This is a genomic window from Agrobacterium tumefaciens (assembly GCA_025560025.1).
GTDB lineage: Bacteria > Pseudomonadota > Alphaproteobacteria > Rhizobiales > Rhizobiaceae > Agrobacterium.
Window position 1 is genome coordinate 1142501 of sequence record CP048486.1, and the last position, 57671, is coordinate 1200171.

The window sequence follows — 57671 nt, forward strand, 5'->3', positions numbered from 1 at the left end:
GGTATGGCTTCGAGGTGCACCGGCGTGCCCTCAAAGAAGACCGTACCGACACGTCGATGTCATCATGAAATGGCTTGATTGTAAAAGGTAATCAGGTTGCCGTTCTTAATTGAACGGCTATGGATGAGCATAGACAATGAGAACGAAGAAGTGAATTAAGGGCATTTGGTGGATGCCTTGGCATGCACAGGCGAAGAAGGACGTGATACGCTGCGAAAAGCCGTGGGGAGCTGCGAATAAGCTTTGATCCATGGATCTCCGAATGGGGCAACCCACCTTAAATGCTTGGAAAATCCAAACCGTCTTCGACGGCTTGGGTTTCCAAGCATTGTGATAAGGTATCTTACTTTCGAATACATAGGGGTAAGAAGCGAACGCAGGGAACTGAAACATCTAAGTACCTGCAGGAAAGGACATCAACCGAGACTCCGCAAGTAGTGGCGAGCGAACGCGGACCAGGCCAGTGGCAATGATGAATAAAGCGGAACGATTTGGAAAAGTCGGCCATAGAGGGTGATAGCCCCTTACGCGTAGAACAGTCATTGTCCTTGAGTAGGGCGGGACACGTGAAATCCTGTCTGAACATGGGGAGACCACTCTCCAAGCCTAAGTACTCGTGCATGACCGATAGCGAACAAGTACCGTGAGGGAAAGGTGAAAAGCACCCCGACGAGGGGAGTGAAATAGAACCTGAAACCGGATGCCTACAAACAGTCGGAGCCCGCAAGGGTGACGGCGTACCTTTTGTATAATGGGTCAACGACTTAGTGTAACTAGCAAGCTTAAGCCGGTAGGTGTAGGCGCAGCGAAAGCGAGTCTGAATAGGGCGATTGAGTTAGTTGCATTAGACCCGAAACCGAGTGATCTAGCCATGAGCAGGCTGAAGGTTGGGTAACACCAACTGGAGGGCCGAACCCGTATCTGTTGCAATAGATTGGGATGACTTGTGGCTAGGGGTGAAAGGCCAATCAAACTCGGAAATAGCTGGTTCTCCGCGAAATCTATTTAGGTAGAGCGTCGACCGAATACCCTCGGGGGTAGAGCACTGGATGGGCTATGGGGACTCACCGTCTTACTGATCCTAACCAAACTCCGAATACCGAGGAGTACTAGTCGGCAGACACACGGCGGGTGCTAACGTCCGTCGTGAAAAGGGCAACAACCCTGACCTCCAGCTAAGGTCCCCAAGTCATGGCTAAGTGGGAAAGGATGTGAGGATCCCAAAACAACCAGGATGTTGGCTTAGAAGCAGCCATCATTTAAAGAAAGCGTAACAGCTCACTGGTCTAAATAAGGGTCTTTGCGCCGAAAATGTAACGGGGCTAAAGCCATGCACCGAAGCTGAGGATATGCCGTAAGGCATGTGGTAGCGGAGCGTTCCGTAAGTCTGTGAAGGCGGACCCGTGAGGGCTGCTGGAGATATCGGAAGTGCGAATGTTGACATGAGTAACGATAAAGGGAGTGAGAGACTCCCTCGCCGAAAGACCAAGGGTTCCTGCTTAAAGTTAATCTGAGCAGGGTTAGCCGGCCCCTAAGACGAGGCGGACACGCGTAGTCGATGGGAACCACGTTAATATTCGTGGGCCTGGTGGTAGTGACGGATCTCGTGTGTTGTACATTCTTATTGGATTGAATGTGCGGCGAAGAGGTTCCAGGAAATAGCTCCACCGTATAGACCGTACCCGAAACCGACACAGGTGGTCAGGTAGAGTATACCAAGGCGCTTGAGAGAACTATGTTGAAGGAACTCGGCAAATTGCACGCGTAACTTCGGAAGAAGCGTGACCCCATTTTAGGCAACTATGATGGGGTGGCACAGACCAGGGGGTAGCGACTGTTTATCAAAAACACAGGGCTCTGCGAAGTAGCAATACGACGTATAGGGTCTGACGCCTGCCCGGTGCTGGAAGGTTAAAGGGAGGGGTGCAAGCTCTGAACTGAAGCCCCAGTAAACGGCGGCCGTAACTATAACGGTCCTAAGGTAGCGAAATTCCTTGTCGGGTAAGTTCCGACCTGCACGAATGGCGTAACGACTTCCCCGCTGTCTCCAACATAGACTCAGTGAAATTGAATTCCCCGTGAAGATGCGGGGTTCCTGCGGTCAGACGGAAAGACCCCGTGCACCTTTACTATAGCTTTACACTGGCATTCGCCAAGGCATGTGTAGGATAGGTGGTAGGCTTTGAAGCAGGGACGCCAGTCTTTGTGGAGCCATCCTTGAAATACCACCCTTATCTTCGTGGATGTCTAACCGCGGTCCGTTATCCGGATCCGGGACAGTGTATGGTGGGTAGTTTGACTGGGGCGGTCGCCTCCGAAAGAGTAACGGAGGCGCGCGATGGTGGGCTCAGACCGGTCGGAAATCGGTCGTCGAGTGCAATGGCATAAGCCCGCCTGACTGCGAGACTGACAAGTCGAGCAGAGACGAAAGTCGGTCATAGTGATCCGGTGGTCCCGTGTGGAAGGGCCATCGCTCAACGGATAAAAGGTACGCCGGGGATAACAGGCTGATGACCCCCAAGAGTCCATATCGACGGGGTTGTTTGGCACCTCGATGTCGACTCATCGCATCCTGGGGCTGGAGCAGGTCCCAAGGGTATGGCTGTTCGCCATTTAAAGCGGTACGTGAGTTGGGTTCAGAACGTCGTGAGACAGTTCGGTCCCTATCTGCCGTGGGTGTAGGAATATTGACAGGATCTGTCCCTAGTACGAGAGGACCGGGATGGACGTATCTCTGGTGGATCTGTTGTCCTGCCAAGGGCATAGCAGAGTAGCTATATACGGAATGGATAACCGCTGAAGGCATCTAAGCGGGAAACCAACCTGAAAACGAGTGTTCCCTATCAGAGCCGTGGAAGACGACCACGTTGATAGGACGGGTGTGGAAGCATGGCAACATGTGAAGCTTACCGTTACTAATAGCTCGATCGACTTCTTCGTTCCCATTGAATATGTTCATCAAGCAAAGCTTGATGACATCATCTTCTGTCCTCACGGGCCACAAGGCCCTGCGGACGGCGCGCCAAACGATTGGCGACGGACTAGCGTCCTGTATGGCTGCCAAACTCAACATCGAGCAAGGCAGGCAAGCGGACCAGTCACAGAAAGACGTGTAAATTAAAACGAAGCGCAAGCTTCCCAGCTTCTCGAAACAACACGCATGTGAAAACATGTTCAATGTTGCGTTTTGCCGACCTGGTGGTTATCGCGGGGCGGCTGCACCCGTTCCCTTTCCGAACACGGCCGTGAAACGCCCCAGCGCCAATGGTACTTCGTCTCAAGACGCGGGAGAGTAGGTCGCTGCCAGGTCTGCAAAACGCAACATTCTATCTTCTCTAAACAAACTTCGGCCCAGCCGATACATAGGGCCGCTTACGCGGCCTTTTTGCATTCCGGGACTTAAAACCATAAGGCAAACGCCTCGTGCGTCCCTAACAGGAGACAAATCGCCTTCCGCAATTTGCTCCGGCACTAGCCATCACAGCTTCCCTGTGATGCAGTCGCGATAAATCCAATAGGGATTTACGCTGGTAACGCGGGGTGGAGCAGCCCGGTAGCTCGTCAGGCTCATAACCTGAAGGCCGCAGGTTCAAATCCTGCCCCCGCAACCAATACTCATAAGACATTCAGGACTTATCAAAGGGCCCGAGGAAACTCAGGGCCCTTTTGGTGTTGTGCGGAAATTGTCATTCAAGCAGCTAAGCCGGCCGCCCGTAAACAGGTAAATGCAGAAATGCAGGCATGGAACCGCCCTCTGATCGCCTGGCGTGATAGAGGCGGGCGGTGTCGAGTGCCTCCCGGATGGTCATGTCCATGTCGAGATAGCGATAGGTCCCAAGGCGGCAACGTTGATCCCTTGCTTATAGGGGCGCGCATCGGACATACTCGCACTCGAACCACAAAGGCCACGGGCAAGACGATGCCAGAGACGCAGTGCTGGATCGCGGCGCCATGCGAGAAGATTTTACCTCATGAATACGCGATTTCTCGAGACTTTCCTCTGGGCTGCACGGCTGAACAGCTTTTCGGCAACTGCGGAACGTTTGCACACCACCCAGGCATCCGTGTCTAACCGCATTGCCGCGCTGGAGAGGGAGCTTGGCGTCGTGCTGTTCACGCGTGATGTGCGCTGCGTCAACTTGACGCCTGCCGGTCGTCTGGCGCTGCAGCATGCTGAAAAGATCGTCAACCTGACCGGGGAGTTCCGGCAGATCGTGAGTAGCCGTGAGGCGCTGAGAGGCACAGTGCGCATCGGCGCTGCGGATACGATTGTCTATGCGTGGTTACCACAACTCATTCGCCGTATGAACGAACGATATCCCGGTGTCAGCCTGGATCTGACCATCGACACCAGCCTGAAATTATCCCAGCGCATTCAGAATGGTGAGGTGGATGTCGGTTTCATCATGGGGCCGGTCATGGCCGCGAATATCTATAATTCGCCGCTCTGTACATTCGAATCCTGTTGGGTCGGCGCGATGGAACTGGCGTTGCCGGAAACGGGGGTCACACTCGAAGATATCGCGCATTTTCCGCTGCTTACCTTCTCGACAGGATCGCAGCCGCACCAGGCACTGCGCGCGCTGCTCGATTCCCACGGGCTGTCTGACAGCCGTATCTATAATTCCAACTCCCTGTCGATCATGACCCGCCTTGTGGCGGCGGCCGTTGGCGTGGGTGCGTTGCCGCGCGTGCTGGTGGAGGGAATCATCAAATCAGGCGAAGCGCGTATTCTCGATATCACGCCGTCGGTTCCGCCTCTGACCTTTCACACCGTTTATCAGGAGCGGGGCGACAACGCGCTTGCCCGCGCCATTGCCGACATGGCGACGGAAATCGTCAGTGAAACCACCACGCAATGGATGACGGCTGCCGCCTAAATTTTTTGCTGCACCGCAAAACGATTAATCTATAAGCTTACCTTATGGGGTTCGATAGAGTTTTTCCGTTTGTAATGGAAACAGTTCCCGTTCTTAATTCTCCTCGCAACATGAGAGGAGAGCAACGTGAAAGTCTCACTTGTTCAAATGAATACCCAGAATAACAAGGCAGAAAACCTCAAGGTTGCTGCCGATCTAATTGAGAAAGCAGTCAAGGCGGATAATCCTGACCTTGTTGTTCTTCCAGAATACTTCGCATTTCTTGGAGATAATCCTCAGGAGATGCATGAAAGCGGGGAAGAATTCCCCGGCGGCGAAATCTACGCGCTGCTGTCGGGACTGGCCAAGAAGCACGCGATCACGCTGCATGCCGGTTCCATCGTCGAGAAGGAAGGCAATCGCTTCTATAATTCGACACTCGTTTTTGGTCCGGACGGTAATCAGATCGCCCGCTACCGCAAAATTCATCTGTTCGACGTCGATACGCCGAACGGCATCAGCTATCGCGAATCCGATTCAGTCGCCCGAGGCGAAGATGTCGTGACCTACAAGGTGGGTGACAAGACGGTTGGTTGTGGCATTTGCTACGATATTCGCTTCCCCGAACTGTTCCGCGCCCTGCGGGATAAAGGTGCAGACGTCATCGTTCTGCCAGCCGCCTTCACCCTGATGACAGGCAAGGACCATTGGGAAGTGCTGGCCCGCGCCCGTGCCGTCGAAACCCAGACCTACTTTCTGGCTGTCGGCCAGATCGGCACCCACGCAGGTGGCAAGAAGGCCTGCTGGGGGCATTCCATGGTCATCGATCCGTGGGGCCACATCGTTGCGCAATGCTCCGACAGTGTTGGAACTGCCGGCGCTGCCCTCGATTTCGACTATTCGGCCAAGGTGCGCGCCAACGTGCCGGTGGCGAACCACCACGTTCTCTGATCGGAGAAAAACCCAATGTTTATCGTCAACCCAATGCCGGACCATATCGACGCGGACATCATCGAGCTTCTTGAAAAGGTCGAAGTCGCAACGATCGGTCATGTGCTTCATTCCGGCTTCGTCGATCCTGAAATCCGGGCGGTTCTTCCGGGCAAGCGGGTGGCTGGCACCGCCGTCACGCTGCGTATCCCGAACGCGGATTCGACCATGCTCCACTACCTGACGCAGCTCGTGCGTCCGGGCGATATCGTCCTGATCGACCGTTGTGGTGATACCCGCCACGCCTGCTGGGGCGGTGTCATTACCAACACCATGAAGATGGCCGGCGTTAAGGCCGGTGTCGTCGATGGCCCGGCGACCGACTTCTCGGAGTTCACCAAGGTCGACATGCCCATGTGGTGCCGCGGCCCGTCGCCCATTACCACCAAGATCCTCGGGCTGGAAGGCGCGATCAATGTTCCGATTAGCGTCGGTGGCCAGATGATCAATCCGGGTGATGCGATCCTGTGTGATGAAAGCGGCGTTGTCGCCCTTCATCCGAGCCAGGCCCGGGCCATGGCGGAACGCGCCATCAGCATGCAGGAGGCCGAGATCGTGCTTCTGGAACGCCTGCGCAACGGCGAAAAGCTGCCGGATATTTCAGGTGCCAACAAATTCGTCCAGGCCAAGCTAAGCGCCTGACACAATCTTACGGGTGGCGGATCCGTTCGCCACTCCCAATAACAATAGAGGAGAACAGGACAATGAAGAAATCGATACTTCTGAGTGGGATTCTCATGCTTGGCGCGGCCGCCCTGCCGGCGCATGCCCAGCAGACCGTAACGTTCCTCGGCTATAGCGGCCTTTTCCAAGAGCGTTATACCAAGGCCGTCATCGAGCCTTTCATGGCCGCCAACCCTGATATCAAGGTCGAATATTTCCCGCAGCAGGGCTCCGCCGCCATGCTTGGTTCGCTGCGCGCCCAGAAAGCTGCTCCGCAATCGGATATCGCGCTGATGGATGTCTCCGTGGCCAAAACCGGCACGGATGAAGGTCTGTTCGACAAGATCGATGAAAGCGTCACCAAGAATGTCGCCGACCTCTATCCCAATGCGCGTTTCGAAGGCGTGGCTGGTGTTGGCGTAACGTTCGACAATCTCGTACTCATTTACAATACCGACGCCATCAAGACGGCGCCTGACAGCTGGAATACCCTGAAGGATAGCGCCTTCAAGGGCAAAGTCGCCATGCTGAGCGCCCCCGATATCGTCGGTATCGGCACGACCATCATCATGAATCACATGAATGGCGGCACCGACTTCATCAAGAACATCGATGCCGGCATCAATGCCATGGCTGAAGTTGCTCCAAACGTCCAGACCTGGGAGCCGAAGCCGGAAGTCTATCCGAATGTCGTCAACGGCCAGGTGTCGCTGGGCGTGGGCTGGAACGCCCGCAGCCAGGTAAATGCCGATGGTTCCAAGGGCAAAATGAAGGTCGTCCTTCCGAAGGAAGGCACGATCCTCCAGATCAATACGCTCAATCTCGTCAAGGGTGGCCCGTCGACCGAGGCCGCGCGAAAGTTCGTTGATTATGCGCTGAGTCCGGAAGCCCAGGCCGCCTTTACCGCCGCCATGTATTATGCGCCGACCAACTCCAAATCCACCATCGCTGCCGATGTGAGCGAGCGCACGGTCGTCAAGGCGATGGACAAGGTCATCCCCGTGGACTGGATCGGTCTCTCCAAGGTCCGCGACCAGATTACGCAGGACTGGCGCCGCAAGGTCATTCCGCTCAGCCGTTGAGACTTTGCGCCGAGCGCAAAATGAAAGGATTTCCGCAACCTCCATAGCGGTTGCGGAAACAGTATATCAAACCCCTCGGCTCATTTCTTCTGTCGGCGCTGGGGCGACGGAAGGAGTGAACTGACGCGGCGATGCATTCCGAGCGAGCCGACAGGCCTGCTAAAAGGGAGGCGCCGTGAAACAGCGCCGCGAATTTCGCGACGCCTGCTTAGATCAAGGGACAGGGCATTTCCGCTCCCCTGCGGGCTGGAGGTGTTCTGGAGAAAGGCAAGAAGCCATAATGGGAACTTCAGATATCATGCAGCCAGGATTCCTCTCGATTCGTTCACTGACCAAGCGCTACGAGACCATCGTCGCCGTGGATAATCTCAATCTCGAGATTCCCAAGGGTGAGCTGGTTGCCTTCCTCGGACCTTCGGGCTGCGGCAAGTCGACGTCGCTGCGGATGATTGCAGGCCTCTCTCCCGTCTCCTCGGGCTCGATCCTGATCGACGGCAAGGACGTGACGAAGCTTGCGCCCTACAAGCGGGACATTGGCCTCGTTTTCCAGAGCTACGCGCTCTTTCCCCATATGACGGTCCTCAAGAACGTCATGTTCGGTCTTGAAATGCGCAAGGTGCCGGCTGCCGAAGCGGAACGGCGTGCCCGTGAAGCCGTTGCCATGGTCCGACTGGAGGGGCGCGAAGACCGCCGCCCAGCCCAGCTTTCCGGCGGCCAGCAGCAGCGCGTCGCCCTCGCGCGCGCCCTCGTCATCCAGCCCTCCATCCTTTTGTTCGACGAACCCCTTTCCAATCTCGATGCCAAGCTGCGTGACGAGATGCGCGCTGAAATCCGGCGCATCCAGAAACAGCTCGGCATCACATCCATCTTCGTCACGCATGATCAGGTGGAGGCGCTCAGCATGTGTGACAAGGTCGCCGTGCTCAACGGCGGTCGCCTGGAACAGCTCGGCACACCGCACGATCTCTATGAGCGTCCGGCGACCGCTTTCGTCGCCTCCTTTGTCGGCCGTACCAACAGGCTGGTCGGCAATGCGGCGGGCGACCGCATCACGGTTGGTGATGCGGTGCTGCGCGCGCCCGGCGCGCATAGTGGCGAAATCGACCTGATGGTACGGCCGCATCGTATGGCCATGACGGTCGCCGGCGATGCCGCGCCCGATTTCGACGGCGCGCCCGTCAATCGCATCGCCGGCGAAGTCCGCGATGTCTATTATGCGGGTGACATCCTGCATTACGAGATTGCTGCCGGCGGACAGACCCTGTCCGTGGAGCGTGCGACCTCGGGCGGCGAGACGCCGGTTTCGGCAGGTAGCGCAGTCAGTCTTGTCTGGCGCGTGGAGGATACTCTGGTCTTCGGAGCGAACCGATGACAGCGGCGGTCATGATCACGGCTCCCGGCGGCCGCACCTCTTCCATCGTTTTTCTCGCAACCCTTCTTCTTGGGCCGATCATTGCGGTCAACGGTCTGGCCTTCGTCATGCCCGTCTTCAATCTGCTCCTACTTTCCTTCCGCGAAAGCCTCGGCGGCGGCGGTCTCGGGGAGGCGCACACACTCGAAAACTGGTCGTCAACACTAACGGACGGATTCTATATCGAACTGATCGGTCAGAGCATTCTCACCAGCCTTCTGATCACCGTCCTGACGCTTGTCGCCTCCTACCCCATCGCGCTTTATCTTCACCGGGCACAGGGCCGCTGGAAGACGCTGCTGCTGGTGCTGGTCATTTCACCGCTGCTCACGTCGGCGGTGGTGCGCACCTATGGCTGGATCGCGATCCTTGCGGATGATGGCCTCATCAACAACATCCTTTTCGCGCTGGGCGCTGAAAGTGGCGTGCGTCTGCTGTTCAACAAGATCGGCGTCGTCATCGGGCTTACCGAAATCCTGATGCCCTACATGATCCTGGCGCTGCTCGCCGGTTTCGGCAGGCTCGATCCACGGGTCGAGGAAGCGGCAGAAACGCTCGGCGCATCGCCCTGGAAAGTGTTCTGGCGGATCATCGTACCGCTCACCATGCCCGGTGTGGCGCTGGGCTGTCTGCTCTCCTTCGTTCTGGCGGTCAGCTCGTTCATCACACCCAAGCTGCTCGGCGGCGGCCGTGTCTTCCTTCTGGCAACGGAAATCTACGATCAGGCCATCGTGACGCTCAACTGGCCTCTCGCCGCGACGCTTTCGATGATCATCCTCGTGATCTTCGGTGCCGCTCTGGTGCTCTATTCCCGGCTTCTGCGGGCCATTCTGTAAAGGAGATCGAAGATGGAAGAATGTCCCGCTCCGCTGGCGCTGAAAATCGTCGCCTTCATCATGTTCCTTTTTCTGCTTGCGCCTGTCGTGCTCGTCGTGCCGATCTCGTTTTCGGCCGACAGCTACATGAGCTTCCCGCCTTCGGGCTGGAGCCTGCGCTGGTATGTCGATCTCATGCACAATTCCAAGATGATTGGCGCCCTCGGCACCAGCACGCTTCTTGCGATCATCGTCACCGTGTTGTCGATGCTGATCGCGCTGCCCGCCTCCTATGCCATCGTGCGGATGCGGGTGCTCGGCGCGGATGCATTGCTCGCCTTCTTTACAGCACCGCTGCTTCTGCCAACCATCGTTCTCGGCCTTGCGATCCTGATCGTCTTTGCCGGCGCGGGCCTGCTCGGCACCTTTACCGGTCTGGTGATCGCCCATCTTATCATCGTCTTGCCCTATGCGCTGCGTGTACTCACCACCTCGCTTGCGGGCCTGCCGCTGATCTTCGAGGAGGCCGCCTCCACGCTTGGGGCATCACCGCTCACGGTCTTTAGCCGGGTCACCATGCCGATGATTGCGCCCGGCATCGTCGCGACGGCAGCACTTTCCTTTCTCGTCTCGTTCGATGAAGCCGTGATTTCGCTGTTCCTCACCGGTCCGCGCATCACAACTCTTCCCGTCGCCATGTATCAGCATGTCGAAACTCAGGCCGATCCGCTTGTTGCCGCCATTTCCGTTCTTCTGATCGTGCTGACGCTTGCCGTTGTCCTTATCGTGGATCGCACGGTGGGCCTGACGAAGACCTTCGTGAAATAAGGGCCAGAAGAATGGCATATCGACAGATCGCCGCCGGCACGACCTATCGTTTCGACGATTTGAAGACCCTGATGGCGAAGGCGACGCCGGAAAGGTCCGGCGACCAGCTCGCCGGGCTGTCGGCGGAGGGGCCGGTGGAGCGGCTGGCGGCGCAGATGGCGCTTGCCGATCTGCCGCTTTCCACCTTCGTTGCACAGGAATTGATCGCCTCTGATGAGGACGAGATTTCGGCGCTGATCGCTCGCCAGCATGATGCGCAGGCTTTTGCCCCCGTGGCTTCCTTGACGGTGGGTGAGTTTCGCGAATGGCTGCTTAATCCCAGGGTCGGGCAGGCGGAACTCGAAGCGGTGACCTGGGGCCTGACGCCGGAAATGGTGGCGGCGGTCTCAAAGATCATGCGGCTTCAGGATCTGGTGACGGTATCGGCCAAGCGGGAAGTCGTAACCCGCTTCCGCAACACGATTGGTCTTTCCGGCCACCTGTCCACCCGCAACCAGCCCAATCATCCCACTGACAATTCCCGAGGCATCGCCATCTCGGCCATTGATGGGCTGCTGCTGGGCAGCGGCGATGCGGTGATCGGCGTTAATCCGGCCACCAGTGCGGTGTCGGACTATATCCGCGTCGTGCAGCTGCTCGATGATCTGCGGCAATGGCTCGACATTCCAACCCAAACCTGCTGCCTTGGCCATGTGACAACGGCGATACGGGCAATGGAACGGGCTGCGCCCGTTGATCTGGTGTTCCAGTCGATTGCCGGTTCCCAGAAGGCCAATGCGGGCTTCGGCGTCGATCTCGCCGTTCTGCGCGAGGCCCATGAGGCGGGTCTGTCGCTCAAGCGCGGAACGATCGGCAGCAACCTCATGTATTTCGAGACGGGGCAGGGTGCTGCCCTGTCGGCGGGTGCGCATTTTGGCATTGATCAGCAAACGATGGAGGCGCGTGCCTATGCCGTGGCGCGCGAATTCTCACCGCTTCTGGTCAATACGGTCGTCGGCTTCATCGGTCCCGAATATCTCTACAATGGCAAGCAGATCATCCGCGCCGGCCTGGAAGACCATTTCTGCGGCAAATTGCTCGGCCTGCCGATGGGTGTGGATGTCTGCTACACCAACCATGCCGATGCCGATCAGGAAGACATGGATGTGTTGCTGACCATGCTTTGCGCCGCCAATGTCAATTTCGTCATTACCGTGCCCGGTTCGGACGATGTGATGTTGAACTATCAGACGCTTTCCCATCATGATTCCATCTATGCCCGCGAAACGCTGAAGCGTCGGCCCGCGCCGGAATTCGAAGCCTGGCTGGTGACTATGGGCGTCACGGATGCCGCTGGCGATATGATCGAGAACCCGGCGCTGATGAACCGCGGCCTTCGCGAACTCGATTTTCTGGCAAAGGACGCTGCCTGATGCGCCATCCCCGGTCTTTCCTCATCTCCGGTCCGCCGGAACGTCTCAAGGCCCTGCGGGTTGCAACCGATGCACGGGTGGCGCTTGGTCGCGCTGGCGCGGGCCTGCCCACGGGCGCGGTGCAGAGATTTCTGCTGGATCATGCGCAGGCGCGTCAGGCCGTGTGGCGTCCGCTGGATGTTGACAGGGTGGAGTGTGAGTTGCGCGAGGCGGGTGCTGATATTGTGCATGTCGCAAGCCGCGCGCCAGGCCGTGCGGATTATCTGCGGCGACCCGATCTCGGCCGCGCGCTCTCAGCCGAGGGCCGTGCCGCGCTGGAAGGGCATGGCAAAGGGGCCGACGTCGCGCTGGTGATCGCCGATGGGCTTTCGGCGACGGCTGTGGAGATGAATGCCGTACCGGTAGCAACGGTGCTGCTGGAAGCGCTGGCAGGCGAAGGGTTGACGGTCGCGCCGGTCACTCTTGCCACGCAGGCGCGGGTGGCATTGGCGGACGATGTAGGCGCTGCGCTTGGAGCAAAGGTGTCGGTGATCCTGATTGGCGAACGGCCCGGCCTTTCGGCCGCAGACAGTCTGGGGGCCTATGTCACCTTCGGGCCAGAGACCGGATTGCCCGATTCCCGCCGAAACTGCATCTCGAACATTCGCGATGGCGGCGTGTCGCCCGCCGAAGCGGCCGGCAGGATCATGGCCCTGATCAGCGCCATGTGCCAGCAGCAGACGAGTGGCGTGACACTGATTGAATCCGAAAGGCCGGTGACGGCTTTGTCCGACTAACAGCAGACCGAATCTCATTCTCAGGCACGACCCCGCAGGGTGTATAGGCTCGATCCGTCGCGCCTGCCGATTGCGTTTTTGAACCACTAAAATGAAGGGACGTCATGGTCCAGAACCCCTCCATAAAATTCGACATCGCCGTCATCGGGGCCGGGGTGGTCGGTTGCGCGGTTGCCCGTCGTTTCGCGCTGGCCGGTGCGAAAGTCGTGGTCATCGAAAAAGGTTCAGATATCCTTTCCGGGGCGTCTAAGGCCAACAGCGCTATCCTGCATACCGGCTTCGACGCGCCGGAAGGCAGTCTGGAACTGGAACTGGTGAAGGCGGGCCGGGCGGAATATCTGTCGATTCATGGGCAGATGGGCCTCAGCCTTGTTGAAACCGGCGCGCTGGTCTGCGCGTGGAATATCGACGAGGCGCAAAGTCTGGAAGCGATCGCCGGGCAGGGGCGGCGCAACGGGATTGCAGAACTCGGTCTCCTCACGGCGCGGCAGGCCCGGGAAACCATGCCGGGCTTGTCGGGCCATCTTATTGCCGCGCTCGAAGTCCCCGGCGAACATGTCATCGATCCGTGGTCCGCACCGCTGGGCTATCTCACACAGGCGGTGGCGCTGGGCGCGCAGCTGGTGTGCAACGCCGAAGTCCTCTCCGGCGTGTTCGACGGGGCGTGGCGTATCGAGACGACCGCGGGTCCGATCCTTGCGGCAGGCGTTGTCAATGCCGCCGGGCTGTTCGGCGATATTGTCGATGCGCGGCTGGGCCTTATCCCGGACTTCACCATCAAGCCTCGCAAGGGACAATTCGTCGTTCTCGACAAGGCTGCCCGCCGGCATGTGCCGCGCATCGTCCTGCCGGTTCCCACCGAAATCACCAAGGGCATCGTGGTGTGTCCGACCGCCTTCGGCAACGTTCTCATCGGCCCGACGGCGGAAGAGCAGGATGATCGCGACCGCGCGACGGTCGAGACGGCGGCGCTGGAAGCGCTGCTGAAGCGCGGTACGGAGATCGTTCCGGCACTGGCCTCCGCTTCCGTGACGGCTATCTATGCCGGCTTGCGCCCGGCCTCTGAAAAGAAGCATTACCGGATCTCTGCGCGGCAGGACCGGCGGGCGATAACGCTTGGCGGCGTCCGTTCCACCGGCCTCAGCGCGGCGCTCGGTCTGGCACAGCATGCTCTGGCGCTTCACGAAAGTTTCGGCACGAGCTTTGTGCCTCCTTCCGTGGTGCCTGAGGTAAAAATGCCAAACCTCACCGAAACCTGCGAGCGCGACTGGCAGCGCGCCGATCATGGCGAAATCATCTGCCATTGCGAACTTGTCACCCGGCGCGAGATCGACGCGACATTTTCCAGTCCGGTGCCGCCGGGCGATTTCGGCGGGCTGCGGCGGCGCACCCGCGCCGGCATGGGGCGCTGTCAGGGTTTTTACTGCAATGCCCGGCTGGCAGCGATGACGGGCGACCGTCTGGCTGTACCGCTTGCAGTCCGTCCGGGAGACGATCGATGAACGTCTTGCAGCCTTTTCAGCAGACGTGTGAAAATGTTCCAAATGCGGATGTCATCGTGGTCGGTGGTGGCCCGGCGGGTGTGGCGGCAGCGCTGGAGCTGAAGACCCGTGGCATTGCGCGCGTGATGATCCTCGAACGTGAACCGGCACTGGGCGGCGCGACCCGGCATTGTTCGCACTCGCCCTTCGGCATGCGCGAATTCGGACGCATCTATTTCGGCCCGGCCTATGCGCAACGCCTGCAGCGGCAGGCGCAGAATGCCGGTGTGGATATCCGCACCGGTCATTCCGTTGTGGAACTGGGACAGGACGGCTCGCTGCTGGTGACATCGGCGCGCGGGGTCGAAACGTTGAAGGCGCGGCGCATCGTGCTCGCCACCGGCGCGCGGGAAAAACCACGCTCCGTGCGGCTTCTACCGGGCGACCGGCCGGTGGGCGTGATCACAACAGGCACGCTGCAATCCTATGTCGCCTTTCACGGCATCATGCCCTTTCGCCGGCCGCTTATCATTGGTTCGGAGCTGGTGTCCTTCTCCGCGCTCCTCACCTGTCTGTCGCATCATGCGCGGCCGGTGGCGATGATCGAGCCTGAGCCGAAACCGCTGGCGCGGTCGTTTTTCCGGTGGTTTCCGCGACTGGTTGGCGTGCCGTTTCATTGCCATGCGGTGCTCACGGATATTCGCGGGCGCGACCGTGTTGAAGAGGCAGACATCCGGCTGGGGGATGGCCGGGTCCTGACCGTCAAGTGCGATGGTGTTCTTCTGACCGGGCGGTTCACACCGGAGGCCGCACTCCTGAACGCATCCCCGGTCGATGTGGCGGCGGGCAGCGCGGGGCCGATGATGGATCAGGACGGCCGAATGGCCAACCCGATCTTCTTTGCCGGGGGGAACATATTGCGGGCCGTGGAAACGGGTGGCTGGTCGTTCCGCGAAGGCAGCCGCGTGGGCGCCGCCGTCGCCGCCGATCTCGCCCGCGAGCCTGGTAACGACCGGCCAGTCCCTGTCACTTTCGCCGATCCCGTCAAACTCGCCGTACCCACCATGGTGCGATCGCAGGGACTTGAGCGGCCGGCTTTTCGCGATTTTCAGCTGCGCTTTACCAGACGTGTTCGAGGTAGGCTTTCGCTTCATCTCGATGGAACGGAAGTGTGGAGCAAGGCCGGCCTATGGCTGCCTGAACGCCGTGTGCTTGTGCCTATTCCCCGTGCCGCTGTTGAAGCGAGCCAAATTGCCTTTCAGTTCCGGGAGACGGATTGATGCGCATTGCAGCTATCGATCAGGGAACGACATCAACCCGATGCCTCGTGGTAAGCGACGGGGGTACGGCAGAGGTGGTCGCCAGCCTGCGTCATGCGCAATTTTATCCGGCGCCTGGCCATGTGGAGCATGACCCGGAAGAGCTGCTGCGCAACATCCGCGCGGTACTGGCCGCTGCCGGGCCGGTGGATGGCATCGCCATCGCCAACCAGGGCGAGAGTTGTCTGGCCTGGGATGCCGAAAGCGGTGAGGCGCTCTCTCCGGTCATCGTCTGGCAGGATGCCCGCACTGCCGAAGCCCTGGAGGCTTTACCGCCATTGGCTGCGCAACGATCAAAAGAGATTTGCGGTTTGCCGCTGGACCCCTATTTTTCGGCGAGCAAACTATCCTGGCTGGTGAAGCACAATCCGGCGGTGGCGCAGGCGAGGGCCGAGGGGCGGTTGCGGCTGGGCACCACCGATGCCTTCTTTCTGGATCGGCTGACTGGCCGTTTCCGAACCGACCTTGCAACGGCTTCGCGCACCGGTCTCATTGATCTGGCAACCGGTGACTGGAGCCCGGAACTTTGCGCGCTTCACGGCGTGCCGCTGGATTGCCTGCCCGCCATCGGCTCTGTCGATGGCGGATTCGGTTCCTTTGAGGGAACGCCGATCCGCGTTTCCATCGTTGATCAGCAGGCGGCGCTTTATGGCCATGGTTGCCGTAAACCTGGCGATTGCAAGATTACCTTCGGTACGGGAGCTTTCCTGCTGGCCGTCTCAGGGAATGAACCTCCGCTGAAAGGAGAGCTTCTGCCGACCATTGGCTGGCAAAAGCAGGACGCGCCCGCCATTTTCGCCATCGAAGGCGGGGTCTACGATGCCGGCGCCGCGCTCGAATGGGCGCGAAAGATCGGCCTCTATACTGACAATGCGGAACTCGACGGTTTCGAGGGACCGTCGGCCATTCGCCGCGGCCTCGTATTCGTCCCCGCACTTTCAGGCCTTGCCGCACCCTACTGGGACAGGCAGGCCGTGCCGCTCTTCATTGGCATGGACCATGCCACCGGGCGGAGTGACATGGTGCGGGCCCTGCTTGAGGGCATTGCCTTGCTGACCGTTCGATTGATCGAGGCGGCGCAGGCCGTCGTTCCCGTCGGCGATACAATTTCCATCGATGGCGGCCTGTCGAACAGTCGCTATTTCGCCCGTTTCCTGGCTGCTGCCAGTGGCCGGACTATTCGCGTTCCGGCCATGCGCGAATTGACGGCGCTTGGTCTGGCGGAACTATGCGACATCAATGTCGCCGCCATGCGAAACGATACCGAGATATTTACACCTGATGGTTCGGTTGAAACCGCAGACCACGCTCGGTTTGCGCGCGCGATCGACAATGCACGGGGCTGGCGCAACCCGTGAGGCCTTGCCATTCACATGGCGTCCGACGATACCCACCTGTTCCGTCCCGTCTGCTTGGCGTTTAGAAGAGCGGCATCCGCTCTTTCCAATACGCTGCTTACGGTCCCCGCCTCTGGTGACGTTGCGATGCCGATAGAGATGGTAACCGGATCAAGCAGGCGGCCGCGATAGGTAAAGGGCGCCCGTTCAACGGCGTATCGAAGTTTTTCTGCAAGTTTGATGGCATCTTCAATGCCCGCGGCGGGCATCAGCACGGTGAATTCCTCACCGCCGAAACGGAATAATTCACCCAGATTGCCAACGGCCTCCGAAAGGACCTGGGCGACATATTGCATCACCGCGTCTCCGGCATCATGGCCGAAGCGGTCATTGAAGCGCTTGAAATGGTCGATGTCGAGCATCAGGCAGGCAAGCGTGCTGGTTGGCTTTTCAATATGCCTGTTCAGCGCCTCATCGAGAGACCGACGGTTCAAAAGACCGGTCAAGGCATCCTGTTTTGCCATGCCGACCAGTCGCTGCCGAAGCTGAAGGTTTGCAACGGCAAGGCCGATATTTTCGGCGAGGAGTTCCAGATACAGGCGCTCTGCCTCCAGAGCCTCGCTGCTCTGCGGAATTTCAAGATACAACAAGCCAACGGTATCGCCCAATGCCGTCAGTGGTATGCACAGGCCCGTTCCAAAATTTCCCTGTAGGTGGTGGCAGACGACATCGTCGCCGTCCGGTTTGCTGGCATGGGGGCGTCCGCGGCGGAGCGCCCAGCAATCGTCTATCGAAAACTCCGGGGCGGAAGATGAAGGATCGGACCATTGGCCCGTCGATTGGAGGACCGAACTATGTTCCTTGAGCACGAGCAGCCGGCCGGCGATGGCGGGGAAAATCTGCGGCATGAATTTCGAGACGACGTCGGATAATTCATCCTGATTCTGACAGGCCTGAATTCGGTGCATCATTTGCAGGATCAGGTCCTTTATGCGCTGGTTCTTGCGATGCTCCGCGTCAAGCCGTTCCCGTTCCAGCCCGTTGCTGCGGAAGATCCTGATGGCCTGGTTCATTTCGCCAATTTCGTCACGGCGTCCTTCGTCGGGAACGTCGATACTGTAATCCTGGCGGGCAAGGCGCATGACAATATTGCTCATCCTGATGAGGGGTACGGCAACACGCCTGCTGAGGACGAAATAGAGTACGGCCACAAACATCAGGGCGGTCAGGGCAAGCATGACCTTGGCGATCGACCCGTAGAAATCACTTCGGCTTTTGGCCTGGTCAACGGTTGCCTGCGATCGGGCTGCAATGGTCTGCCTCAGCGTCTCGACGGTGCTTACCAGACCCGTATGCAGTTGATAATATTCATCGCCAAACAGAAGTTGTTGCGCATCGTTCTGGCGGCCCGATCGATAGAGACCGATGGCCTCGCGCTCCATCCTGTCCAGTGCATCGGCACGCTTGCGTATATCCATAAATGTGCTGGACTCTTCCGGGGAAACACCGTGGGCGGTCAGTTTAGGCAGGGTGTTCTCGAGGCGGTTTTCCTGATCTTCATCGACGTAAAATTTCGCCAGATGCTGCTCATCGCCGCGCATGACGTAAAGACGCGCCTCCTCGGTACGCTCATCCGCAATGATCGCCAGTTCCTCAGCGAGATCGTTGAGATCAAGGTGAGTTTGGATCGCCACCCGCTCCTGGGAGGCGCTTCTGGCCGACAGAATGAACGTCGTTGCCGATACTGTCGTGAGCACGAGGGTTACGGCATAAGCCAGGTTCGTGATGGTGCTGAGTCGCATGATGGGCGCCGTCTGCTTGCCGCAAGGTGTGATGACCGGATGCGGCGGGTCTAATTTCAGTGTCTGCTTATTTTAAGCCATCTCGTTAAACGGGAAGTCAACGCTCCGGTTACATCTGCACGCTGCCAACGGGAACGAAACCGCGGCAATTTCGAAATCAAGGGCCGCCCGCTGTCTCATTTCGAACAGCCACCCGCGTACCAAAAGTTGTTATCGGAGATTGACTCTCGTTTAAGAGTAAGTGAGCTTCGGTAAAGATGGGGCATCGTTCTGACGCGACCCGCTAAAAAGTCAAACATCACCGAAATTGGACATTGATATGAGAACTGTAATTGCCGCCCTCGGCTTCGTTGCCGTTTCGAGTTCCGCTTTTGCCGCTTCTTGCGAAAAAAACTTCACGGTTTCAGGCGTTCCGATGGTAACGGCCGTTTCCTATAAATCCTGGCAGGAATTGCCGAAGGCAAAGGCGTCAACAGTTCTCCAGAAGCTTGCCCAGGCCGTGGCAGCGGAAGGCTTCTCCGGTATCCAGGTCAACAAGGCTTTGTCATCGGTCGATGCGCATCAGGAGACGACCGGGAGCGGAAGAGTTCAGACCCTTCGGGTTGTCGCGCGGCAGAAGGGCGCAGGCGTGCGGATCGACGTTGTGTTCAACATTCAGGCGGGGCAGATCACCGACAAGAACGTCGTTCGCACAGGCATCTGCAACATCATCAGCGGCGCCTGATAAAACGCGGCGGAGCCATTATTACCCTGGCGGAGATCGAGATCGTCCAGTCGTTCGACAAAATGGACGATCTCTTCGAGAGGCGGAGGATTTTCGACGATCCCCGCTACCGCAGGGAATAACCGCCGTCGCTGAACAGCGTATTGCCCGTCATGTTGGTGTTGTCGAGCAGGAAAAGCGCCGCGTGTGCCTGCTCCTCAACCGTTGCCGGGCGCTGAACGAGGCAAAGCTTTCCCCAATATTCATAGGCGGGTTCACGTATCTCAGCCGGCCGTTTGCGCCATAACTCGCTATCGGTTGTTCCCGGTGAAAGGCAATTGACCCGGATCGGATTGAGTTCAATGGCAAGTCCACGCGCCAGTCCTTCCAGCGCCGAATTACAGGCGGCGTAGGCCGGTGCACCAATAGGGCGCACGGATGCCGCGCCTGACATCAGAAGGACGGATGCGTCAGACGTCAAACGGGGCAGGGCGGCGTGAATGGCCCAATATTGCCCCCAGAATTTCGCTGTGAACAGGTCCTCGCTGGTCTCCGGGTCGCCTTCCGCGAATGTGCCGGTGCTGTATGACGCTGCCGGCGTGAAAAGCCCGGAAAGCGAAGGGGCTTCGGCAAAGAATTGGGCAAGCGAGGCACGATCGGTGATTTCTACGGTGCGGCCTGAAGCCCGATCGCCCAATTCGGCGAGCGTCTTTGACAATCGTTCCTGAGAACGGCCGCCGAGCAGGACATGATCTCCCCGTTCAACGAGTTTGCGGGCGAGTGCCAATCCGATACCGGATGTGCCCCCGATGATGGCGTAGGTTTGATTTTTGCTCATGGAAGACATCTTACGTCAGATCTTTCACGCGGCAGAAGCGCATAATTTTCCTTCGATTACGGAATGAAATTCGTTAGTAGAAATTATGCGACATCAATCCGGCGATGACATCGGCGCGTTTCTGGCAGTCTGCGAAGCGGGGAGCTTCGTCGCGGCCTCGGTGCGCCTGCGGCTTTCGGCTTCTGCTGTGGCAAAGTCCGTGGGGCGATTGGAAAATCGGCTGGGTATAAGACTGTTTCAGCGTACGACACGCAGGCTGCACCTGACGGCAGAGGGTGTGATTTATCGCGATGTTTGCCAGCGCGCGCGCAAGGAGATCGAGCGAACCGAGGCAGCAATCGCGGGTCTCGCGCATGAACCGGTTGGCACACTCAATGTCAGTTTGCCGCCGCTCTTTGGTGCGAGGATCGTTGCGCCGGCGCTCTATGCGCTCTGCCGGCAATGGGTAAACCTTGATTTCAGCATTTCCACTTCGACGGAACCGAGCAACCTCTTGGATGGCACGACCGATCTTGCGGTCAGGATTGGCGAAGTTCCGGATGTGAGCGGGCTCAAGGCTCGTTTGCTCGGTCACCAGCGCATTGTTCTCTGTGCTTCCAAGGCCTACTTTGAAGGGCGGCCGGTGCCGCAGAAAATTGAAGATCTGGCGGATCACACCGTGATCGCTTCTCCACGCAACGGCAAACCTGCGCCATGGCAATTTCGCGGCGCTGAAAGCGAACTCCTGACCTGGCATCCCAAGGCGCGCCTTTTGCTGGATGGAAGCCTGCTGACGTTTTCGGCAATTGTGGAAGGGCAGGGGCTCGGTCTTTTGCCCCGCTGGCTCATTCGTGACGAACTGTCCAGCGGACGTCTGGTTTCCGTTCTGGATGATCGGGTTGCCGGGCATTTGCCTATCCATGTGCTGTGGCCGGCTTCACCCCTCATGCTGCCTCGGTTGCGGGTGGCGATTGATGCCATTGTGCACGCCACGAGGCCTTTGTTTATGGATGGGACGCTGGCCTAAGCGGCAGAAACATATGCGGACGATCGCTGCCCCAGAAGAAAATTGGAGAATGTATCACCTTCCCTCACGAGGGCGTGAAACCTTTCAGGCGATCATCCGTTAAGCGCCCATGACCGACGCTGACGCAGGACCGAAACCGGTCGATGGTGCCGACCAGAATGGTACCAAAACCGCATCCGCGAAGGATGCTCACGATACCGATGATCCCCTCCCGCCAGAGGAGATGGAAGCTGCTTTGGGCTTGACGCCTGAAGAGGCCGAACAGGCTCGTCGGAGATATCTGCTGAAGCGCTTCTGGATCAGCGCGCGAGGTTTCTGGAGCCGTCGTGGCGATGGGCTTGCATGGCCATTCTCGCTCGGGCTTCTGGCAATGATTGGCATAAATGTCGGTGTCCAATATGGCATCAATGTCTGGAATCGCGGGATCTTTGACGCGATTGAGAAGAGAGACGCGGCTACGGTCTATTTTCTCGGATCCGTTTTTCCGCCACTCGTCCTGGGAAGCGTCTTCATCGTGACCTCACAGGTCTATGTCAGGATGCGTATTCAGCGGCGCTGGCGATCCTGGCTGACAAAGGCGCTGGTTGGAAGATGGATCGCAAATGGCCGTTATTATCAGCTCAATCTGATCGATGGCGACCATCAAAATCCGGAGGCGAGGCTTTCTGAGGATATGCGGATCGCCACCGAGGCACCCGTGGATTTCATTTCGGGTGTCATCGCTGCTTTTGTATCGGCTTCCACCTTTATCGTTGTTTTGTGGACGATTGGTGGCGCCCTGACGGTCTCGATCGGCGGTACTGTGATCACGATCCCCGGCTTTCTCGTCATTGCGGCCGTCATCTATGCGCTCATCACATCCAGTTCCATAGCCTTCATTGCCCGGAACTTCGTCAAGGTTTCCGAAGTCAAAAACCAGGTCGAAGCGGAGTTCCGCTACACGCTCACCCGCGTCAGGGAAAATGGCGAGAGTATCGCCTTGCTTGGCGGCGAAGACGAGGAGCGCAGCGATCTCGACAAGAGGTTCGGTAATGTCCGGCGGCAGTGGCGGTTGATGGCGCAGCAATATATGCGCACGACAATTGTGTCGAATGGATCGATGCTGATTGCCCCCGTCGTGCCGGTTCTGCTCTGTGCGCCGAAATTTCTCGATGGAAGCATGTCCCTTGGCGAGGTGATGCAGTCCGCGTCCGCTTTCACCATCGTCCAGTCCGCATTTGGCTGGCTGGTCGACAATTATCCCCGCCTTGCCGACTGGAATGCCTGCGCGCGACGCGTTGCCTCCCTGATGATGTCGCTGGATGGTCTCGAACGGGCTGAAAAGAGCGACACTCTCGGTCGGATCGTGCGTGGCGAAGCGGAAGGCGAGACAATACTCAGCCTCAAGGATGTTTCCGTTTCGCTGGGTGACGGAACGGCTGTCGTCAAAGAGACGGATGTCGAAATCGGCTCGGGCGAGAGGGTATTGGTGGCGGGGGAATCCGGATCGGGCAAGAGCACGCTGGTTCGGGCCATTTCCGGTCTTTGGCCATGGGGTGGGGGCAGCGTGAATTTCCGCGCCGGCAGCCGATTGTTCATGCTGCCGCAACGGCCGTATATTCCTGCCGGCACGCTCCGTCGGGCGGTCTGCTATCCGCAAGCGGCTGAGAGCTGGACGCTGGACGAGATCGGGGCGGCTCTCGACAAGGTTGGTCTCGGTCAACTCAAGGACAGAATCGAAGACGATGCGCCCTGGGACCAGACGTTGTCGGGCGGCGAAAAACAAAGGCTGACCTTCGCGCGCCTGTTATTGAATGCCCCCGATATCATCGTCATGGATGAGGCGACGGCAGCCCTGGACGAAAAAAGTCAGGACAAGATGATGCAGACGGTGATCGACGAACTACCCGACGCCACGATCATAAGCGTGGCGCATCGTGCCGAACTGGAAGCATTTCATAGCCGCAAGATCACACTGGAACGTCGGGAAGGCGGCGCGAAGCTTGTCAGCGATATCGATCTCATTCCCCGCAAGGCGAGAGCAGGCTCGCTGCTTCGCCGAATGGTCAAGCGGAAGTGACGTTTCAGCCGAGACCTTGCTCCCACGTTACGAGCCCGTCTGAGAGAGAGGGAGGCGCGACGATGAGATGGCCAGAGGGAGCGCGGTTACAAGCACCGGCACGATCAGCGCCAACCATGCTGCCCCATAGCCAAAATGGTCGACAAGGAGACCGAATATGTAGGGGCCGATTGCCATGACCGCCAGACAAATGGTGGAAGCGAAGGCGATCGTTGATGCAATCGAACCTTTCGGCGCACTTTCGGCGATTTCCAGCAGGTAAAGCGGAAACCAGCCGATGCCGAATATACCCAGCAGGACAAGCACCAACAGAATAACGGGTGCCGGGGTGCCGATGGGAAGGATCGCCAGGATTGCGGCAGTGCCTGCGGCAATGATGGATACACGGCCGAATGATTGACCGCGAAGACCGGGCCGAAAGCGATCGCTGATCCATGGCAGCAGAATGCGGCCCGGAATGCCCGCAAGCTGTGTTGCGGCGAACATCGAGGAGGCGACAAAGAGGCCAAGCCCCAGTCCGTCGGCCATGAACCCGATGACATGCGCCGTAAGGGTAAATTGAAAGGCGGACATGGCAATGCCAAGCCGCAATACGGGCCAGAAACTGCTATTCTGACCGACGATGCGGGCGAGTTTTACCAGAGGAAGCGGCGGCTCCGTTTTTGCCGCCAAATCGCTTCCCTCGCGATACAGTCCCCAGAAAAGCGCAGCGCCCAGCACGGAGATAGCGGCGCAGAGCCATGCTGCGGCATGCCATCCGTAACGGACTGCCATAAAGGGAAGGAGAGCGGCTGCGATCATCGTTCCGAAGGGAACGGCTGCCTGTCGAAACCCTGTTGCGATGCCGCGTTTGGCGGGCGGGAACCAGCGCATGATCGCCCGCGTGCCGCCCGGCTGGACCGCTGCATAAGTACCGCCCAGAAACGCGATGCAGACAAGCAGCGCAGGCAGGCTGTTTGCGAATGCCGCCGCACATGCCATCGCGATCGCCATGCCGAGCATGGCAATGCCGACGATGCGGCGTTCGCCATGAATGTCGATGGCGCGGCCGAGCGTGAACATGGTCACGATCTGGATAGCGTTCATGACGGTGACGGCGAGTGACGCGGACGCAAGAGAGACGCCAAAGGCTTCACGCCAGAAGGGCACGAGAATGTAGATGCCCTGCGACACGAACGAGCCGGCGGTCTGCGTGCCGACTGCCACGGCAAGCACGGCCCAGATCCTGGGATCGGTGGCGGAAACGGGTGTGGGCGAAGTCGAAGAAATCTGTGACGACACGGAAAAGCTCCTATCAAGAGTTTTCGTGCAATAGCCTTCCCGGAGAGCAGACAGAATTAAGGACTTGCACATTTCAATGATAACAGCTTGTTATGCAGGCCATGCGCTCATTGGATCCCATAGCCGTCGAGGCTTTTCTTCTTGTTGCCGAACTGCAGTCGTTCACCCGCGTTGCGGGCGTGATGAATACGTCGCAGGCCGCCATATCCCTGCGCCTGCGTCGGCTTGAAGAAATGTTGGGGCATCGCCTGGTCGAACGGACACCGCGCCGGGTGCGATTGACGGCGGCAGGGGAGCGCTTCCTGGAGCCGGCACGCGCCTATGTCGCCGCCGGCCGTCGTGCGAGTGATGTCTTTGAGCAGGAGCCGACACGTCTGGCGATCGGCGTCACGCATCATTTGATCGGAGCCGACCTGCCTCGAATACTCCGGGTGATCAGTGAACTCGAGACCAGCGTCACGCTTCATCTTCGTACAGCCGGCACAAGGACCCTGCTTGAACTCTACGATGCCGGAGAGCTCGATGCGATCGTCGTGTTGCGGCATGACGATATCCGGCGAGATGGTGAGCCTCTGTTTCAGGAAAGCTTTGGCTGGTACTCCAGCCCGGATTTTGATCTTCCTGCAAGCGCCCCGGTGCCGCTGGTTCTTCAACCGGAGCCCTGCAATTTACGAGCCATGGCTCTTCGGGCGCTGGATAGCGTGGATATTGCCTGGCGCGAGGCTTTTGTCGGAACCGGGGCAACGGCGGTGGGCGCAGCGGCGGAAGCCGGCATCGGCGTCGCGCTCCTGGCGCGAAGCGCCGCTCCGGCGGGTGTGCGGGAGGTGCGGAGCCGCTTTCTGCCGGCGCTTCCAAAACTGGATGTCGTGATGATTTCCACAGTGACCGGCGATCGCGCGAACTCCGCGCTCGCACGTATCACCCGTGCATTTCGATCATCCTGACGAGGCGGGTATTTGCCTTTTCTGGGCTTTTGGAAAGCCAGCGACGAAGTACCTTTGGTTCAACTGCCTCGTAAATTCTTTTAGTCATTGGCCCCGTAAATTCTTGGCAGCCGCCGCAGAGCATCTTAGACTCGGCCGATCATATCGACATGGGCAGAAGGAGTTGACGATGAAGATCAGTGCGCGCAATCGCCTCAAGGGCAAGATCATCGATGTCGTCAAAGGGGCGACCACTGCACATGTGCGTATCGATATCGGTGGCGGTATTGTTGTCACCTCATCCATCACCAATGATGCCGTCGATGAACTTGGGCTGAAGGTCGGCGGTGACGCCTATGCTGTCGTCAAGGCATCGGACGTCATGGTCGCGGTGGACTGATCCGCACCCTCGGGCTTCTGACAAAAAAGCGCTGTCCGCTCATCCGTATATTGGGTGAGCGGACAGCGCTCGCAAGTTAAGTCCTTGCCGATGGTCATTTAAGCGACTACCGATATATTCTCATAAACATATCGACGATCATCAATACCGGGGTGACTTATCAGCGCTGCCGCGCCGAATTTTCGGGACGGCCAGACCTTCAGGCCGAAACGGAATGGCCGCGTTACACCTTGAAATGGCGTTTGCGTCCCGATCACGAATATGTGCTCCGAGGGCTGTAACTTCCTCGGCCTTGCCCTCGTAAATATTGAAAGAATTGGTTCAACGGGAGGATCGAGCAATGGTGAACAGACGAGAGCTTCTCAAAGGGGCGGCATTCGCGGCGATTGCGCTTCAGCTTGGTGGCGGTCGAGCGTTTGCCGCGACGGGTTCTTTCCCCATTACCCTGACCGATGAGGAATGGCGCAAACGCCTGACCCCGGATCAATATGAGGTTTTGCGGAAAGAGGGCACGGAATATCCGGGATCCAGCCCGTTGCTGCATGAAAAGCGCCGGGGCAATTTCGCCTGCGCCGGTTGCGATCAGGAGGCGTTTTCTTCCACCACCAAGTTCGAAAGTGGAACCGGGTGGCCGAGCTTCTGGGCCCCCTTGGAAAACGCGGTCGGCACCACACAGGACACCTCTCTTGGAATGGTGCGAACGGAGGTCCATTGCGCCCGTTGCGGCGGTCATCTGGGCCATGTTTTCGATGATGGACCCAAGCCAACCGGTCTTCGCTATTGCCTGAACGGCGTGGCGCTGAACTTCCATCCGACGTCGGCCTGACCGATAGGGAATATTGCGATGTTGCTGTTTCTTCTCGCCTATACAGGCGGCGTGCTGACGATCGTCAGTCCCTGCATCCTGCCGGTTTTGCCGTTTGTTTTTGCACGTGCCGGTCGACCTTTCATGACCAGCATCCTTCCCATGCTGGTCGGCATGGCGGCAACCTTCGCCGGCGTGGCGACACTCGCGGCGGTCGGGGGTGGCTGGGCGGTCGAAGCCAATGAATATGGCCGGGTGGCGGCCATCACGCTGCTGGCAGTCTTTGGCATCTTTCTGCTCTTCCCGTCATTGTCGGAGCGTCTGACCCGGCCGCTGGTGGCGCTCGGCGCTAGACTTTCGCAATCAGCCGACCGGGAAACGGGTCGTGGTTCGGCTGTCGTCGGATCGTTGATGCTCGGCGTCGCCACCGGCCTCCTGTGGGCCCCGTGCGCGGGACCGGTTCTCGGCCTCATTCTGACTGGAGCGGCACTACAGGGGGCCAATGTTGGAACCTCACTTCTGCTGCTTGCCTATGCGCTTGGCGCGGCGACGTCTTTGATGCTTGCCCTTCTGATCGGCGGCCGGGTTTTTCAGGCCATGAAACGTTCCATCGGGGCAGGGGAATGGATAAGGCGCGGCCTGGGCGTTGCCGTGCTTGTCGCGGTCGCCGCAATCGGCCTCGGCCTCGATACCGGTTTCCTGACACAGGCGTCGCTTGCCAGCACCTCAGCGCTCGAACAGAAGCTGATCGATGGATTGGGCGGCAAGCCGGATCAGGATATCGCTGGAGGCGGCGCGATGAAGCCTTCGACCGTGATGCAGAAGGATGCCGTGCAGAATGGCGCGATGCAGGGCAATCCCGCGATGATGTCTGCCAATCCGGCCGCGATGAGTGGCTCGAGCGCGATGATGATGCAGGGCAAGCCATCGGCGTCCACCGCAGAACAGCTTCCGGTCGAAGGCACCGCTCCGTCGCTCGCAGGCGCGGTTGAATGGCTCAATTCGCAACCCCTGAGCATGGAGCAGCTGAAGGGCAAGGTCGTGCTTGTCGACTTCTGGACCTATTCCTGCATCAACTGCCTGCGGTCTATCCCCTATGTCCGCGCCTGGGCCGAAAAATACAGGGATCAGGGACTTGTCGTGATCGGCGTGCACGCACCGGAATTCGCTTTTGAAAAACGCGTCGACAATGTCAAAAAGGCGATTGCTGATCTCGGTATTGTTTACCCCGTCGCCGTCGATAATGACTATGCGATCTGGCGGGCATTCAATAATCAATATTGGCCGGCGCATTACTTCATCGACGCAAAGGGGCAGGTCCGCTACCATCATTTTGGTGAGGGCGAATACGACCGGTCGGAGCGTGTCATCCAGCAGCTTCTTGCGGAAGCGGGAAAGACGGATGTCGGCTCGGATATCGTCGCGGTCAACGCAAGCGGCGCGCAGGCGGCCTCCGACACGGCCGACGTGCAATCGCCGGAAACCTATGTCGGTTACGAACGGGCGCAGAACTTCATCAGTGCCGGCGGGATCGTCAACGATCAGGCTCACGCCTATGTCGAGGAAAAGCCCCGGCGCAACGAATGGGGTCTAACCGGCAACTGGACGGTTGGTGCCGAACATGCGGCATTGAATGACAGCGGCGGCGGCATCTATTATCGGTTCCGGGCCCGGGACCTGCATCTGGTCCTTGGTCCAGGTGCAGATGGCAAGCCGGTGCGCTTCCAGGTCACGATTGATGGCAAGCCGCCGCGTGAAGACCATGGCATGGATGTCGATCCCGATGGAAACGGCACCATTACCGAACAGCGCCTTTATCAACTCGTCCGCCAGAGTGGACCGGTAGAAGATCACACATTCGAAATCCGCTTTCTGGACGCTGGTCCCGAAGCCTATGCATTCACCTTCGGTTGAAAGGAAAAGGTCATGAGACGCATGTTTGCCTGGAAAGCGATAACGACAACGCTGGCCGTCGGATCCGCGATAATGTTGGCAAGTCTGAGTGTAGCCTCGGCGCAGGAAGGCATAGCGCTTCCCGCGCCTGCGGCTGATGTTTCCGCAAGTACCGCAGCCACCGAAACGGCGGTTTTTGCCGGCGGTTGTTTCTGGGGCGTGCAGGGTGTCTTCCAGCATGTGAGCGGCGTCAAAAACGCAGTCTCCGGTTATGCGGGCGGCGCAAGGCAGACGGCGAATTATGAAGCGGTCGGCAGTGGCAAGACCGGCCATGCGGAGGCCGTGAAGGTAACCTATGATCCGAAGCAGGTGACCTATGGCCATCTGCTGCAGATCTATTTTTCAGTGGCCCACGATCCGACCGAGCTTAACCGCCAGGGGCCGGATATCGGCACGCAGTATCGTTCCGCCATCTTTCCCGCAAATGAGGATCAGGGCCGTGTGGCGAAAGCCTATATTGCCCAGCTCAACAAGGCACGTCTTTACGACGCGGCGATCGTGACGACAATCGAGCCGGGCCATGCTTTTTATCCCGCCGAAGCTTACCATCAGGATTTCCTGACGAACAATCCGACCTATCCCTACATCGTCTACAACGACCTTCCGAAGCTCGAAAACCTGCGCAAACTGTTTGCAAGGGATTTTCGCGAGAAGCCCGTGCTGGTCGCCGAGAACGGTATTTGATATCAGCCTTCAACCCAGACGATTAAGGAAGGTGCCGGACATGTTTGAAGCGGTCTCTATCGACACTGCCGACAAGACCGAGTTTTACCGCGTGCTCGCCCAGCAATTGCAAGCCTTGTTCGAGGGAGAGGCGGACATGATCGCCAATGCCGCCAACATGTCGGCGCTGATCTATCAGATGATGCCAGACCTCAATTGGGCGGGTGTCTACCTGTTGAAGGGCGAGCAGCTGGTTCTCGGGCCGTTCCAGGGAAAACCAGCCTGCGTTCGTATCCCCGTTGGCCGCGGCGTTTGCGGCAGTGCCGTTGAGCGGAAGTCGTCGATCCTGGTTGAGGATGTCCATGCCTTCCCTGGCCACATCGCCTGTGACGCAGCCTCGCGCTCGGAACTGGTCGTCCCGATTTTTCGGGACGGTGCGACGATCGGTGTCATCGATCTCGATAGCCCGTTGCCGTCACGGTTCGATGCCGACGATCAGGCGGGTATCGAAAGGCTGGCGAAAATCTTCGCAGGTTCATTTTAGGCTGCAAGGAGAGGCAGCGGCTTGCAGAGAGGCGGTTCTGAAACGATCCGTCTTTCAGGCCAACTGGTCTTCCATGCCAAGAAAGCTGGTTGGCGTCATGTTCGTGACCTGCCGAAAGGCATGCGAGAACGAGGCAGTACTGGAAAAGCCGAATTCGGCCGCCACCCCGGCGATAGGGTTTCCTCTGGCGAGGTGATCCATGGCCTGCACGATACGAGCCCGTTGCCGCCAGGCCTTAAATGTCAGGCTTGTCTCTAAAGGAAAAAGCCTGCTCAGGGTTCGGACCGATGTCGCGGCTCTCGAGGCCAGTTCCTCAATGTTCAATCTGTTTTTACGGTCGTCCAGAGCCATATTGGCGACACGTATCCCGATCGTGCTCGTTGGCAGCGGCAGGAATGTGGGGGCATGGGCGGTGGATGTCAGTTCGTGTAGCATGAGCCTTGCAATGAGTTCGGCCTTCTCCTCCTCGATCTCGGCGACGAAAGCTGCCTCGAGCAGGGATTGCATGAGCGGGGTAACATGCAGGGCAAATGTACGCTCAAGCGGCATCGGTGGCGCCCATGCTCGTGCTGCCGATGGCTCCCAATGAACCATCCATAATTCGGCATCCGTCAGGACATCGACGCGATGGGCAACGCGGGCAGGAATCCAGACTGCGAGCTGGGAGGGCACCAACCATCGGCCCTCTTCGGTATGGACCTGCACCATGCCGGATGCTGCAAAGGTCAGTTGCGCCTCGTCATGGGCATGGATTGGCAAGCCGCCGCCGCGCTGCTTGAAGCCTCGTTGAAACATAAACGGACGTCCGGGCATGATTGGCCTCTCAGCGATGTCGATTGGCAGCACATCGATAAGGCGTTTGGCTAGCATGGAAAATGTCGATGGTCGAGGACTCATCGAAGCCGGAACAAAGGTGAGTGAAGATATGAAATCAGTGGTCATCAACGAATATGGCGACAACGCCGTGCTCACAGTTGCCGATGTTGAACGTCCGGAGCCGGGTCCCGGCGAGGTTTTGGTGAAGGTGCATGCGGCAGGCGTGAACCCCATCGACTGGAAGATCCGCAGCGGCGCCGGCCAGCGGATGGGCATGACCCTGCCGATCCATCTTGGCGGCGAGATCGCCGGCATTGTTGAAAAGCTTGGACCGGGCGTCAGCGAATTCAAACTGGGCGACGGTGTTTACGGCATCATCAAGGCTGGCGGGTTCTCGGAATATGCGGTCGCCAAAGTGACGGATATAGCAGGCAAACCTTCCAACCTGGAGTTCATCGAGACGGCTGCGGTGCCGCTCGGCGCCTTGACCGCGTGGCAGGCACTGTTCGATGTGGCCGGCCTTTCAAATGGCCAGCGCCTGCTCGTCACCAACAGCGCGGGCGGCGTCGGTTCTCTGGCTGTGCAGCTTGCCAGGGCGAGAGGGGCGCATGTCACCGCAATGGCGTCCAGCCGGAACGAGGCATACGTCCAAAGCCTCGGCGCGGACGAGTTTATCGACTATACGAAGCAGCCCTTCGAGCTGGTCGCTCGCGATATGGATGTCGTCTTCGACACGGTTGGAAGCGACACGTTCAAGCGGGCGTTCGCCACTCTCAAACAGGGCGGTTTTCTGGTAACGGCGGTGGCTTTCCCCAGCGAAGAGGACAAGCGCCATGGCATCGGCCTCGCGCGTGTGCAATGCAAGCCCGATGCGGAACAGCTCGCATCCATCCGCAAACTGGTCGAGGAGGAGAAGGTGAGGCCCCATGTGGCAACCGTCCTGCCGCTTGCGAGCATCGGGCAAGCGCTGGAACTGTCCGAAAGCGGGCGCACCCGCGGCAAGGTCGTTCTGCAGATCAGCAGCTAGGGACAGCGGTTTCGCATCAGCATGGATGGAGGCTCCGGCTCAAGCCGGAGCCTTTTCCTGGTCCGAAACATTGTGATCGGGTTCTGGTTACCAGCGCGGCACGCGTCTTTCATAGGCTGGATCGAAGAGCTTCATGTAAGCCGTGTCATCACGCTCTCTCATGGCTGTCTGCTCATAGAGTGCGGCAAGTTCGGAAAGCTTCTGCCGGTCGAGCGTGACGCCAAGTCCCGGTCCCTCGGGTACATCCAGCCGGCCACCCCGGAACGTGAATGGCGTGCCTTCGATGACGTCGACACCCGTCCATGGGTAATGCGTGTCGCAGTCGAAACTCAGGTTTGGCGTTGCCGCGGCCACGTGGATCATTGCCGCAAGGGTGATGCCGAGGTGGGAATTGGAATGCATGGAGACGCCAAGCCCCAATGTCTCGCAGACTTTTCCAAGATGGGTCGAGGCGCGCAGTCCTCCCCAATAATGGTGATCCGACAGCACGATCTGTACCGCGTTTTTGCGGAAGGCCGTGGCGATCTGGTCGAATTCCAGAACGATCATGTTGGTGGCGAGCGGGATGGACGTCGCGGCTGCAACCTGCGCCATCTGGTCCATGCCGATGACCGGATCCTCCAGATATTCCAGAACATTTTCGAGCTTGCGGGCAATGTAAATCGCCGTCTCCACGGTCCAGCCACCGTTGGGGTCAATCCGCAACGGATGATTGGGAAAGGCTTCCCGGAGCTTCAGCATCGTCTCGATCTCAAGATCGGGATGCAGAACGCCGCCTTTCAGTTTCAGCGACTGGAAACCGTATGTGTCAACCATCCTGCGGGCTTCGCCAACCATCTGGTCCGGTGTGAGAACCTCTCCCCATTCATCCGGCGCCTCGCCGATGTGGCCCGCAAATTTGAAAAACAGATAGGCGCTGAAGGGAACGCTGGTGCGAACCGCGCCGCCAAGCAGATCAGAGACCGGCCGCCCGAGAAGCTTGCCCTGAATGTCGAGGCAGGGGACTTCGAAGGCCGAGGCGACCACGTCCGTCAACTTGTGATCAGCCACCGCCGATTTGGCATTGATGCCGCCGCTGCCCGGCAATGCGGCGACGACGCGGGATTTCAGCTCGTGAAGATGAAACGGGTCCAGCCCGATGAGCGCCGGTGCCGCGCGCCGCAACCCGTCCAGCGCCTTGATGCTTCCGTAGCTTTCCCCGAGGCCGGCCGTGCCGTCGTCGCATATGACCTCGATGACGGTACGCAATGCATGGGGCTGATGGACGCCCTTGCAGTTCAGCAGCGGCCTGTCAGGAATGGCGACCGGTGTTAGGTGAATCTCGGCTATGCGCATCAAAAAGCTCCTTGTCGCCACCAGCTGCGCGCAGCTTTGAGCGCATCGTACAGCGGTGGCAGTTCGGGATGCCAGTGGCGTTCCCATTCCAGACTGAGGGGGATGTGTCGTTCGTCCGACTGTAGAATCGAAAGCAGGTCCGCCATGGGAAAATCACCCTGGCCGGGCAAAACATAGCGTCGCCGACCATCGCTATCCGTCTTGCTGTCCTTGACGTGCAGATGGACGATGTTTTTCGCGATATGGTGCCAAAGGGTCTTAAGATCGCTGCCTTTGGCCCAGGTGTGGTGGGTATCCCATAAAATCCGTGCTGTCGGCACGCGTTCGATGAAGGTGAGAAGCTGATTGAAATCCGCCAGCGCATCGTGGGTCTCGATCATCAGATCGACATTCAACCCGCGGGACTGCCGCCGCGCACGCCAGTCCTCCAACAGCGCTGCTGCGCGGTTTATCTCGTCCGGTGTCAACCGTTTGCCACCGTCGAAGATGCGCAAATAGGAAATGTCAGCAGCTTCTGCCCAGTCAATGAAAGGCTCGATGGCGGCGAGATCGGTACTTCCGAAGAGCCGAATGGACGTGTTGAGAGCGGCAATCTTCAGATCGCGTTCGGCCAGAAATGCTGCAAACGCCGCAGGTGTGCCAAACTCGGAGGCGAGGGCCGGGATCAGCTCGACCGTGCCGGATAGTGCGCGCAATTCCACGGTCGCAATATCGTGTCGTTGCGCCAGATCGGCTGTCTCATGAAGGCTGAGCTCGGAGCAGCCGAGGGTCGAAAAGCAATGCTGGAAAATGTTCATGCCATACGCTCCATATCCCGCTTATGGACTGGATGAAGCGGGGCAAGCCCCGCGATGAAACGTTCGATCTCGGTAATGGCAAGATCGGACAGCGCCCTTAACTCATTGCCCAGCGAGCCGGCGATATGCGGCGTGAGGATGACATTGGGCAAATCGTAAAACGGGCTGTCCGTCGGCAATGGTTCCGGTTCCGGTGTATCGATGAGAATGCGCAACCGTCCTGAAACTGCCTCTGTCAGCAATGCGTCATGATCGACCAGCCAGCCCCGCGCCGTGTTGATGAAAATGGCATGATCCGCCATCAGCGCCAGCTCGCGGGCGCCAATCATATGGCGGGTTTCGGGCAGGATCGGTGCATGCAGGGACACGACGTCGGACCAGGCGAGAAGCGCGTTGAGCTCCATTTTCGTCGCGCCAAGTGCCGCCGCCTCATCCACCGAAAGAAAAGGGTCGTAAACGGCGATTTCGAATTTGCCGCGCGCCAGCATCTCCATGACCAGCCGACCAATTCGTGAAGCGCCGACAATACCGATCCTGCGGGCATGATTGCCGAGATGGGGCAGGTTCATGCCTCGCCTGCTGCCAAACCCACCGGTGCCGCGCTCGGCCCTGTGTTCGTCGCGCAGACGAAACACATCCTTGCCGCACATGATGATGGCCGCATAGGTAAATTCGGCAACCGGAACGGCCATGGCGGATGCCGCCGTGGTGATGAGAATATTGGACGTTTCCCAGAATTCGCTGGGTGCAACCGTTCGCACCGAGGATGCGGCATAGGCGATCATTTTTAACTTTGGCGCACGGGCGAGGCGCTCGCGCGTCAAGGAAGGTGTACCCCAGGCGGCCAGCAGGATATCCGCTTCGGCCAGCGCCTCGGCCCCCGTTGCCGTGTCGAAATCCGTATAGGGGAAACCGGGGATGATATCCGTCACCGCATTCAACCGTGCCCATTCGCGCGTACCGAAGAAACCTTCCGGTAGTTCCTGGCGCATGGCGATTAAAAGCCGTGGTCTCTTCTGAAATTGTCTCATACGCGCACCGGACTTGAAACAGGACGAACATCGATGCGGCCAACCTCGATTTCGATCGGTCGGGAACCGGGCCGCAGGATGACATCGAGAAAAAGCTTCGGAGGCGCTTCACCCGGCCTGAGTTTCAGCGGAGGAGTCCTGAGCGCTCCGCTCCATTGGGCGGCCGGGAAAGGGAAAAGCGAGCCGTTCATCGCGCGGAAAGGCGCAAGTGCGATTGCTTCCTGCCCTTCGGCTACAGCATCTTTCAGCCGGAGCGATATTCCGAGCACGTCCCCATGCGCCGGCACCTCCACATCGCATATCGCCTCCACCCAGAAGCCCGTGCCCGGATGGACAAGCTGCCCGCCGAGACTATGGCTTTGCTCACTCGTTTCCGTGACTGTCAGGGCTGAAAAATCCGATGCCAGATTGCCTGTCGGGTTGTTTACCGGGTCGAAACGGTCGTCTTTTGGCAGGATGCGGGCCGGCGCGCGCGGCACGATCGTTTCGAGATAGGTCGCAAGCCGCTTTCCGACGGCAAAAGCGCCGGAAACGGCAAAATGGGTGCCGTCATCGGAATAGCCGGAATAGGGCTCGCCAAATTCACTTTCGGGGTCAACCCACGCCGAATTCCAGTCGAAGACATGGCAATTGGCGTGGCCGGCGGCAAATTCGGTGCTCTGCCGGTTGATCCAATGCGCCTTTGCCCGTTCCGCACCGCCGGCCGGCCATTTCCCAATGCCCCGTGCGAGGATCGGAAGCAGGATGACTACCTTGCCCGCGTCGAGCAGAGCCGAGACGATCCGCGCCCGCGTATTGGCAATCGTCTGGCGTGTTTCCACCATCATGTCGTTGGTGCCGGCATCGACGATGGTCAGATCGAAATCCGATTGCAGCAGTCGCGGCAGCCGCCGTTCAATCTCGATCGCTTTCTGGCCGGAAACCCCGAAATTGAGGCCGGAAAAGAACCGGCTGACACCCGGCCGGTTGCTCGGCTCCCAGCCAGGCGGCACGCTTAAATCGTGGTACACAGGGCAGCAAAGCCTGCCATGCGACAGGACCTCCGCCCAGCTCATCCAGCCGCGTGCCGATGTGGCAAGCGAGCTGGCGTCACCAATATGGTTCTGCTGGACGAGCGAGGTGCCGAGAATGGCAATCCGGCTCGCCCTTGGTAACGATACGGACATGGTTTTACCGGGATATCAGGAGAACAGGACGCCGCCATTGATGTCGTAGCAGGCGCCGGTGATATAGGCGGCATCGTCGGATGCGAGGAAAGCCACCAGACCGGCAACGTCTTCGCTTGAGCCTTCCCGCTTCAGCGATGTGGCACCCGCCACCCTTTCACGCACCTCCGGTTTGGTGAAGGTGTCATGGAAGGTGGTCGAGATCATGCCCGGGCAAACGGCGTTCACGCGAATGTTCGGGCCGGCTTCCTTGGCAAGGCCGCGGGTAAAGGTCATCACGGCACCCTTGGAGGTCGCATAGGCAAGCGCGCCCGGACCGCCGCCGTCACGGCCAGCCTGCGACGAGAAGGTGACTATCGCCCCGCCCTTTGCCATTTTAGGCAGTGCGGCCTTCGCCGTCAGGAACAGCGACGTCAGATTGACGTCGAGGACCTGATGCCAGAAGGCTTCGTCCATATCCGCAATTGTCTTGCGGGCGATAAGGCCACCGGCAACATGGACGAGGCCATGGATCTCGCCGAATTTGTCCGAGGCAGCTGAAATCGCGGCCTCGACTTCGCCTGCATTTGTCAGGTCGGCCTTGATTGCCAGAGCCGAACGGCCAAGTTTTTTGATTTCGGCAACGGCCGTGGCCGCACCCTCGGCCGCACCATTATAGGTGAGAACGACATTGGCACCTTCCTGCGCAAAACGAATGGCGCATGCCCGGCCGATATCCCGACCGGCGCCGGCGACAACAACGGTCCTGTTGGTAAAACGCTGCATTGGAAAACCTCGTATCATTAGAACTGCTTGGGGAGAGAGAGCTTGAAACGCTCGTCATCGACATCGCTGAAATAGATGTCGGTGGAAAAACCCTGGTCATCGATGAAGCTGAAGATGCGCTTCGGCTCCTTCAGGCTGTAAGGCACGAAAAGGGTGACAAGGCGATGCCGGGTTGCGGCCGGAACGGTGGCGCAGACATGGTGGTGAATGTCGAGCCCCTCGAATTCCTTAGGATCGATGTCGGGAAAACCCTCGACGGCGCTGATCTGTGGCGTGCCGGCTGACGAATAGACGAACTGTCCGTAAAAGCCCGCTTTCTGACCATTGTAGCGGAAGCTCGACCTGCCGGTCTGCGGTGCTCCAATCGTGTGGCAAAGCCATTGCAGTTCCTGTGGCTCTGAACATTCGACCTCATCGACAATCACGAAATAGCTGTCGTTGACGAAGTGGATTTCGCGCAGCACCTTTTGAACCAGCGGGTTCGCAACCTGGTAGGCGGCGGTTGCATCGCCGACGATGCGAACATGGCCGGGCTTTTCCTCGACCGAAACGATGCGGCCGGCGGCGCGGCGGGCAAGCGCCTTGTCCTTTTCGGCATATTGTCCCTTGCCGCCGATCAGCACGGCGTTTTTCGACCGTGTCTGGCGACGCCAGTTCAGATGCATCTGCGAATTGAACGCTACGTAATAGCCGGACTGGATCGCCAGATCCTCGCCATGGGCATAGAGGACAAAGGCATTCTGGTCGCCATGGCTGTGGCTCAGTGAACCATAGGGGCTGGATTTGAAGACAAATTGCAGATGCCGGTCCGGGTCTTCCATGTGCTTCTGGATGGTCGCCCAACCGATATCGTCGAAAACCGCGAGTGCGGGTAAATCGGCCGGTGAAACGGCTTCCACCTGTTGGTAGTCGTGGCGATAGACGAGATCGTCGAAGTTCAGATCCCACCAGCCGTAATTGTAAAAGGCCATTTCCGTGCCCGTCGCATCGGTCTTGATGTGATCGAAATACCATTGATAGTGGCCGTTGCCGGTAACGCCGGCAAATTGGCGGACGTTGTAGCCGAGCTTCAGGCCGGGAAGGTCGCCGAGCGTGGAGTCGTCGCCGAAATTGGCGCGACGGGTTCCCGGCGCCTTGGTATAAAGCGGGAAGCGCCCGGTATTCTGGAAAAACGGCCGCTGATAGAGATCGTAACCCATATAGGAACGGATCAGATTGGCAGCCTCGATGAGATAGGCCATGCCGGTCATCCAGTAGTGCGGACCTTCCGCCCAGCCACCATCGGTTCCGGCCCATGGGGAATAGAGGGTGGCGAGGAATTCAACGGTATAATCGAGCCATTCGCCTGCCTCGTCGCTTTCGCCCCGCAACGCGATGCAGGCCGGTGTCAGGACTGCCGAAAGCGAGCGAACCGCATGGCTGTCATAGGGAAACACGTGGATGCGGGCATGCGCGATGACATGGTCGGCAACCTCGCGTGTCCGTTCAAGCAGAACCGAACGCACGGTTTCTCGCTCGTCTTCGCTCAGATGGTCGTAGAGCCAGTCGTAACCCCAGGCGAGTGCGACGACGACACGGAAACCCGCCTCGTCATTATAGGCCCGGGAGGTCGCGCCTTTCGGATCCCAGCCGGCGACCGCCAGCAGCCACTTGCGGGATGCATCGAGCAGATCGTCGCGTCCAAGCACACGGCCCGCTATGGCCAGATGCCGGATCGCATAGATCACTTCCTGGCAGTCAATATACATCTGCCGCCAGAGTGTCGCGACGCGCATATTGTTGGGATAGGGCTGTGGTTCCGGCATGACCGGCCGCTCCAGCCAGGGTTTGACCGATTTTTCGTAGAATTCGGACCAGCCGCAATGGTTGGGGTCCTTTGCCACGGCGTCCGCGAAGGCGCTCAACTGCTCGGGATTGAGCCACAGCCTTGGATGGCTGGCATGGGCGGCGGCATGGCGCGCCTGCCTGCCGGGCAGCGGCGTTTTCGGCAGCGACGCGCCGATCTCGAAGCTGCGCACGGTGCTCCAGTTGGACTCCGGCGTTGCGGTGGTCTCATCCCACAGCGCATAACACCAGTGATAACGGCCTTCCGGCAAGGCCTCATCCGGCGTGAAGAAATTCCAGGCGAGATCTTCGAAGACGAGTGTTTTTTTGTCGGCGAAACCGGGATCGGTAGAAATGCGCAGCACGTAACGTGCGCCGTCGTCGATATCGGGTAGCCATGAAAAGCGCGGAGGGTTCTCCGTCGGTGGTGCTTCTTCGCTCGGCTCGTAGCCAATGGTCAATGAACCCGGCCGGGGTTCATCGAGAAGTGTCTGTCTGGATATGGCCGGGGCAGAGGGACGCATTGCGCTCTAACTCCTATGAAAACGGAAGGAAAAGGATGGCGGCGACAAGGCCGCCATCACGGTCGAAGGGTTTATTGCGCGGCCTTGTATTGACGGTCATAGGCCGATTGCATGATCTTGATGACCTCGTCGTAGCCGAGTGCGGTGAGGCGCTTCTTGTAGGCGTCCCAGCCGGTATCGACGTCCTGCGCGCCGAGAATCCAGGTCTGCTGCATCTCGGTCATGTAGGTGAGGATGCTCGGCCAGTAGCGGTCGAAGGTCGCCTTTTCCTCGGCGTTCAGGGAAACCCCCATGAACTCGTCCTTGAGGCAATTGCACTTCTCGTACATGTCGATGCCTTCGAGCGCGATCTTGTTCGTCCACTGGCGCTCATATTCGTAGTCCATCCAGTATCCGCGCGGGATCGCCGCACCGACGGCCCATAGCTGGGCATTCACCGGATCCTTGTTGGCGAGGATTTCCTTCTTGAATTGCGGCTTGCCGTCGACCATCTCGTAGGTCAGGCCCTCGACGCCGAAATTCGACAGGATGCGGCCCTGCTGCGAGAACCAGAAATCGAAATATTTGATGGTTTCGACCGGGTGCTCATTGGTCGCCGAAATGGCCCAGCCGACGGGCTGGACACGCAGGCGGCGGGAATCTTCGAAGCGCTGGCCGGAGACCGTTTTTGGCGGCAGCATCGGCTTTAGCGCAAAGCCCTCGATCTTGGGCGACAGCGCATCATTGTAGGTCGAGGTGCTGGCGAACCAGTCATGTGTCATGCCGCCGAGATTGTTGCCCAGAAGATATTCGCGCGAGCGCGCGCCGCGGGTGAAAATCTCCTTGTCGATCAGGCCTTCCTTGTACCACTTGGCAACATTGGAAATCCCGGTCTTGTAGTTTTCCTCCGCCCAGGGGTGACGCAGCTGCCCGTCATAAACGGCGAAGTCACCATAACGTTCGGATCCGGACACGCGCGCATCCCACAGATTGATGAGGCGGACGGCATCGATTTCCTCGCGGGCGAAATAGGGAACCTCATCCTTGAGGCCGTTGCCGTTCGGGTCCTTGTCGCGGAAGGCTTTCAGAACCTCATAGACTTCTTCCGGCGTTTCCGGCTGCTTGAGGCCAAGCTTGTCGAGCCAGTCCTGACGGATAAACCAGCCGCGCGAGAACTTGCCATCAGGCACATAGGGAATGAAATAAAGCTTGCCGTCCGGTCCGGAGATGGCGTTGCGGATTTCCTTGTGGCTGTCGAAGAAGGCTTTGAGGTTGGGGGCGTTTTCCTCGATCAGCTCATCAAGCGGAATGAACGCGCCCTCCAGCCCGTAGCGAATGAAGTCTTCCTTCAGTCCGCCGGAGGCGTCACCGCCGACGATATCGGGCAGGTTGCCAGAGGCGATCAGAAGGTTGAAGGCATCGCGGCTGCTGGTGGTTGCCAGCGACGCCACGTTGCGGACATGGATGTTGGTGATTTCCGCCGCCTTCTGCTCTACCGGCCATTTTTCCGAATAGACGTATTTGTCGCGGAAGTGGAAATGGATCGTCAGTTCCAGCGGGTCTTCGGTGATCTTGCCTGAATCCTGTGCCGATGCCGGCAAGGCCAGGGTCGCGGCTGTCATCAACGCCAGTAGGGGCGCGCCTTTTCGTAGTGCTCTCACAGGTTCTCCTCCCTTGTGCTGCTACTCTTTCACTCCGCCCAGCAGAATTCCTTTGGTGAAATACTTCTGCGCGTAGGGGTAAATGATGAGGACGGGAATGATGGAAGCGATCATGATCGCTGACGTCACCGTCTCGAACGAATAGTGGGCGGTGAGCAGGCTCGAGGCGAATTCGTCGTTCGAGTTCAGATCGACGATGACGCGCTTCAGATAGACCTGAAGCGGGATCTTTTCCTCGCCGCGCAACAGCACCATGGCCCAGAAATAACCGTTCCAGCGCGAGACGATGCAGAACAGCGCAACGGTGACGATGGCGGGTTTCGACAGTGGAATGAATACCTTCCACAGCAGCTGCAATTCGCTGGCGCCATCCATCTTGGCGGCCTCTTCGAAGGATTTAGGCACGGCTTCGAAAAAATTGCGCAGCAGAATGACGTTGAACGCATTGGCGGCAAACCCGAGAATGATGCCGAAGCGGCTGTCGAGAAGCCCGAGATCGCGCATGTTCAGGAAGAAGGGGATCATGCCGGCGTTGAACCAGAGCGTAAATGCGATGGCGATGTTAAAGAAGGTGCGACCACGCAGGCGTTTGCGCGAAAGGGCATAAGCTCCGGGGATCATGATCAGCAGGCTCATGAGCGTGCCGCCGAAGGTGTAGATGAAGGTGTTGCCATAGGCGACCCAGAACATCCTGTCGGACAAGACCCGGTCATAGGCGGCAAGCGTGACGTCGACCGGCCAGAGCGTGACGCGGCCGGCGGTGACGGCGGCGCCCGAGGAGAGCGAGACCGACAGCACGTAAATGAAGGGATAGAGCGTCGACAGGACGAACAGGCCGAGAAGAATGGCGTTTGCCCAGCCGAAAATCTTGTCGCCGCGGGAATAGAGATTGAAGTTTGCCATGTTTCAGCTCCTCACCACAGCGATGTCGACGAGACTTTTCGGCTGATGCGATTGGCCGAATAGACGAGAACGAAAGCGATGACGGCGTTGAACAGTCCGGCGGCCGTGGCCAGGTCATACTGGGTGCCCTGCAGGCCGGTGCGGTAGATGAAGGTGGAAACGACGTCCGCCGTCTCATAGGTGGATGGGCGATAGAGCAGGATGATATATTCGAACCCGACTTCGACCAGATTGCCGATGCGGATGATCAGCATGATCACGATTGTCGGCAGGATGCAGGGCAGGGTGATGCGCCACATCATCTGCCAGCGCGATGCGCCGTCCACCCGGGCGGATTCATAAAGCGTCGGGCTCACGCCGGCGATGGCGGCGAGATAGACGATGGATTCGAAACCTGCCTCCTTCCAGACCGACGAGCCGATATAAATGGGACGAAACCATTCCGGCTGGGTCAGGAAGTAGATCGGCTCAAACCCAAGGCCTTTCAGCAGAAGATTGACGATACCGATCGATGGCGACAGGAAATTGATGACGATGCCGGCAACGATCACCACCGAAATAAAGTGCGGCAGGTAAACGACCGTCTGAGCCCAGCGGCGTGCGACGCCATTTTGAACCTCGTTGAACATTAGGGCCAGAATGATGGGGACCGGAAAGGCGAAGATCAGTCCAAGGCCGCTGATCTTGATGGTGTTCCAGAAGGAGCGCACGAACATGTCATTGTGGAAGAGTTCGATAAAATTCGCAAAACCGACCCAGGGACTTTTTTCGATACCGCGAAAAATCGAGAAGTCCTGGAATGCGATGACCAGCCCGTACATGGGCTTGTAGAGGAAGACTGCAAACCAGATGAGCATCGGCGCCAGCAGCAGATAGAGCTGCCAGTCGCGGCGCATATCTTCCTGAAGATCGTGGAGGCGTTCCTGAAAGCCCTGTTTCATGCCAGCGCCTCACCTCTGGCCTTCAGCGACCTGCCGGTCGCCGCATCGAAGACGTGGATGCGCGCGGTATCAATACCGAGGCGGTTGACGCCGTTCAGAGTATGGTCGCCATAGAGTGTTTCGGCCTTGGCGATAAATGGCTGGCCATCGGCCGTGCCATGCAGGAGCGCTTCCGCGCCCAGTGGCTCCACGAGGTCGATGCTGCAATTTAATGTTTCACGACCCTCTTCGGTCTCTACCGACATGATTTCCGGTCGCAGGCCTAGCTTGACCGGCTGCCCTTCCGTGGCGTTCTTCGCGAAAGCTTCGGGAATGCTGAAGCGCTGGCCGGAACCGCCCGCAAGCACAACCTTCACGTTGCCGTCCCGCTTCTCGATGGTCCCATCGAGAAGGTTCATCGGCGGCGAGCCGATAAAGCTTGCGACAAACGTATTTGCCGGTTCGAGGAAGACCTCCATCGGCGAGCCGACCTGCTCGATATGGCCGCCATTCATGATGACGATACGGTCGGCGAGCGTCATCGCCTCGACCTGGTCATGGGTGACATAGATGCTGGTGGCCTGCATCCGCTTGTGCAGCAGCTTTATTTCGGCGCGCATGTGGGTGCGCAGCTTGGCGTCGAGGTTCGAGAGCGGCTCGTCGAAAAGGAAGATTTTCGGCCTGCGCACGATGGCGCGACCCATGGCGACGCGCTGACGCTGGCCGCCGGAAAGATCGGCCGGCTTGCGGGCCAGATATTCGGTGAGCCCCAGTATCTGGGCGGCTTCCGCAACGGCCTTGTCGATGGCGGCTCGTTTCTCGCCCCGGACACGCAGGCCGAATGCGATGTTATCGGCGACGCTCAGATGCGGGTAAAGCGCGTAGTTCTGGAACACCATGGCGACATCGCGGTCTTTCGGGGCGATCTTGTTGACCACCCGGCCGTCCATCGAAACGGTGCCGTCCGAGATGTCTTCCAGCCCTGCAAGCATGCGCAGCGTGGTGGATTTTCCGCATCCCGAGGGACCAACGAGGACAACGAATTCCTGCGGCTGTATGGAAAGATTGATACCGTGGACGACTTCGAGAGCGCCGTAGCGCTTGACGACATCGTTGATTTGAACTGCAGACATGAAAGGCCCCTCCTCAAAAGCCTTGAATGTTCAGTCAGGCGTCTTCGACCCCCGTGAAGCGCGCTTCCTCGTGACGCGCGTGTTGACCTGTTCGATGAAGGTCCAGATCTTCGGGTTTCTGGAGAGTTCTGCGATCTTGGTTTCGAGTGATCCGAGATGGCGCTGGACGGCTTCGCGTGCGGCCTCGACATCGCCCGACTCGATGGCGCTTACGATTGCCTCGTGCTCCCCGATCACCTTTTCGGTGCGGCGAACTGCAAAGACGCGCTTCAGGTGGCGCATGCGGTCCATTTCACCTTTCGCCTGATTGACGACGCTCCAGGCGCCGGGAAGGCGGGCTGCTGCGAAGATCGTGCGGTGAAACTCTTCGTCCAGCAGGAAGAAGTCCGTGAATTCCTCGTCTTCGGCTGCCGTGCGCTGCTGGGAAATGCAGGTTTTCAGACGGGCGATATCTTCAAGCGAATGCCGCTTGGTCGCCTCTATGACAGCGCCCTCTTCCAGCTTGAACCGGATGAAGCAGGCTTCCATGTAACGCTGAACGTCAATCGGCGAGATATAGGTGCCGCCCTGCGGCACGACAGTCACGAAACCTTCCTCGGAGAGACGGATGATCGCCTCGCGCACGGGCGTCTTGCTGACGTGAAGCAGCGCAGCGATCTCCTTCTCAGACAGCGCCCGTCCGGGAAGAAGCTTTACCTCGACAATCAGTTTGCGAAGCAGGGCATGAATCCGATTGGTCATGTTCCCGTCAGCCGGCAGATCTTGCGGGGTGACGAGTTCGGACAATGGCAGCGATGGAAATTCGACCGGGTTAGACATATCAATTACCAAACTGAGATATCAGATGTGGTTATGACATATCTGTTGTGTTTTGGTGAGTCAAGCCGCGTTGATCAGCTTGGTGGGTTAGGAGATCAACTTGGCTGAAGGGATCCAAGCTTACCGTGATGCCTCGAGACAGAAGTTTGCTTTTAACGCCAAACGTTTGCAGCACGATTTGGTACCGGAACGCTTGCGGGAGAGTCCTGTCCCACGTACTCGCCTCGATGGCAGATTTGCTAGTGAGGTCGTTCCGGTTGGAACGACCTCATCGCAGTCAAAGCAGAAGATTAGCCGGATAGTAAATGTGCTCGGCCGGACGAGCTTTTCTCTCCAACCCAACGGTCGTCACATCTTTGTTTTCAAACGCTTGAGGATTTCGCTTGCGACTTGATTCGCGGTTGCCGGGTTCTGGCCTGTGATCAATTCACGGTCAGTTACCATGTTCGGTTCGAAGGCCGTCTTGTTGCTGACGAAAATCGCGCCGGCTTGCTGCAGGGCATCCTGGGGATAGAACCTCATCTCACCGCCGCCAAGCAACGGCTTGGCCATTTCTTCTTCCTCATTGCTGAAGACGGTGACCCTGTATCCGGCATAAATCCAGTCGGCGGGGGTCTTCGGGGTCGCACCGGTCTCCAGGCCGTCTTTGAATGTAGCGGCATCGTTCAGAGTGGACATCAGGGCAATCGGCCCATGGCACATCAGCGCCGTTATCTTTCCCTCCGTGTGAAACTGCCGGAGAAGCGCGCCAAGTTCGGGGCTGACCAGCAAATCCTGCATGGGGGCATGTCCGCCCGGAACATAGACCGCGTCGAAATGATCATAACCGATCTGTTCGATGCGCGAGAGGCTAACGACGGGTGAAGCGCGCTCATCCAGTATCTTCAGTTCCGCAAGCAGGGCTTCGCCCGCGCGCATGGCTGCCTCGTCTCCGCCGAAATACATTTTGTCGATCGAGGTCTTGTCGACGGCCGGGATTTTGCCCTTCGGCGTTGCGAAGGTCACCTCGTGGCCGGCGTCGAGAAAGGCCTTCACCGGCTGCATCAGTTCATTGAGATAGAAACCGGTCTTGAAAACCTTGCCGTCCTTGAGATCAAGATGATTTTCGTCCGAGAGCACGACGAGGATGTTGGCAGCTTCGGCCTGCGCGCCGGCGAAGATGAGTGCAAGCGTTGCCGCAAGCGAACGGATCAGTTTCATGTCTGTCTCCTGGGGTGACTGATATCATCGGCGGCGGGGCCGCATGCATTCGATGAAGAGCATTTATTCTCTCCGAAGAAGGCGATAAACATGACGCCGTGGAAATCATCTGTTCTCCAGAGGGTATAATCATGCGGCGTTTCGATTATCTCGGTGACGTGGAGGCTTTTGTCACCGTTATCGACAAAGGGTCGATCAGCGCCGGTGCGGTGGCGCTCTCCACAACGCCATCGGTCCTCAGCAGGGCGATCACGCGCCTCGAAACGCGTCTGGGAACGCAACTGGTGCGAAGGACGACACGGCGTCTCAGCCTGACCGAAGCAGGCCTTGCCTATCTGGAACAGGCTCGAGCGGCTTTCACGATAATCAGCGATGCCGAGCGGGCGGTGCAGGGGCGGGATGGCCCGCTCGGCGGGCGCATACGCATCAGTGTTTCCACGACCTACGGGCATTTCCGGCTACCGGAAAAACTGGCGCGCTTCGCCACCCTTCATCCGAAGGTGCAGATCGAAGTCAGTATTTCAAACCGGAATGTCGATCTGGTCGCCGAGGGTTATGATATCGCCATCCGTCTCGGTCACCTTCCTGACAGCGGGCTTGTCGGTCGCAAGCTGGAGGATGCGCCGCTGCGCCTGGTTGCCTCCCCTGCCTATCTCAAGCGCATGGGTATGCCACGCTCGGTCGACGATCTGGGTCGGCATCAATGCCTTCCATTCATCATGCCCAGTACCGGCCGTCCGGGCGCCTGGCTGTTTTCAGTTGATGGTAAAGATATAGACTGGATGCCGCAGGGCACGGTCGAGGTTTCTGAGGACGTGTTGGGCGTCATGTCCCTGGCCGAGGCGGGCATGGGCATCTGCCAGACCTATGATTTCATTGTGCGCGAACGGATCGAACGCGGCAGCCTTGTTGAACTTTTGCCGCAGGCGTCAGGTCGCTCGCGCCCGTTCTCGATCCTTTACGTTCCCCATAGAAGCCTTTCTGCCGCTACCCGCGCGCTCGTCGAGACGCTGCTCGAGTAGCGTGTGATGCAAGAGCGCGCAGGGGAATGCCGATCCTGAAGCCTACCCCAGCGCCACCATATAGGCCGGCAGCTGCTCCTCAAAGAATTTCGAGAAAGTGGCGATGCGGGGTGGCAGGGCCTGATAGGGCGGGTAATAGAGCGTCAACCAGAGTTCCGGCGGCGCCCAGCCGGGCAGGACATGAATGAGTCGGCCGCTGCGAATATGTTCGGCGATGTGAAATCCCGGCAGCATCGCCACGCCTGCGCCATCCGCCGCCATGTCAGCCAGCACCTCGCCATTATTGGCGCTGAATGCGCGACCGGCCGCGATGGTAATGCTCGATCCGCCGTCCGAGAGTGCCCAGTTCTCCCGCCGGCTTTCGCCGCTATAGGCAAGGCAATCGTCAGGGGTCAGTTCGCTTGGATGTTCCATCTGCGTAAAACGGCTGCCCGGTGCCGCCACCAATATTCTCGGCACGGCCCTGATCTTGCGCCAGATGGTGAATTTGTCCGATGGGGCCGACGAGATGCGGATTGCGAGATCGTAGTCGTCGTCAACGATGTTGACGAGGCCGTCCGAGAGGGAAATCTCGAAGCACATTTTCGGATAGAGTTCACGGAAGCCGGACAGGATTGGCGGCAGCACCGTCTTGCCGAGCCAAGTCGGTGCGCTGATCCGCAACCGCCCTTCGTCGGCCTTATGGGCATTGCGGACATCGCGCCGTGCATTCTCGAGCGCCTCGACCGCCGGCTGAATCTGCGCGGCAAAGACAGCGCCATCCGTCGTCAACGACACCTGACGGGTCGTGCGGACAAATAGTTGCACACCCAGATCATCTTCAAGCGCGGCAATCGCACGGGTGACGGCGGCGGCCGTCATGCCCAGTTCGCGGGCGACCTGCGCGAAGTTGCGCTTTTCGGCCGCCATCAAAAACGTTTTGAGAGCTTTGTGATCGTTCATTTCATTATTTCAAAAATTGCAATTCATTCGAGAGAAATATTGCAATTCCGCGATGCAATCAAGCGGGTTACATCTTTGTCATCGAAACGGACACACCAGCAAGAAAGGCTCCGGCCATGATCAAGGATATCAAGGGTCTGCACCACGTCACTTCCATGGCGTCGGATGCCAGGCAGAACAACAGATTTTTCACCGAAACGCTCGGGCTTCGCCGGGTGAAGAAGACCGTCAACTTCGACGAGCCCAGTGTTTATCACCTCTATTACGGGGATGAAAATGGAACGCCCGGCACGGTCATGACCTATTTTCCCTTTGCCAACATGATGGCCGGTCGTCCCGGCGTCGGCGAAGTGGGCGAGACCCAGTTCTCCATTCCGAAGGGTTCGCTGGGCTTTTGGAAAGAGCGTCTCAGTGCCAAGGGTGCCACCGGCATTCAGGCCGACACGGTCTTTGGCGCCAATCGCCTGCGCTTCACCGGTCCCGATGGCGATGGCCTTGCACTCATCGAAACAGCTGATGATGCTCGTGCCGCCTGGCTGGCTGAGGGTATTTCCGAAGACAACGCCATACGCGGCTTCACCGGCGCGCGCTTCAATCTTAACGACACGGCCGCGACTGAGGAACTTCTTCACTTCATGGGATATGAACGGGCAGAAGTCGAAGGCAATGTGACGCGCTTCATCGTTCCCGGGGGCAACGGGGCCGATACGATCGATCTCGCAACCCTGCCAAAGACGCCCTTTGCCCGTCCGGGAGCAGGCTCTGTCCACCATATCGCCTTCGCAGTCGAAAACCGCGAAAAGCAGCTCGAAGTGCGCAAGGCGCTGATGGATACCGGCTATCAGGTTACCCCTGTTATCGACCGTGATTATTTCTGGGCGATCTATTTCCGCACACCGGGCGGCATCCTGTTCGAGATCGCCACCAACGAACCCGGCTTCGACCGGGACGAGGATACGGCGCATCTCGGCGAAGCACTCAAGCTGCCGAACCGCTATGAGCCGTTCCGCAATCAGATCGAGGCAAATCTCGCTCCTCTCGCTGCATAAACCGGGCGTGTAATCCACACCCACTGATCGATACTTCCGCGCCTTTTCAAGACGGCTGCCCGTGCCGGGCAGCCGATTGGCGAAGCCTTGTCAATTTCCACCGCCGCAGATCGGCAATCACCACCAGAACGGAGAAACGAAAATGTCCAAGCTCGAAGTCCTGACCCCCGCCAACAGCCAGCTCATCTTCATCGACCAGCAGCCGCAGATGGCTTTCGGTGTGCAGTCGATCGACCGCCAGACCCTGAAGAACAATGTCGTCGGCCTCGCCAAGGCGGCAAAGATTTTCAATATCCCGACGACCATCACCACGGTCGAAACGGAAAGCTTCTCCGGCAACACCTTCCCGGAACTGCTCGCGGTCTTCCCAGAGAACGATATCCTCGAACGCACTTCGATGAATTCCTGGGATGACCAGAATGTCCGCGATGCGCTGGCGAAGAATGCGGCGGCCGGCCGCAAGAAGATCGTCGTCTCCGGTCTCTGGACGGAAGTGTGCAACACCACCTTTGCGCTCTCCGCGCTCCACGATGTCGCAGATTACGAGATTTACATGGTGGCGGACGCCTCCGGCGGCACCTCCGTCGATGCGCACAAATATGCCATGGACCGCATGGTGCAGGCCGGCATCATTCCCGTCACCTGGCAGCAGGTGCTGCTGGAATGGCAGCGCGACTGGGCACGCAAGGAAACCTATGACGCCGTCACCTCGCTGGTGAAGGAACATTCCGGCGCTTACGGCATGGGCATCGACTATGCCGTCACCCATGTCCATGGCGGCGAAGAGCGCGTCAAGCACGGCAAGCGCATCGGCCCCAACCCGGCCAAGAAATAAGCTTTCAACCGCGCCGCGCCGGCAGGATCGCCATCCAGCCCGGTGCGGCTTTCACCCATCGAGGAGGTTCCCATGAAAGTCTATCTTCTGTCCCTTGGCGCCGGCCTGCTGGTCGGCATCGTTTACAGCCTGCTTAACGTGCGTTCTCCCGCACCGCCCGTCATCGCTCTCGTCGGCCTGCTCGGCATCCTGGTTGGAGAGCAGATCATTCCCTTTGCGAAGACGATTGCCGGCAAGGAACCGGCCGTCGTTTCATGGATCAACCAGATCAAGCCGCACATGTTCGGCCATATGCCGAAGGGTGGCGCTGAAACAACTGGCCTTGCCGAGATCAAGCAGCCGACCGAGCGGGAGAGAAGCTGATGCCGACACGACGCACCTTTCTTGGCGCGGCCTCGAGCCTTGCCTTTCCGAATCTGTTTTCACCGGCTAAGGCCGCTGATCCCACCAAGACCGGAGGTTCTTCCATGCATCCAGATACGATCCTTCACAATGGCCGCTTCACGACGCTCGACCGCGGCAATCCGAATGCAACGGCAGTCGCCATCAAGGACGGCCTGTTTCTGGAGGTAGGAAGCGACGCCGAGGTCATGGCCCTTGCCGGGCCGGATACGAAGATCATCGATCTGAAGGGCAAGCGGGTGCTGCCCGGCCTGATCGACAACCACACCCACGTCGTTCGCGGCGGCCTGAACTTCAACATAGAACTGCGCTGGGACGGCGTGCGCTCGCTCGCCGATGCCATGGACATGCTGAAGCGTCAGGTGGCGATCACCCCGGCGCCGCAGTGGGTACGGGTCGTGGGCGGCTTCACCGAACATCAATTCGTCGAAAAGCGCCTGCCGACCATCGAGGAAATCAATGCGGTAGCACCGGATACGCCGGTCTTCCTGTTGCATCTTTACGACCGGGCGCTGCTGAATGGCGCAGCCCTTCGGGCCGTCGGCTACACGAAGGACACGCCGAACCCGCCCGGCGGCGAGATTACCCGCGATGCCAACGGCAATCCGACCGGCCTGCTGCTGGCCAAGCCGAATGCCGGCATCCTCTATTCGACGCTCGCCAAGGGGCCGAAGCTGCCGCTCGATTATCAGGTCAATTCCACCCGCCACTTCATGCGCGAGCTGAACCGGCTGGGTGTGACCGGCGTGATCGATGCTGGCGGCGGCTTCCAGAATTATCCTGACGATTACGAGGTGATCCAGAAACTGTCGGATGAGAACCAGATGACAGTTCGGCTGGCCTACAACCTCTTCACGCAGAAGCCGAAACAGGAGAAGGAGGATTTCCTCAACTGGACGTCATCGGTCAAATACAAGCAGGGCAACGACTATTTCCGGCACAATGGCGCAGGCGAAATGCTGGTCTTTTCCGCTGCCGATTTCGAGGATTTCCGCCAGCCGCGCCCGGACATGCCGCCGGAAATGGAAGGCGAGCTCGAAGACGTCGTCCGGATTCTGGCGGAAAACCGCTGGCCCTGGCGTCTGCACGCCACCTATGACGAGACGATTTCGCGGGCGCTGGATGTCTTCGAAAAGGTCAACCGGGATATTCCGCTCGAAGGCTTGAACTGGTTCTTCGACCATGCCGAAACCATCTCCGACCGCTCCATCGACCGTATCGCAGCCCTTGGCGGCGGCATCGCAACCCAGCACCGCATGGCCTATCAGGGCGAATATTTCGTCGAGCGTTATGGTCAGGGCGTGGCGGAAGCCACACCGCCGATTGCGCGGATGCTGGAAAAGGGCGTGAACGTTTCGGCCGGCACGGATGCAACGCGCGTTGCCTCCTATAATCCGTGGGTGTCGCTGTTCTGGATGGTGACGGGCAAGACGGTGGGCGGCATGCAGCTTTATCCGCGCGCCAATTGCCTCGACCGTGAGACGGCGCTGCGCATGTGGACCGAAAAAGTCACCTGGTTCTCGAACGAGGAAGGCAAGAAGGGCCGCATCGAAAAAGGCCAGTTTGCGGATCTCGTGGTGCCGGACAAGGATTATTTCTCCTGCGCGGAAGATGAGATTTCCTTCCTCACCTCGGAACTGACCATGGTGGGCGGCAAGGTCGTTTATGGCGCCGGTGATTTCAGGACGCTGGATGAAAGCAATATTCCGCCGGCGATGCCCGACTGGTCGCCTGTGCGAACCTTCGGCGGTTATGCCGCCTGGGGTGAGCCGCAGGGTGCTGGAAAGAACTCGCTCAGACGGGCTGCTATCTCCTCCTGCGGCTGCGCCAATGATTGCGGCGTTCACGGCCATGACCATGCCGGAGCCTGGACGTCGAAATTGCCGATTGCCGATCTGAAGGGCTTCTTCGGAGCGCTGGGCTGCTCCTGCTGGGCAGTCTGAGCCCGGCCAGCGGAAAAATCCACCGGGCAGCGGATCGCCGCTGCCCGGCCTGCTCAAGAATATTGCGAAATACGCAATTATATAGAAACTATTGATGCAATTGTTGGCGATAATCCTTTGCGCCAATATCGCTCCATCAGATAAACGCAGCGCCGCTCGAACCGACCGGCCAGATCGCAGGAGCAAAAATGACCGAGCCATCTTCAACCCTTCGCCTTCGCGGGTTTCTCGCCGATATCGTTGCCGCACCCGCCACAAAAACCTTAGCGCTTCTGGCGCTCTGCTCGGCCTATATTCAGGGGCCGCTGACCAAGATCTTCGACTTTCCCGGCGCGATTGCGGAGATGAATCATTTTGGCCTTCAGCCGGCGATCGCATTCGCTGTCGTCGTTATCCTGTTCGAGCTTACCGCCTCCGCTCTGGTGGTGTCGGGCTTCCTGCGCTGGGCCGGCGCTCTGGCGCTGGCAGGCTTCACGCTTCTGGCCACCTTCATCGCTCTCCGTTTCTGGGAAATGGCGCCCGGCATGGACCGCATGATGGCCACCAACGCCTTCTTCGAGCATCTTGGCCTTGCCGGCGCCTTCATCATCGTCGCTGCAATCGATCTCACGAAAGGAACAGGCAAATGAGTGCCGCAAAATCCTCCGCGAGCAGCTTTGCTCCCCTTGCACAACCGGTTTTCGCGGTCCTCTGGGCGGCGACGGTGCTTGGCAATACCGGCAGCTTCATGCGCGATGTCGCCAGTTCATGGCTGATGACCGATCTTTCGGCCTCGCCGGCGGCCGTCGCTATGGTTCAGGCGGCCGGAACCCTGCCGATCTTTCTTCTGGCGATCCCGGCCGGCGTGCTGACAGATATTCTCGACCGCCGCAAGTTCCTGATCGCGGTCCAGCTTCTGCTGGCCTCGGTCAGCGTCACCCTCATGGTTCTTTCCCATACCGGCCTGTTGTCCGTCAGCGCGCTGATCGGGCTCACCTTCCTCGGCGGTATTGGTGCGGCGCTGATGGGGCCGACCTGGCAGGCCATCGTGCCGGAACTGGTGAAACGTGAGGATATCAAGAGCGCCGTGGCGCTGAACTCGCTGGGCATCAATATCGCCCGCTCCATCGGTCCCGCCGCCGGCGGCATCCTGCTTGCAGCTTTCGGGGCGGCATTCACCTATGGTGCCGATGTCGCAAGCTATTTCGTGGTCATCGCCGCGCTTTTATGGTGGCCAAGGGCAAAGAACGCCAATGATGCACTGGCCGAAGGTTTCTTCGGGGCATTCCGGGCGGGCCTTCGTTACACCCGCGCCAGCCGGCCGTTGCATGTCGTCCTGCTGCGGGCCGCGATCTTCTTTGCTTTTGCCAGTGCCGTCTGGGCACTGTTGCCTCTGGTCGCCCGGCAATTGCTCGGCGGAGATGCCAGCTTTTATGGCATCCTGCTTGGCGCGGTCGGTGCCGGCGCCATCGGCGGCGCGTTGATCATGCCGAAACTGCGCGCACGTTTCGATGCTGATGGCTTGCTTCTGGGGGCGGCCCTTATCACCGCACTCGTCATGGCGGGATTGTCGCTTGCTCCGCCCAAATGGCTTGCCATCATCATCCTTCTCTTTCTTGGCGGCGCATGGATCACGGCGCTGACGACGCTGAACGGTGCTGCTCAGGCTATTCTTCCGAACTGGGTGCGCGGCCGTGGCCTCGCGGTCTATCTCACCGTCTTTAATGGCGCCATGACGGCGGGCAGCATCGGCTGGGGTGCGGTTGGCGAAGCGGTGGGCGTGCCGGGAACCCTGCTGATTGGCGCTGCTGGTTTGTTCGTCGCCGGTCTCGTCATGCATAGGCTGAAGCTGCCTGCCGGAGATGCGGATATGGTGCCTTCCAACCATTGGCCCGAGCCGCTCGTTGCAGAGCCGGTGGCCCATGACCGTGGCCCGGTTCTGATACTGATCGAATACAATGTCGAAAAGCATCACCGCAGCGCATTCCTGCATGCACTTGATGAGCTGTCCCAGGAACGTCGACGGGATGGCGCCTATGGATGGGGTGTGACCGAAGATTCCGCCGATCCGCAGAAGATCGTCGAATGGTTCATGGTGGAATCCTGGGCCGAGCACCTGCGACAGCACAAGCGGGTCTCCAATGCCGATGCGGATCTGCAGGGCAAGGTACTCGCCTATCACTCGGGTCTGGAAAGACCGGTCGTGCGGCACTTCCTGACGATCAATCGTCCAGGCAAAGCTTAAATTGGAAAAGGGGCCGATTGGCCCCTTTTTATTATCCGGGTCAGGATCAGCGCAGGCCGTGCTTTTCCTGCAAAAGCCGAAGGGCAAGATGCTGGAGCAGAATAATCGTCTTTGCATCGCGGATTTCGCCACGATCGATCATCCGCATCGCCTCGGGAAGGGCGATTTCCAGCACATCAATATCCTCTCCCTCGGCAGGGGAGCCGCCACCCGCGCCGACCTTGTGTTTTTCGGCATATTCGCCATGGAAAAAGGCCAGATATTCCGTGACCGATCCGGGGCTCATATAGATATCGAACAGATGCGTGAGTTCGGAAACCTCATAGCCGGTCTCCTCCATCAGTTCCGCACGCATGCGCGTTGCAGGCTCCGCGCCTTCCAGCAGCCCCGCCGGTGTCTCGATCAGTGATTTCAGGCCGCCGTTCAAAAGAACCGGCAGCCGGAACTGGCGCGTCAGCAGGACATGGTCGTTCGCGGGATTATACAACAGGCATGTCGCCCCGTTGCCGCGATCATAGGCCTCCCGGGTCTGCCGCTGCCAGCTTCCGTCTCTGAGCCGGAGTTCATATTCATATTTGGTCAGCCGTCCCCAATCATCTGCCAAGACGCGTTCGGAAATCGGGCGGTAAACGCTGCTGTCCATCCAGTCACCTCGTTTTCATCTGTCTTTTCAAAGGCCTTGCAGCCCGCCCTCGACATGTGTGTGCGTTTCGCCCCCGACCCATATCTGGCCGGCATCGTCGCGTGTCAGGTAAATGCGGCCGTTCCGGCCAAGGCGTGTGCCTTGCGCGGCGATATAGTCCTGCTTTACCACGCCCGTGGCAAACAGCCATTGCGCCAGCGAGGCGTTGAGGCTTCCTGTGACGGGATCTTCGGCGATGGTGCCCAGATGATCGCTGAAGAAAGCGCGGACCTCAAAGGCGGTCTCGCCGCCTGTCGCATGCGGACCCACCACGCCGATATCGATATGCCGGTGCCAGCTGCGGGCTGGGTCAAGAGCAAGCACTTTTTCTGCTGAAGCAAGTCTGATCCCCAGCCAGCCGGGACCATTATCGACCCAGGCGACATCAACAATGTCGCGGGCTTCGATGCGCAGGATCTGCAATGCCTCTTCCAGTTCAGCCGGCGTTGGGGCACCGGAACGGATCAGAGGCGGGGCGGCAAAGGAAAGCCGTCCATGCTCATTCCGGATCGTGACCAGCCCCGCACCGCATTCCTGCACGATTTCCGTTTCGTTTTTTGGCGTACCCTTGGCGGAGAGCCAGGCATGGCAGCTGCCCAGTGTGGGGTGCCCGGCAAAGGGCAACTCCCTGTCCAGCGAGAATATCCTGACCCGGTAGTCAGCCTTTGGATGCGTAGGCGGCAGCAGAAATGTGGTTTCGGAAAGATTGAACCACCGTGTCAGTCGCTGCATGTCATCCGTCGTCAAATTGTCGGCGCCGGTGACGACCGCCAGCGGATTGCCGGAAAGCGGACCGGCGCTGAACACATCGATCATATGGAGTGTAAAGGTCATAACATCGCTCTTTCAGTTTGAATCAATGGGTGGTGGTCGTGCGGAGGGTTGGGGCGTTCAGCCCTGCCAGACAAGCAGTTTAATGCCAGCAATGGCAAACACGGCAGAAAGCACGGATTCGATCCAGCGCCGCAATCTGGTGTAGAGCGCAACCATCGAGGCCGTAGAAAAGAGCAGGGCATAGCCGCCGAATACGATGATACCGAGGATTGCGCAGCCGCCAATGATTGCCGGCAGCATGCCGGCTGACCCTTCCGCGCGAAACCCGAGCGACATGATCGCTATCCAGGAGAGGATGGCCTTGGGGTTTCCGATATGCATGAGAAGGCCCTGCCGGTAGAGCGCCCGATAGCGCGGCCCTGCACGCCCGGCATTGGTGCCTGCGATGTCGTGGGCCGGCTTCAGGGCCGATCTGCCGGCGCGCAAGGCGAGATACAGCAGATAGAAGCCGCCGACGATCTTGATGACGAAAAGCGCCTGGGCATAGGTGGTGAGCACGGCGGACAGGCCGGTCGCGGTAAGGATCGCCCAGAAGAGCGAGCCGGTGATAACGCCTGCGGCCAGGACGAGCGCTGGCAAGCGGCCGTCACGCATCGCCGTCGCCATGATCGCCATGTTGCTCGGCCCCGGGCTCGCGGTGGCGATGAGATAGGTGCCATAGACGAGGGCGAGCTGACTGGCGATCATTCGGACGTTCTCCGGCAATCAAAGGGCGTCCCCCGGCAAGAGCGGGAGGTCGTCGCGTTGAACGATGTGGGTTTCACGAAGCGACGTCATAGCCTATGTTACACTTGCTGTTTATTGAAATAGTGTAACGTGACACTTTAAACGAGGTGGTGCCTGTGCTGCTGCAATCCCCCTGGACGCCCCGCCTCGCGAACATCGAGGCGAATGCAGCCGAGCGGCTGGTGCTTGCCCTTGCCGATGACATTATCGAGGGGCGGCTGGCGGGGGGTGACCGCCTGCCCGCCCATCGTGATCTGGCATGGAAACTGGGCGTTGGCCTCGGCACGGTGACGAAAGCCTATGCGGCTCTTGAACGGCGCGGCCTGACGCGCAGCGTCAAGGGGCGGGGTACATTCGTGGCGCTGCAGGAGGCGCATGCCGATCGGCAGATCGACCTGTCCTCCAACGCGCCACCGCCCACGCTCAACCCCCGCATTCTGGCAAAAACGCTGACCGGGATCGCGCGCAAGATCGATGCGGATCATTTCAATCTCTACGCCCCGCCCGCCGGGCATGTGGAACACCGCCGTGTTCTGGCGCGGTGGCTGGAAACGCTGGGATTGTCCATCGATCCGTCGCATCTGGTGCTGACGAGTGGCGCCCGTCAGGCGCTGGCGCTGGCCTTCGATCTTGCCTGCGGTCCCGACGGTCTGCTGCTGACCGAGCGGATCACCTATCCCGGCGCCCTTTCGCTTCTCCGGCGCAAGGGGTGCCTGATGCGGGGGGTGGAGATAGACGCCGAGGGTATGGTGCCTGAGGCGCTTGCGGAAGCGCTTGGCGGCACGACCCCGCGCGGTGGCAGGGCGGTCTATCTGACGCCGACATTGCACAACCCGACAACTGCCACCATGGGCGCGGCGCGACGTCAGGCCATTGCGGATATTTGTCGCCGGGCCGGCGTCTGGATCATTGAGGACGGCGTGTATGCGGCATCCGAACCCGGTTTGCGCCCCCTGGCGGCATTGGCGCCTGACATTTCATTACATGTGAATGGATTGTCCAAATCGCTCGGTCCCGGTTTGCAGATCGGCATGCTCACGCTGCCGGCAGGATTGAAGGGCGCAGCGGAGCGTCTTTTGCAGGATGTGCCGATGGCCCCTTCGGCGCTTTCCTGCGCGGTGGTCGAGGAGTGGCTGGCTACCGGCATCATTGCGTCGGTCCA

The 57671-nt window shown here is 59.1% G+C and carries 50 protein-coding genes, 1 tRNA gene and 2 rRNA genes (1 of these 53 cut by a window edge); 33 read left to right on the forward strand and 20 right to left on the reverse strand.

What is annotated here, in order from left to right; all coding sequences use genetic code 11:
• Positions 1–144: 144 nt before the first annotated feature.
• The 15 genes from FY152_19190 (at position 145) to FY152_19260 (ending at position 16994) form a co-directional block, all read left to right on the forward strand.
• A 23S ribosomal RNA gene (locus tag FY152_19190) occupies positions 145–2947 on the forward strand.
• 247 nt (positions 2948–3194) lie between these two features.
• A 5S ribosomal RNA gene (gene rrf, locus FY152_19195) occupies positions 3195–3309 on the forward strand.
• Between the two features lie 225 nt (positions 3310–3534).
• Positions 3535–3611: transfer RNA gene (locus FY152_19200), tRNA-Met, on the forward strand.
• Between the two features lie 360 nt (positions 3612–3971).
• The gene (locus FY152_19205) at positions 3972–4880 is read left to right on the forward strand and encodes a LysR family transcriptional regulator (GenBank protein ID UXS34269.1); all 909 of its coding nucleotides are present in this window, start codon (positions 3972–3974) and stop codon (positions 4878–4880) included.
• Positions 4881–5006: 126 nt separating this feature from the next.
• Positions 5007–5810, forward strand: a complete 804-nt coding sequence (locus FY152_19210) for a carbon-nitrogen hydrolase family protein (protein ID UXS34270.1) — start codon at positions 5007–5009, stop codon at positions 5808–5810.
• Between the two features lie 15 nt (positions 5811–5825).
• Positions 5826–6491 (forward strand): RraA family protein, encoded by a 666-nt coding sequence (locus tag FY152_19215; GenBank protein ID UXS34271.1) that lies wholly within the window; start codon positions 5826–5828, stop codon positions 6489–6491.
• 62 nt (positions 6492–6553) lie between these two features.
• Complete coding sequence (locus FY152_19220; protein UXS34272.1) at positions 6554–7594, forward strand: ABC transporter substrate-binding protein; 1041 nt, start codon at positions 6554–6556, stop codon at positions 7592–7594.
• Positions 7595–7892: 298 nt separating this feature from the next.
• A complete protein-coding gene (locus tag FY152_19225; GenBank protein UXS34273.1) occupies positions 7893–8966 on the forward strand; it encodes an ABC transporter ATP-binding protein in 1074 nt (357 codons plus the stop codon).
• Positions 8963–9841, forward strand: a complete 879-nt coding sequence (locus tag FY152_19230) for an ABC transporter permease (protein ID UXS34274.1) — start codon at positions 8963–8965, stop codon at positions 9839–9841. Before FY152_19225 ends, FY152_19230 begins: the two co-directional genes overlap by 4 nt.
• 12 nt (positions 9842–9853) lie before the next feature.
• Positions 9854–10648, forward strand: coding sequence for an ABC transporter permease (locus FY152_19235; GenBank protein ID UXS34275.1), 795 nt, complete (start codon positions 9854–9856; stop codon positions 10646–10648).
• An 11-nt stretch (positions 10649–10659) separates the two neighbouring features.
• Entirely contained in the window at positions 10660–12060 is a 1401-nt protein-coding gene (locus FY152_19240; protein ID UXS34276.1) for an ethanolamine ammonia-lyase subunit EutB, read from the forward strand.
• Entirely contained in the window at positions 12060–12836 is a 777-nt protein-coding gene (locus FY152_19245) for an ethanolamine ammonia-lyase subunit EutC (protein UXS34277.1), read from the forward strand. Before FY152_19240 ends, FY152_19245 begins: the two co-directional genes overlap by 1 nt.
• Before the next feature lie 104 nt (positions 12837–12940).
• Complete coding sequence (locus FY152_19250) at positions 12941–14338, forward strand: NAD(P)/FAD-dependent oxidoreductase (GenBank protein ID UXS34278.1); 1398 nt, start codon at positions 12941–12943, stop codon at positions 14336–14338.
• Positions 14335–15597, forward strand: a complete 1263-nt coding sequence (locus tag FY152_19255) for an FAD-dependent oxidoreductase (GenBank protein UXS34279.1) — start codon at positions 14335–14337, stop codon at positions 15595–15597. Before FY152_19250 ends, FY152_19255 begins: the two co-directional genes overlap by 4 nt.
• The gene (locus FY152_19260; protein ID UXS34280.1) at positions 15597–16994 is read left to right on the forward strand and encodes a glycerol kinase; all 1398 of its coding nucleotides are present in this window, start codon (positions 15597–15599) and stop codon (positions 16992–16994) included. Before FY152_19255 ends, FY152_19260 begins: the two co-directional genes overlap by 1 nt.
• A gap of 11 nt (positions 16995–17005) precedes the next feature.
• Here the strand turns inward: FY152_19260 and FY152_19265 are convergent, their stop codons facing one another.
• Entirely contained in the window at positions 17006–18775 is a 1770-nt protein-coding gene (locus FY152_19265) for a diguanylate cyclase (protein ID UXS34281.1), read from the reverse strand.
• A gap of 319 nt (positions 18776–19094) precedes the next feature.
• On the opposite strand from FY152_19265, the gene FY152_19270 reads away from it, so the two are divergent.
• Positions 19095–19499 carry a hypothetical protein gene (locus tag FY152_19270; protein ID UXS34282.1) on the forward strand — a complete coding sequence of 135 codons (405 nt, stop codon included), beginning with the start codon at positions 19095–19097 and terminating at the stop codon, positions 19497–19499.
• 106 nt (positions 19500–19605) lie between these two features.
• Here FY152_19270 and FY152_19275 read toward each other — a convergent pair whose 3' ends face one another.
• The gene (locus tag FY152_19275; GenBank protein ID UXS34283.1) at positions 19606–20316 is read right to left on the reverse strand and encodes an SDR family oxidoreductase; all 711 of its coding nucleotides are present in this window, start codon (positions 20314–20316) and stop codon (positions 19606–19608) included.
• A gap of 85 nt (positions 20317–20401) precedes the next feature.
• Here FY152_19275 and FY152_19280 point away from each other — a divergent pair, with 85 nt between their 5' ends.
• Together FY152_19280 and FY152_19285 are read left to right on the forward strand one after the other, a co-directional pair.
• A complete protein-coding gene (locus FY152_19280) occupies positions 20402–21322 on the forward strand; it encodes a LysR family transcriptional regulator (protein ID UXS34284.1) in 921 nt (306 codons plus the stop codon).
• A 109-nt stretch (positions 21323–21431) separates the two neighbouring features.
• The gene (locus FY152_19285; protein ID UXS34285.1) at positions 21432–23381 is read left to right on the forward strand and encodes an ABC transporter ATP-binding protein/permease; all 1950 of its coding nucleotides are present in this window, start codon (positions 21432–21434) and stop codon (positions 23379–23381) included.
• A 27-nt stretch (positions 23382–23408) separates the two neighbouring features.
• Here the strand turns inward: FY152_19285 and FY152_19290 are convergent, their stop codons facing one another.
• Complete coding sequence (locus FY152_19290) at positions 23409–24662, reverse strand: MFS transporter (GenBank protein ID UXS34286.1); 1254 nt, start codon at positions 24660–24662, stop codon at positions 23409–23411.
• A gap of 92 nt (positions 24663–24754) precedes the next feature.
• Between FY152_19290 and FY152_19295 the strand changes: the two genes are divergently transcribed.
• The 6 genes from FY152_19295 (at position 24755) to FY152_19320 (ending at position 29950) form a co-directional block, all read left to right on the forward strand.
• Positions 24755–25606, forward strand: coding sequence for a LysR family transcriptional regulator (locus tag FY152_19295; GenBank protein UXS34287.1), 852 nt, complete (start codon positions 24755–24757; stop codon positions 25604–25606).
• A gap of 169 nt (positions 25607–25775) precedes the next feature.
• Complete coding sequence (locus FY152_19300; protein ID UXS34288.1) at positions 25776–25985, forward strand: transporter; 210 nt, start codon at positions 25776–25778, stop codon at positions 25983–25985.
• Positions 25986–26325: 340 nt separating this feature from the next.
• Positions 26326–26811 (forward strand): peptide-methionine (R)-S-oxide reductase MsrB, encoded by a 486-nt coding sequence (msrB, locus tag FY152_19305; GenBank protein UXS34289.1) that lies wholly within the window; start codon positions 26326–26328, stop codon positions 26809–26811.
• Between the two features lie 18 nt (positions 26812–26829).
• Entirely contained in the window at positions 26830–28704 is a 1875-nt protein-coding gene (locus tag FY152_19310; GenBank protein ID UXS34290.1) for a cytochrome c biogenesis protein DipZ, read from the forward strand.
• 21 nt (positions 28705–28725) lie between these two features.
• Complete coding sequence (msrA, locus tag FY152_19315; protein ID UXS35113.1) at positions 28726–29427, forward strand: peptide-methionine (S)-S-oxide reductase MsrA; 702 nt, start codon at positions 28726–28728, stop codon at positions 29425–29427.
• 40 nt (positions 29428–29467) lie between these two features.
• Positions 29468–29950, forward strand: a complete 483-nt coding sequence (locus tag FY152_19320) for a GAF domain-containing protein (GenBank protein UXS34291.1) — start codon at positions 29468–29470, stop codon at positions 29948–29950.
• 54 nt (positions 29951–30004) lie between these two features.
• Here FY152_19320 and FY152_19325 read toward each other — a convergent pair whose 3' ends face one another.
• On the reverse strand, positions 30005–30763 hold the full coding sequence (locus FY152_19325; GenBank protein ID UXS35114.1) for a helix-turn-helix transcriptional regulator: 759 nt from the start codon (positions 30761–30763) through the stop codon (positions 30005–30007).
• Between the two features lie 112 nt (positions 30764–30875).
• Here FY152_19325 and FY152_19330 point away from each other — a divergent pair, with 112 nt between their 5' ends.
• Entirely contained in the window at positions 30876–31793 is a 918-nt protein-coding gene (locus tag FY152_19330) for an NADP-dependent oxidoreductase (protein ID UXS34292.1), read from the forward strand.
• Between the two features lie 87 nt (positions 31794–31880).
• On the opposite strand, the gene FY152_19335 is transcribed toward FY152_19330, so the two are convergent.
• From FY152_19335 to FY152_19390, 12 genes are all read right to left on the reverse strand, one after another.
• Complete coding sequence (locus FY152_19335) at positions 31881–33128, reverse strand: glucarate dehydratase (protein ID UXS34293.1); 1248 nt, start codon at positions 33126–33128, stop codon at positions 31881–31883.
• Entirely contained in the window at positions 33128–33925 is a 798-nt protein-coding gene (locus tag FY152_19340; GenBank protein ID UXS34294.1) for a sugar phosphate isomerase/epimerase, read from the reverse strand. Before FY152_19340 ends, FY152_19335 begins: the two co-directional genes overlap by 1 nt.
• On the reverse strand, positions 33922–34956 hold the full coding sequence (locus FY152_19345) for a hydroxyacid dehydrogenase (GenBank protein ID UXS34295.1): 1035 nt from the start codon (positions 34954–34956) through the stop codon (positions 33922–33924). Before FY152_19345 ends, FY152_19340 begins: the two co-directional genes overlap by 4 nt.
• Positions 34953–36122, reverse strand: a complete 1170-nt coding sequence (locus FY152_19350) for an SGNH/GDSL hydrolase family protein (protein ID UXS34296.1) — start codon at positions 36120–36122, stop codon at positions 34953–34955. Before FY152_19350 ends, FY152_19345 begins: the two co-directional genes overlap by 4 nt.
• Before the next feature lie 15 nt (positions 36123–36137).
• A complete protein-coding gene (locus FY152_19355) occupies positions 36138–36887 on the reverse strand; it encodes an SDR family oxidoreductase (protein ID UXS34297.1) in 750 nt (249 codons plus the stop codon).
• A gap of 17 nt (positions 36888–36904) precedes the next feature.
• Positions 36905–39235, reverse strand: a complete 2331-nt coding sequence (locus tag FY152_19360) for a DUF4962 domain-containing protein (protein ID UXS34298.1) — start codon at positions 39233–39235, stop codon at positions 36905–36907.
• Positions 39236–39306: 71 nt separating this feature from the next.
• On the reverse strand, positions 39307–40836 hold the full coding sequence (locus FY152_19365; GenBank protein ID UXS35115.1) for an extracellular solute-binding protein: 1530 nt from the start codon (positions 40834–40836) through the stop codon (positions 39307–39309).
• A gap of 60 nt (positions 40837–40896) precedes the next feature.
• Positions 40897–41778, reverse strand: a complete 882-nt coding sequence (locus FY152_19370; protein ID UXS34299.1) for a carbohydrate ABC transporter permease — start codon at positions 41776–41778, stop codon at positions 40897–40899.
• 11 nt (positions 41779–41789) lie between these two features.
• Positions 41790–42719: a sugar ABC transporter permease gene (locus tag FY152_19375; GenBank protein ID UXS34300.1), complete on the reverse strand. Its 930-nt coding sequence runs from the start codon at positions 42717–42719 to the stop codon at positions 41790–41792.
• Positions 42716–43831, reverse strand: a complete 1116-nt coding sequence (gene ugpC, locus FY152_19380; GenBank protein ID UXS34301.1) for a sn-glycerol-3-phosphate ABC transporter ATP-binding protein UgpC — start codon at positions 43829–43831, stop codon at positions 42716–42718. Before ugpC ends, FY152_19375 begins: the two co-directional genes overlap by 4 nt.
• A gap of 30 nt (positions 43832–43861) precedes the next feature.
• Entirely contained in the window at positions 43862–44572 is a 711-nt protein-coding gene (locus FY152_19385) for a GntR family transcriptional regulator (protein ID UXS35116.1), read from the reverse strand.
• Between the two features lie 426 nt (positions 44573–44998).
• On the reverse strand, positions 44999–45850 hold the full coding sequence (locus FY152_19390) for a type 1 glutamine amidotransferase domain-containing protein (protein UXS34302.1): 852 nt from the start codon (positions 45848–45850) through the stop codon (positions 44999–45001).
• A 128-nt stretch (positions 45851–45978) separates the two neighbouring features.
• On the opposite strand from FY152_19390, the gene FY152_19395 reads away from it, so the two are divergent.
• Positions 45979–46872 carry a LysR family transcriptional regulator gene (locus tag FY152_19395; GenBank protein ID UXS35117.1) on the forward strand — a complete coding sequence of 298 codons (894 nt, stop codon included), beginning with the start codon at positions 45979–45981 and terminating at the stop codon, positions 46870–46872.
• A 42-nt stretch (positions 46873–46914) separates the two neighbouring features.
• Here FY152_19395 and FY152_19400 read toward each other — a convergent pair whose 3' ends face one another.
• A complete protein-coding gene (locus tag FY152_19400; GenBank protein UXS34303.1) occupies positions 46915–47814 on the reverse strand; it encodes a LysR family transcriptional regulator in 900 nt (299 codons plus the stop codon).
• A 116-nt stretch (positions 47815–47930) separates the two neighbouring features.
• Here FY152_19400 and FY152_19405 point away from each other — a divergent pair, with 116 nt between their 5' ends.
• From FY152_19405 to FY152_19430, 6 genes are all read left to right on the forward strand, one after another.
• On the forward strand, positions 47931–48863 hold the full coding sequence (locus tag FY152_19405) for a ring-cleaving dioxygenase (GenBank protein ID UXS34304.1): 933 nt from the start codon (positions 47931–47933) through the stop codon (positions 48861–48863).
• A gap of 142 nt (positions 48864–49005) precedes the next feature.
• On the forward strand, positions 49006–49698 hold the full coding sequence (locus FY152_19410) for a hydrolase (GenBank protein UXS34305.1): 693 nt from the start codon (positions 49006–49008) through the stop codon (positions 49696–49698).
• Positions 49699–49770: 72 nt separating this feature from the next.
• Positions 49771–50061: a XapX domain-containing protein gene (locus FY152_19415; GenBank protein ID UXS34306.1), complete on the forward strand. Its 291-nt coding sequence runs from the start codon at positions 49771–49773 to the stop codon at positions 50059–50061.
• Positions 50061–52043 carry an amidohydrolase gene (locus tag FY152_19420; GenBank protein UXS34307.1) on the forward strand — a complete coding sequence of 661 codons (1983 nt, stop codon included), beginning with the start codon at positions 50061–50063 and terminating at the stop codon, positions 52041–52043. The genes FY152_19415 and FY152_19420 overlap by 1 nt, the downstream gene beginning before the upstream one ends.
• Positions 52044–52231: 188 nt before the next feature.
• Positions 52232–52672 carry a DoxX family protein gene (locus FY152_19425; protein ID UXS34308.1) on the forward strand — a complete coding sequence of 147 codons (441 nt, stop codon included), beginning with the start codon at positions 52232–52234 and terminating at the stop codon, positions 52670–52672.
• Complete coding sequence (locus FY152_19430; protein UXS34309.1) at positions 52669–54267, forward strand: MFS transporter; 1599 nt, start codon at positions 52669–52671, stop codon at positions 54265–54267. Before FY152_19425 ends, FY152_19430 begins: the two co-directional genes overlap by 4 nt.
• Positions 54268–54313: 46 nt before the next feature.
• On the opposite strand, the gene FY152_19435 is transcribed toward FY152_19430, so the two are convergent.
• The 3 genes from FY152_19435 to FY152_19445 are packed head-to-tail and all read right to left on the reverse strand — an operon-like array spanning position 54314 to position 56470.
• Positions 54314–54910, reverse strand: coding sequence for an NUDIX domain-containing protein (locus FY152_19435; GenBank protein UXS34310.1), 597 nt, complete (start codon positions 54908–54910; stop codon positions 54314–54316).
• Between the two features lie 27 nt (positions 54911–54937).
• Positions 54938–55783, reverse strand: coding sequence for a PhzF family phenazine biosynthesis protein (locus tag FY152_19440; protein ID UXS34311.1), 846 nt, complete (start codon positions 55781–55783; stop codon positions 54938–54940).
• A 57-nt stretch (positions 55784–55840) separates the two neighbouring features.
• Positions 55841–56470 carry a LysE family translocator gene (locus tag FY152_19445; protein UXS34312.1) on the reverse strand — a complete coding sequence of 210 codons (630 nt, stop codon included), beginning with the start codon at positions 56468–56470 and terminating at the stop codon, positions 55841–55843.
• Positions 56471–56619: 149 nt separating this feature from the next.
• On the opposite strand from FY152_19445, the gene FY152_19450 reads away from it, so the two are divergent.
• A protein-coding gene (locus FY152_19450) for a PLP-dependent aminotransferase family protein (protein UXS35118.1) crosses the window boundary here: on the forward strand, positions 56620–57671 show its 5' portion. Its footprint extends 328 nt past the window's final position; only the first 1052 of its 1380 coding nucleotides appear in the window; the start codon lies at positions 56620–56622; its stop codon lies off the right edge, out of view.

Excerpts from the sequence above, each read along its gene's own strand:
- FY152_19240 (UXS34276.1), top strand. The coding sequence starts at position 10,660 with ATGGCATATCGACAGATCGCCGCCGGCACGACCTATCGTTTCGACGAT.
- FY152_19295 (UXS34287.1), top strand. The coding sequence starts at position 24,755 with ATGCAGGCCATGCGCTCATTGGATCCCATAGCCGTCGAGGCTTTTCTT.
- FY152_19245 (UXS34277.1), top strand. The coding sequence starts at position 12,060 with ATGCGCCATCCCCGGTCTTTCCTCATCTCCGGTCCGCCGGAACGTCTC.
- FY152_19220 (UXS34272.1), top strand. The coding sequence starts at position 6,554 with ATGAAGAAATCGATACTTCTGAGTGGGATTCTCATGCTTGGCGCGGCC.
- FY152_19435 (UXS34310.1), bottom strand. The coding sequence starts at position 54,910 with ATGGACAGCAGCGTTTACCGCCCGATTTCCGAACGCGTCTTGGCAGAT.
- FY152_19270 (UXS34282.1), top strand. The coding sequence starts at position 19,095 with ATGAGAACTGTAATTGCCGCCCTCGGCTTCGTTGCCGTTTCGAGTTCC.
- FY152_19415 (UXS34306.1), top strand. The coding sequence starts at position 49,771 with ATGAAAGTCTATCTTCTGTCCCTTGGCGCCGGCCTGCTGGTCGGCATC.
- FY152_19250 (UXS34278.1), top strand. The coding sequence starts at position 12,941 with ATGGTCCAGAACCCCTCCATAAAATTCGACATCGCCGTCATCGGGGCC.
- FY152_19400 (UXS34303.1), bottom strand. The coding sequence starts at position 47,814 with ATGAACGATCACAAAGCTCTCAAAACGTTTTTGATGGCGGCCGAAAAG.
- FY152_19365 (UXS35115.1), bottom strand. The coding sequence starts at position 40,836 with ATGACAGCCGCGACCCTGGCCTTGCCGGCATCGGCACAGGATTCAGGC.
- FY152_19445 (UXS34312.1), bottom strand. The coding sequence starts at position 56,470 with ATGATCGCCAGTCAGCTCGCCCTCGTCTATGGCACCTATCTCATCGCC.
- FY152_19430 (UXS34309.1), top strand. The coding sequence starts at position 52,669 with ATGAGTGCCGCAAAATCCTCCGCGAGCAGCTTTGCTCCCCTTGCACAA.
- FY152_19355 (UXS34297.1), bottom strand. The coding sequence starts at position 36,887 with ATGCAGCGTTTTACCAACAGGACCGTTGTTGTCGCCGGCGCCGGTCGG.
- FY152_19235 (UXS34275.1), top strand. The coding sequence starts at position 9,854 with ATGGAAGAATGTCCCGCTCCGCTGGCGCTGAAAATCGTCGCCTTCATC.
- FY152_19300 (UXS34288.1), top strand. The coding sequence starts at position 25,776 with ATGAAGATCAGTGCGCGCAATCGCCTCAAGGGCAAGATCATCGATGTC.
- FY152_19375 (UXS34300.1), bottom strand. The coding sequence starts at position 42,719 with ATGAAACAGGGCTTTCAGGAACGCCTCCACGATCTTCAGGAAGATATG.
- FY152_19370 (UXS34299.1), bottom strand. The coding sequence starts at position 41,778 with ATGGCAAACTTCAATCTCTATTCCCGCGGCGACAAGATTTTCGGCTGG.
- FY152_19310 (UXS34290.1), top strand. The coding sequence starts at position 26,830 with ATGTTGCTGTTTCTTCTCGCCTATACAGGCGGCGTGCTGACGATCGTC.
- FY152_19325 (UXS35114.1), bottom strand. The coding sequence starts at position 30,763 with ATGCCCGGACGTCCGTTTATGTTTCAACGAGGCTTCAAGCAGCGCGGC.
- FY152_19350 (UXS34296.1), bottom strand. The coding sequence starts at position 36,122 with ATGTCCGTATCGTTACCAAGGGCGAGCCGGATTGCCATTCTCGGCACC.
- FY152_19205 (UXS34269.1), top strand. The coding sequence starts at position 3,972 with ATGAATACGCGATTTCTCGAGACTTTCCTCTGGGCTGCACGGCTGAAC.
- FY152_19385 (UXS35116.1), bottom strand. The coding sequence starts at position 44,572 with ATGACCAATCGGATTCATGCCCTGCTTCGCAAACTGATTGTCGAGGTA.
- msrA (UXS35113.1), top strand. The coding sequence starts at position 28,726 with ATGTTTGCCTGGAAAGCGATAACGACAACGCTGGCCGTCGGATCCGCG.
- FY152_19345 (UXS34295.1), bottom strand. The coding sequence starts at position 34,956 with ATGAGACAATTTCAGAAGAGACCACGGCTTTTAATCGCCATGCGCCAG.
- FY152_19225 (UXS34273.1), top strand. The coding sequence starts at position 7,893 with ATGCAGCCAGGATTCCTCTCGATTCGTTCACTGACCAAGCGCTACGAG.
- ugpC (UXS34301.1), bottom strand. The coding sequence starts at position 43,831 with ATGTCTGCAGTTCAAATCAACGATGTCGTCAAGCGCTACGGCGCTCTC.
- FY152_19425 (UXS34308.1), top strand. The coding sequence starts at position 52,232 with ATGACCGAGCCATCTTCAACCCTTCGCCTTCGCGGGTTTCTCGCCGAT.
- FY152_19285 (UXS34285.1), top strand. The coding sequence starts at position 21,432 with ATGACCGACGCTGACGCAGGACCGAAACCGGTCGATGGTGCCGACCAG.
- FY152_19330 (UXS34292.1), top strand. The coding sequence starts at position 30,876 with ATGAAATCAGTGGTCATCAACGAATATGGCGACAACGCCGTGCTCACA.
- FY152_19215 (UXS34271.1), top strand. The coding sequence starts at position 5,826 with ATGTTTATCGTCAACCCAATGCCGGACCATATCGACGCGGACATCATC.
- FY152_19265 (UXS34281.1), bottom strand. The coding sequence starts at position 18,775 with ATGCGACTCAGCACCATCACGAACCTGGCTTATGCCGTAACCCTCGTG.
- FY152_19230 (UXS34274.1), top strand. The coding sequence starts at position 8,963 with ATGACAGCGGCGGTCATGATCACGGCTCCCGGCGGCCGCACCTCTTCC.
- FY152_19275 (UXS34283.1), bottom strand. The coding sequence starts at position 20,316 with ATGAGCAAAAATCAAACCTACGCCATCATCGGGGGCACATCCGGTATC.
- FY152_19320 (UXS34291.1), top strand. The coding sequence starts at position 29,468 with ATGTTTGAAGCGGTCTCTATCGACACTGCCGACAAGACCGAGTTTTAC.
- msrB (UXS34289.1), top strand. The coding sequence starts at position 26,326 with ATGGTGAACAGACGAGAGCTTCTCAAAGGGGCGGCATTCGCGGCGATT.
- FY152_19360 (UXS34298.1), bottom strand. The coding sequence starts at position 39,235 with ATGCGTCCCTCTGCCCCGGCCATATCCAGACAGACACTTCTCGATGAA.
- FY152_19440 (UXS34311.1), bottom strand. The coding sequence starts at position 55,783 with ATGACCTTTACACTCCATATGATCGATGTGTTCAGCGCCGGTCCGCTT.
- FY152_19260 (UXS34280.1), top strand. The coding sequence starts at position 15,597 with ATGCGCATTGCAGCTATCGATCAGGGAACGACATCAACCCGATGCCTC.
- FY152_19340 (UXS34294.1), bottom strand. The coding sequence starts at position 33,925 with ATGAACATTTTCCAGCATTGCTTTTCGACCCTCGGCTGCTCCGAGCTC.
- FY152_19255 (UXS34279.1), top strand. The coding sequence starts at position 14,335 with ATGAACGTCTTGCAGCCTTTTCAGCAGACGTGTGAAAATGTTCCAAAT.
- FY152_19390 (UXS34302.1), bottom strand. The coding sequence starts at position 45,850 with ATGAAACTGATCCGTTCGCTTGCGGCAACGCTTGCACTCATCTTCGCC.
- FY152_19335 (UXS34293.1), bottom strand. The coding sequence starts at position 33,128 with ATGCGCATAGCCGAGATTCACCTAACACCGGTCGCCATTCCTGACAGG.
- FY152_19405 (UXS34304.1), top strand. The coding sequence starts at position 47,931 with ATGATCAAGGATATCAAGGGTCTGCACCACGTCACTTCCATGGCGTCG.
- FY152_19420 (UXS34307.1), top strand. The coding sequence starts at position 50,061 with ATGCCGACACGACGCACCTTTCTTGGCGCGGCCTCGAGCCTTGCCTTT.
- FY152_19280 (UXS34284.1), top strand. The coding sequence starts at position 20,402 with ATGCGACATCAATCCGGCGATGACATCGGCGCGTTTCTGGCAGTCTGC.
- FY152_19410 (UXS34305.1), top strand. The coding sequence starts at position 49,006 with ATGTCCAAGCTCGAAGTCCTGACCCCCGCCAACAGCCAGCTCATCTTC.